At 66.4% G+C, this 57,671-nt stretch carries 54 protein-coding genes and 1 pseudogene (2 of these 55 running past the window's edge); 16 read left to right on the forward strand and 39 right to left on the reverse strand.

Going from position 1 to position 57,671, the window contains the following annotated elements; genetic code table 11:
• Window positions 1-798, forward strand: partial view of a glycosyltransferase gene (locus G6N55_RS05300; protein WP_085221844.1) — the 3' portion only. The gene continues 477 nt to the left of window position 1, outside the view; only the last 798 of its 1,275 coding nucleotides appear in the window; the start codon falls outside the window, past its left edge; it ends in the stop codon at window positions 796-798.
• A gap of 5 nt (window positions 799-803) precedes the next feature.
• Here the strand turns inward: G6N55_RS05300 and G6N55_RS05305 are convergent, their stop codons facing one another.
• The 12 genes from G6N55_RS05305 to mutA all read right to left on the reverse strand — a co-directional run bounded on the left by G6N55_RS05305 (window position 804) and on the right by mutA (window position 17,067).
• Window positions 804-1,604 carry a class I SAM-dependent methyltransferase gene (locus tag G6N55_RS05305; protein WP_179968168.1) on the reverse strand — a complete coding sequence of 267 codons (801 nt, stop codon included), beginning with the start codon at window positions 1,602-1,604 and terminating at the stop codon, window positions 804-806.
• A 174-nt stretch (window positions 1,605-1,778) separates the two neighbouring features.
• Window positions 1,779-2,618: a TylF/MycF/NovP-related O-methyltransferase gene (locus G6N55_RS05310; RefSeq protein ID WP_179968169.1), complete on the reverse strand. Its 840-nt coding sequence runs from the start codon at window positions 2,616-2,618 to the stop codon at window positions 1,779-1,781.
• A 257-nt stretch (window positions 2,619-2,875) separates the two neighbouring features.
• Entirely contained in the window at window positions 2,876-4,153 is a 1,278-nt protein-coding gene (locus tag G6N55_RS05315) for a glycosyltransferase (RefSeq protein WP_139826803.1), read from the reverse strand.
• A gap of 306 nt (window positions 4,154-4,459) precedes the next feature.
• A complete protein-coding gene (locus tag G6N55_RS05320; RefSeq protein ID WP_085221843.1) occupies window positions 4,460-5,728 on the reverse strand; it encodes a glycosyltransferase in 1,269 nt (422 codons plus the stop codon).
• 21 nt (window positions 5,729-5,749) lie between these two features.
• Window positions 5,750-6,556 (reverse strand): TylF/MycF/NovP-related O-methyltransferase, encoded by an 807-nt coding sequence (locus G6N55_RS05325; RefSeq protein ID WP_085221842.1) that lies wholly within the window; start codon window positions 6,554-6,556, stop codon window positions 5,750-5,752.
• 139 nt (window positions 6,557-6,695) lie between these two features.
• Window positions 6,696-7,796 (reverse strand): class I SAM-dependent methyltransferase, encoded by a 1,101-nt coding sequence (locus G6N55_RS05330; protein WP_085221841.1) that lies wholly within the window; start codon window positions 7,794-7,796, stop codon window positions 6,696-6,698.
• Window positions 7,797-8,011: 215 nt separating this feature from the next.
• The gene (locus tag G6N55_RS05335) at window positions 8,012-9,133 is read right to left on the reverse strand and encodes an NAD-dependent epimerase/dehydratase family protein (protein WP_085221840.1); all 1,122 of its coding nucleotides are present in this window, start codon (window positions 9,131-9,133) and stop codon (window positions 8,012-8,014) included.
• A gap of 222 nt (window positions 9,134-9,355) precedes the next feature.
• Window positions 9,356-10,351, reverse strand: a complete 996-nt coding sequence (locus G6N55_RS05340; RefSeq protein WP_085221876.1) for a sulfotransferase family protein — start codon at window positions 10,349-10,351, stop codon at window positions 9,356-9,358.
• A gap of 247 nt (window positions 10,352-10,598) precedes the next feature.
• Window positions 10,599-11,885, reverse strand: coding sequence for an esterase/beta-lactamase LipL (gene lipL, locus G6N55_RS05345; RefSeq protein ID WP_085221839.1), 1,287 nt, complete (start codon window positions 11,883-11,885; stop codon window positions 10,599-10,601).
• A gap of 63 nt (window positions 11,886-11,948) precedes the next feature.
• Window positions 11,949-12,938, reverse strand: coding sequence for a methylmalonyl Co-A mutase-associated GTPase MeaB (meaB, locus tag G6N55_RS05350; RefSeq protein ID WP_085221838.1), 990 nt, complete (start codon window positions 12,936-12,938; stop codon window positions 11,949-11,951).
• Window positions 12,939-15,191, reverse strand: coding sequence for a methylmalonyl-CoA mutase (gene scpA, locus G6N55_RS05355; RefSeq protein WP_085221837.1), 2,253 nt, complete (start codon window positions 15,189-15,191; stop codon window positions 12,939-12,941). It lies immediately after the preceding gene.
• A gap of 4 nt (window positions 15,192-15,195) precedes the next feature.
• Window positions 15,196-17,067 (reverse strand): methylmalonyl-CoA mutase small subunit, encoded by a 1,872-nt coding sequence (gene mutA / locus G6N55_RS05360; protein WP_085221836.1) that lies wholly within the window; start codon window positions 17,065-17,067, stop codon window positions 15,196-15,198.
• Between the two features lie 191 nt (window positions 17,068-17,258).
• Here mutA and G6N55_RS05365 point away from each other — a divergent pair, with 191 nt between their 5' ends.
• The 3 genes from G6N55_RS05365 to G6N55_RS05375 are packed head-to-tail and all read left to right on the forward strand — an operon-like array spanning window position 17,259 to window position 19,418.
• Entirely contained in the window at window positions 17,259-18,032 is a 774-nt protein-coding gene (locus G6N55_RS05365; RefSeq protein ID WP_085221835.1) for a TVP38/TMEM64 family protein, read from the forward strand.
• Between the two features lie 49 nt (window positions 18,033-18,081).
• Window positions 18,082-19,083 carry a S1 family peptidase gene (locus tag G6N55_RS05370; protein WP_085221834.1) on the forward strand — a complete coding sequence of 334 codons (1,002 nt, stop codon included), beginning with the start codon at window positions 18,082-18,084 and terminating at the stop codon, window positions 19,081-19,083.
• Between the two features lie 41 nt (window positions 19,084-19,124).
• Window positions 19,125-19,418 (forward strand): hypothetical protein, encoded by a 294-nt coding sequence (locus G6N55_RS05375; RefSeq protein ID WP_085221833.1) that lies wholly within the window; start codon window positions 19,125-19,127, stop codon window positions 19,416-19,418.
• Between the two features lie 25 nt (window positions 19,419-19,443).
• On the opposite strand, the gene G6N55_RS05380 is transcribed toward G6N55_RS05375, so the two are convergent.
• From G6N55_RS05380 to G6N55_RS05390, 3 genes are read right to left on the reverse strand one after another with little or no spacing between them, the layout of a single operon-like run.
• Window positions 19,444-19,800 carry a DoxX family protein gene (locus G6N55_RS05380; RefSeq protein ID WP_085221832.1) on the reverse strand — a complete coding sequence of 119 codons (357 nt, stop codon included), beginning with the start codon at window positions 19,798-19,800 and terminating at the stop codon, window positions 19,444-19,446.
• Window positions 19,801-19,809: 9 nt separating this feature from the next.
• Window positions 19,810-20,946 carry an SPFH domain-containing protein gene (locus tag G6N55_RS05385; protein WP_085221831.1) on the reverse strand — a complete coding sequence of 379 codons (1,137 nt, stop codon included), beginning with the start codon at window positions 20,944-20,946 and terminating at the stop codon, window positions 19,810-19,812.
• A 48-nt stretch (window positions 20,947-20,994) separates the two neighbouring features.
• A complete protein-coding gene (locus G6N55_RS05390) occupies window positions 20,995-21,423 on the reverse strand; it encodes an NfeD family protein (RefSeq protein WP_085221830.1) in 429 nt (142 codons plus the stop codon).
• Window positions 21,424-21,480: 57 nt separating this feature from the next.
• Between G6N55_RS05390 and G6N55_RS05395 the strand changes: the two genes are divergently transcribed.
• Entirely contained in the window at window positions 21,481-22,425 is a 945-nt protein-coding gene (locus tag G6N55_RS05395; protein WP_085221829.1) for a hypothetical protein, read from the forward strand.
• On the opposite strand, the gene G6N55_RS05400 is transcribed toward G6N55_RS05395, so the two are convergent.
• From G6N55_RS05400 to fabG1, 3 genes are read right to left on the reverse strand one after another with little or no spacing between them, the layout of a single operon-like run.
• Window positions 22,422-23,459 carry a ferrochelatase gene (locus tag G6N55_RS05400; RefSeq protein WP_085221828.1) on the reverse strand — a complete coding sequence of 346 codons (1,038 nt, stop codon included), beginning with the start codon at window positions 23,457-23,459 and terminating at the stop codon, window positions 22,422-22,424. The two genes, G6N55_RS05395 and G6N55_RS05400, sit on opposite strands and share 4 nt — an antisense overlap.
• 6 nt (window positions 23,460-23,465) lie before the next feature.
• Window positions 23,466-24,275, reverse strand: coding sequence for an NADH-dependent enoyl-ACP reductase InhA (inhA, locus tag G6N55_RS05405; RefSeq protein WP_085221827.1), 810 nt, complete (start codon window positions 24,273-24,275; stop codon window positions 23,466-23,468).
• A gap of 26 nt (window positions 24,276-24,301) precedes the next feature.
• A complete protein-coding gene (fabG1, locus tag G6N55_RS05410) occupies window positions 24,302-25,057 on the reverse strand; it encodes a 3-oxoacyl-ACP reductase FabG1 (RefSeq protein WP_085221826.1) in 756 nt (251 codons plus the stop codon).
• A gap of 164 nt (window positions 25,058-25,221) precedes the next feature.
• On the opposite strand from fabG1, the gene G6N55_RS05415 reads away from it, so the two are divergent.
• Window positions 25,222-26,061: a type IV toxin-antitoxin system AbiEi family antitoxin gene (locus G6N55_RS05415; RefSeq protein ID WP_085221825.1), complete on the forward strand. Its 840-nt coding sequence runs from the start codon at window positions 25,222-25,224 to the stop codon at window positions 26,059-26,061.
• Between the two features lie 60 nt (window positions 26,062-26,121).
• Here G6N55_RS05415 and G6N55_RS05420 read toward each other — a convergent pair whose 3' ends face one another.
• From G6N55_RS05420 to G6N55_RS05445, 6 genes are all read right to left on the reverse strand, one after another.
• Complete coding sequence (locus tag G6N55_RS05420; protein WP_085221824.1) at window positions 26,122-27,129, reverse strand: VWA domain-containing protein; 1,008 nt, start codon at window positions 27,127-27,129, stop codon at window positions 26,122-26,124.
• A 46-nt stretch (window positions 27,130-27,175) separates the two neighbouring features.
• Window positions 27,176-28,138 carry a DUF58 domain-containing protein gene (locus G6N55_RS05425; RefSeq protein WP_085221823.1) on the reverse strand — a complete coding sequence of 321 codons (963 nt, stop codon included), beginning with the start codon at window positions 28,136-28,138 and terminating at the stop codon, window positions 27,176-27,178.
• Entirely contained in the window at window positions 28,135-29,262 is a 1,128-nt protein-coding gene (gene moxR1 / locus G6N55_RS05430) for a chaperone MoxR1 (protein ID WP_085221822.1), read from the reverse strand. The genes G6N55_RS05425 and moxR1 overlap by 4 nt, the downstream gene beginning before the upstream one ends.
• Before the next feature lie 151 nt (window positions 29,263-29,413).
• Window positions 29,414-30,142 (reverse strand): NlpC/P60 family peptidoglycan endopeptidase RipB, encoded by a 729-nt coding sequence (gene ripB / locus G6N55_RS05435; protein ID WP_085221821.1) that lies wholly within the window; start codon window positions 30,140-30,142, stop codon window positions 29,414-29,416.
• A 9-nt stretch (window positions 30,143-30,151) separates the two neighbouring features.
• Window positions 30,152-31,591: an NlpC/P60 family peptidoglycan endopeptidase RipA gene (gene ripA / locus G6N55_RS05440; protein WP_085221820.1), complete on the reverse strand. Its 1,440-nt coding sequence runs from the start codon at window positions 31,589-31,591 to the stop codon at window positions 30,152-30,154.
• Window positions 31,592-31,831: 240 nt separating this feature from the next.
• Entirely contained in the window at window positions 31,832-32,395 is a 564-nt protein-coding gene (locus G6N55_RS05445; protein ID WP_085221819.1) for an Rv1476 family membrane protein, read from the reverse strand.
• Window positions 32,396-32,597: 202 nt separating this feature from the next.
• On the opposite strand from G6N55_RS05445, the gene acnA reads away from it, so the two are divergent.
• Together acnA and G6N55_RS05455 are read left to right on the forward strand one after the other, a co-directional pair.
• On the forward strand, window positions 32,598-35,414 hold the full coding sequence (acnA, locus tag G6N55_RS05450; protein ID WP_163667178.1) for an aconitate hydratase AcnA: 2,817 nt from the start codon (window positions 32,598-32,600) through the stop codon (window positions 35,412-35,414).
• 25 nt (window positions 35,415-35,439) lie between these two features.
• Entirely contained in the window at window positions 35,440-36,024 is a 585-nt protein-coding gene (locus tag G6N55_RS05455) for a TetR/AcrR family transcriptional regulator (protein WP_085221817.1), read from the forward strand.
• A 27-nt stretch (window positions 36,025-36,051) separates the two neighbouring features.
• Here G6N55_RS05455 and G6N55_RS05460 read toward each other — a convergent pair whose 3' ends face one another.
• The 4 genes from G6N55_RS05460 to trxA form a co-directional block, all read right to left on the reverse strand.
• Complete coding sequence (locus tag G6N55_RS05460; RefSeq protein WP_085221816.1) at window positions 36,052-36,243, reverse strand: helix-turn-helix domain-containing protein; 192 nt, start codon at window positions 36,241-36,243, stop codon at window positions 36,052-36,054.
• Window positions 36,244-36,347: 104 nt separating this feature from the next.
• Window positions 36,348-37,976, reverse strand: a complete 1,629-nt coding sequence (locus G6N55_RS05465; RefSeq protein ID WP_085221815.1) for an ABC-F family ATP-binding cassette domain-containing protein — start codon at window positions 37,974-37,976, stop codon at window positions 36,348-36,350.
• Between the two features lie 24 nt (window positions 37,977-38,000).
• A complete protein-coding gene (locus G6N55_RS05470) occupies window positions 38,001-38,810 on the reverse strand; it encodes an enoyl-CoA hydratase (protein ID WP_085221814.1) in 810 nt (269 codons plus the stop codon).
• Window positions 38,811-38,859: 49 nt separating this feature from the next.
• On the reverse strand, window positions 38,860-39,210 hold the full coding sequence (trxA, locus tag G6N55_RS05475) for a thioredoxin (protein WP_085221813.1): 351 nt from the start codon (window positions 39,208-39,210) through the stop codon (window positions 38,860-38,862).
• A 253-nt stretch (window positions 39,211-39,463) separates the two neighbouring features.
• On the opposite strand from trxA, the gene G6N55_RS05480 reads away from it, so the two are divergent.
• Window positions 39,464-41,293, forward strand: a complete 1,830-nt coding sequence (locus G6N55_RS05480; RefSeq protein WP_085221812.1) for an acyl-CoA dehydrogenase — start codon at window positions 39,464-39,466, stop codon at window positions 41,291-41,293.
• 10 nt (window positions 41,294-41,303) lie between these two features.
• Here the strand turns inward: G6N55_RS05480 and G6N55_RS05485 are convergent, their stop codons facing one another.
• A complete protein-coding gene (locus tag G6N55_RS05485; protein WP_085221811.1) occupies window positions 41,304-42,275 on the reverse strand; it encodes a YihY/virulence factor BrkB family protein in 972 nt (323 codons plus the stop codon).
• 174 nt (window positions 42,276-42,449) lie between these two features.
• Between G6N55_RS05485 and G6N55_RS05490 the strand changes: the two genes are divergently transcribed.
• Window positions 42,450-43,184 carry a DUF5666 domain-containing protein gene (locus G6N55_RS05490; protein WP_179968121.1) on the forward strand — a complete coding sequence of 245 codons (735 nt, stop codon included), beginning with the start codon at window positions 42,450-42,452 and terminating at the stop codon, window positions 43,182-43,184.
• A 7-nt stretch (window positions 43,185-43,191) separates the two neighbouring features.
• Here the strand turns inward: G6N55_RS05490 and G6N55_RS05495 are convergent, their stop codons facing one another.
• From G6N55_RS05495 to G6N55_RS05525, 7 genes and pseudogenes are all read right to left on the reverse strand, one after another.
• Window positions 43,192-43,539: a metal-sulfur cluster assembly factor gene (locus tag G6N55_RS05495; protein ID WP_085221810.1), complete on the reverse strand. Its 348-nt coding sequence runs from the start codon at window positions 43,537-43,539 to the stop codon at window positions 43,192-43,194.
• Window positions 43,520-43,982: pseudogene (sufU, locus tag G6N55_RS05500) on the reverse strand (Fe-S cluster assembly sulfur transfer protein SufU); the annotation flags it as partial. The gene G6N55_RS05495 and the pseudogene sufU, both read right to left, overlap by 20 nt.
• Before the next feature lie 18 nt (window positions 43,983-44,000).
• Window positions 44,001-45,254: a cysteine desulfurase gene (locus G6N55_RS05505; protein ID WP_085221808.1), complete on the reverse strand. Its 1,254-nt coding sequence runs from the start codon at window positions 45,252-45,254 to the stop codon at window positions 44,001-44,003.
• Window positions 45,255-45,256: 2 nt separating this feature from the next.
• Window positions 45,257-46,030: a Fe-S cluster assembly ATPase SufC gene (sufC, locus tag G6N55_RS05510; RefSeq protein ID WP_036468658.1), complete on the reverse strand. Its 774-nt coding sequence runs from the start codon at window positions 46,028-46,030 to the stop codon at window positions 45,257-45,259.
• Entirely contained in the window at window positions 46,030-47,208 is a 1,179-nt protein-coding gene (gene sufD / locus G6N55_RS05515) for a Fe-S cluster assembly protein SufD (protein ID WP_085221807.1), read from the reverse strand. The genes sufC and sufD overlap by 1 nt, the downstream gene beginning before the upstream one ends.
• Entirely contained in the window at window positions 47,208-48,659 is a 1,452-nt protein-coding gene (sufB, locus tag G6N55_RS05520) for a Fe-S cluster assembly protein SufB (RefSeq protein ID WP_085221806.1), read from the reverse strand. The genes sufD and sufB overlap by 1 nt, the downstream gene beginning before the upstream one ends.
• Window positions 48,660-48,715: 56 nt before the next feature.
• The gene (locus tag G6N55_RS05525) at window positions 48,716-49,507 is read right to left on the reverse strand and encodes a helix-turn-helix transcriptional regulator (protein ID WP_139826810.1); all 792 of its coding nucleotides are present in this window, start codon (window positions 49,505-49,507) and stop codon (window positions 48,716-48,718) included.
• Between the two features lie 69 nt (window positions 49,508-49,576).
• Between G6N55_RS05525 and mptB the strand changes: the two genes are divergently transcribed.
• Genes mptB through G6N55_RS05545 form a run of 4 tightly spaced genes read left to right on the forward strand, consistent with a single transcriptional unit; the run spans window position 49,577 to window position 54,013 of the window.
• Window positions 49,577-51,283: a polyprenol phosphomannose-dependent alpha 1,6 mannosyltransferase MptB gene (gene mptB / locus G6N55_RS05530; RefSeq protein WP_085221804.1), complete on the forward strand. Its 1,707-nt coding sequence runs from the start codon at window positions 49,577-49,579 to the stop codon at window positions 51,281-51,283.
• A complete protein-coding gene (locus G6N55_RS05535; protein WP_085221803.1) occupies window positions 51,280-52,230 on the forward strand; it encodes an ABC transporter ATP-binding protein in 951 nt (316 codons plus the stop codon). The genes mptB and G6N55_RS05535 overlap by 4 nt, the downstream gene beginning before the upstream one ends.
• Complete coding sequence (locus G6N55_RS05540; protein ID WP_085221802.1) at window positions 52,227-53,012, forward strand: ABC transporter permease; 786 nt, start codon at window positions 52,227-52,229, stop codon at window positions 53,010-53,012. Before G6N55_RS05535 ends, G6N55_RS05540 begins: the two co-directional genes overlap by 4 nt.
• Window positions 53,013-53,041: 29 nt before the next feature.
• The gene (locus tag G6N55_RS05545; RefSeq protein ID WP_372517563.1) at window positions 53,042-54,013 is read left to right on the forward strand and encodes a COX15/CtaA family protein; all 972 of its coding nucleotides are present in this window, start codon (window positions 53,042-53,044) and stop codon (window positions 54,011-54,013) included.
• Here G6N55_RS05545 and G6N55_RS05550 read toward each other — a convergent pair.
• A complete protein-coding gene (locus G6N55_RS05550) occupies window positions 53,963-54,610 on the reverse strand; it encodes a hypothetical protein (RefSeq protein WP_085221801.1) in 648 nt (215 codons plus the stop codon). The genes G6N55_RS05545 and G6N55_RS05550 overlap by 51 nt on opposite strands.
• 19 nt (window positions 54,611-54,629) lie before the next feature.
• On the opposite strand from G6N55_RS05550, the gene G6N55_RS05555 reads away from it, so the two are divergent.
• Window positions 54,630-55,604, forward strand: coding sequence for a quinone oxidoreductase family protein (locus G6N55_RS05555; RefSeq protein WP_085221800.1), 975 nt, complete (start codon window positions 54,630-54,632; stop codon window positions 55,602-55,604).
• A gap of 9 nt (window positions 55,605-55,613) precedes the next feature.
• On the opposite strand, the gene G6N55_RS05560 is transcribed toward G6N55_RS05555, so the two are convergent.
• Window positions 55,614-56,015: a hypothetical protein gene (locus G6N55_RS05560; RefSeq protein WP_232078928.1), complete on the reverse strand. Its 402-nt coding sequence runs from the start codon at window positions 56,013-56,015 to the stop codon at window positions 55,614-55,616.
• A gap of 281 nt (window positions 56,016-56,296) precedes the next feature.
• Window positions 56,297-57,211, reverse strand: coding sequence for a heme o synthase (locus G6N55_RS05565; protein ID WP_085221799.1), 915 nt, complete (start codon window positions 57,209-57,211; stop codon window positions 56,297-56,299).
• A 263-nt stretch (window positions 57,212-57,474) separates the two neighbouring features.
• On the opposite strand from G6N55_RS05565, the gene tkt reads away from it, so the two are divergent.
• Window positions 57,475-57,671 carry the start of a transketolase gene (gene tkt / locus G6N55_RS05570; RefSeq protein ID WP_085221798.1) on the forward strand. It continues 1,894 nt past the right edge of the window, so the window shows 197 of its 2,091 coding nt (coding positions 1-197); it begins with the start codon at window positions 57,475-57,477; its stop codon lies off the right edge, out of view.

Genomic DNA, 57,671 nt, shown 5'->3' on the forward strand with positions numbered 1-57,671 from the left:
CGTTCCTCGATGACGGTGATCGAATGGCTGTTCTGGCGCTCGACGAAGAAAGTCGACAACGAGCAGCGCCGCGAACTGGGCCTGCCGAACGCGACGGCTCGCTCACAGCGCCGCATCGCCGACCGGGAATCCCTGGAAATCCAGGGTTATGACGAGGTGTGCTTCCCGGGCTTGGCGGCCGAATGGGCGAAATGGGATGGCCGCAGGCCCTTTGTCGGTGCGCTGACAATGGAATTGACCACGGATGCCGACGAAGACGTCACGTCATGGATCGCGGCGGGAACACCGCCGATCTGCTTCGGCTCGGGCAGCATCCCGGTCGAATCTCCGACCGAATTGGTGGCAATGATCGGCGCGACGTGCGCGGAGTTGGGTGAGCGGGCACTGGTGTGTTTCGGTGGGACCGACTTCACCGACGTGCCGCATCCCGACCACGTCAAACTGGTAGGCCCGGTGAATTACGCGACGGTCTTCCCCGCGTGTCGCGCGGTGGTCCACCACGGCGGTTCGGGCACCACGGCCGCGAGCATGCGCGCGGGGATCCCCACGCTGATCCTGTGGAGCTCCGCCGATCAGCCGTACTGGGGAGCCCAGGTGAAACGGCTGAAGGTCGGCGCCGCGCGGCGCTTTTCGACCGCCACGCAGCAGACGCTGATCGCGGATCTACGCGAGATCCTGGCCCCGCAGTACGCCACCCGCGCCCGCGAACTCGCGACCCGGATGACCAAACCCGCCGAAAGCATCGGCCGCGCTGCCGATCTCCTGGAGGATGCCGTCCGCGGCAAAGCGTCAGGCTGACCGGGTCACTGCGCCGGCTTGATCAGCAGGCCCTGTCCGGTAGGCAGCGCGCAGACCGCCACGCCATATTCGGCTGCCAAGGCATCCATGGCGGCACGCTGCTCGTCTCGCCCCCGATTCGCGTAGTCGTCGAGGAGCACAAAGGCGCCCGGCGTGAGTCGCGGCCAGAAATGGCGCAGCGCGGCGATTTCGGGTGGCGCACAGTTCATGTCGATATGCAGGTAGGCCACCGACTGCGCCTCGACTTGGTCCAGGGTTTCCGGAACCGCACCAACGATGATCCGCACGTTTTTCCACTCGGCGAAATTGGCGCGGACACCCTCGACTCCGCTGACGTACATCCCATTGCGCAGCTTTAACTGGCTTCGCTCGTACTCCCCGGATTCGCGTTCGGTGTCGGTCACGAAACGTGAATCGATTCCGGCGAAGGTGTCGAGCAGATAGAACGTCTTGCCCAGGCTGTCCCAGTCGAGGTGCTCCATGATGGCGCTGCTCAAGAACCCATAGCTGACGCCACACTCGACGAAATCACCGTCCAGCCGGCTCGCGCTCTTTGCCGCCCAGAGTCCGACGTGCACCCGCCACTGCCACTGATACCAGTCCTGGTCGGGCAGCGCCCGCGCACCGCGTTTGTAAGCCCGCTGGAACGCGGGGTCGTCCAGGAACGCGTCGTTGTGGAAGCTGATCAGGCCGTCGCTTGCGTAGACGTCGGGCAGCACCGTGCGCGCGAGCCAATACTCGCCGCGCACCCACCACATCAGCAGGCGAGTCTTAACGTCTAGACCGTTTGCCACGGCGGCAACCATAACATTGGCGCCCACCGCGTCTCCGGCGAATGGGATGGGTTCACCACCACCTTGGTTGACTGATCGCGCAGCACCCGGTAGGGCAAACACGTTCGGAGGCACGGGTTTACAGCGAACGACAGTTGTCGTCCGTGCTTTTGGGAACCGGATCCAGACCTTAAGTCTGTGTCGCGGTCATGGCTTGCGCCACAACACGCCGGTGCCGTCGATTTCCACGATCTCGGCGGTGATTCCATGCTTCTCGCGGTAGTCCGCCACCGCCTGCTCACACGCCTTCAGGGCGTGATAGTCGTCGATGATGCAGTAACCGCCCGACGACAGGCGCGGGTAGAGCGCGTCGAGGGCCTGGATCGTCGATTCATACAGATCGCCATCGAGGCGCAACACCGCAATCTGCTCAACCGGAGCGTCGGCCAGCGTGTCCTTGAACCAGCCGGGGATGAAACCGACCTGGTCGTCGAGCAGACCGTAGCGCTCGAAATTCGCCTTGACCTGCTCCTGCGAGACGCCGAGTATGCTCGCGTGCCGGTGCAGCTTAATCCCTTTGTCCGCCTTGTAATTCGCGGCGTCCGGCGGCGGTACCCCGGCGAACGAATCGGCCAGCCACACCTTGCGCGTCCGATCTCCGTATGCCGAGAGAACCGCACGCATCAAAATCGAAGCGCCGCCACGCCACACACCGCACTCGACCAGGTCGCCCGGAACACCATCGGCGAGCACCGTCTCGACACACTGCTGCAAGCTGGTCAGGCGCTGCATTCCGATCATCGTCAACGCATCCGCCGGCCAATCCAGGCCCCGGTCGCGCGCGTACGCGTTGAACGGGTACTTGCGCACGAGCATGAAGTTCCGGGCGTTGAAAATCGGCCGGCCCAGCCGGTACCAGCCGACCGGCACCAGCTCGTCCTGACCATATCGAGTGAGGTCACGACGGAGCAGATCGAGGTACGCAGACCGCGCATCGCATTCAGTCACGGTCAAAACGGCCCTCTCCTCGCATGCCACTACTTCCATCCTGGAGCCTAAACGCCCCTCGGCGTCACCGACGCGTTCCATGGTCTTCCGTACTCCCCGCTCAACCGGTCAACCCGATCCCGCATCACCAACCACGGATTCAAGATGCCGCCCACACCAACCCCCAAAGCATGTTAGCTGAGTCCCCGGCGCATGACTCCCGAATCGCGTCCTGAGGTGCGATTTCGAGCCCGCTTACCTGGACGCGCCCCGCCTCCCCCGACGCGGCGTGTCGCCGGTGCCGAAGCCCCCGCCGATCACGCAAAACGTCCGTTGTGAGCGAAACTTTCCAGCAGGTCGGCGGTGCGGCTGACGCTGTCGGTAGCCGGCGTCATCTTGGTGGCGAGTGCCCGCGCTTTCTCCGCGCATTCCGGGGTGAGGATCGTTCGCAGATCCTCGATCAGCGTCTCCTTGGTGGTGATCGAAAACTTCCGGGCCGCACCGACTTTCAGTCGTTTGAGATGACCGCCCCAGAATGGCTGATCACCCGCCGTCCAGAGAATCAGCGTGGGAATTCCGGCGCGCAGGCCCGCGGCGGTGGTGCCCGAGCCGCCGTGATGCACCACCGCGCGGCAGCAGGGGAAGACCTTCGCGTAATTCACCGCCCCGACCACCCTGACGTGATCGAAATGCGGCACCTCGCTGAAGTCGGCCCACCCGGCGCAGATCAACGCCCGCTCGCCCAACTGCTCGCACGCCGCGGCGATCATCTCGACGGTGTCGGTCGGGGTTTCGCTGACCGGCATGCTGCCAAAGCCGAAGCAGATCGGCGGTGTTCCCGCCTTCGCCCACGCCGCGACCTCGTCGTCGATATCCGTCGTCAACCCCATGGTCAACGCACCGACAAACGGCCGTCGCTCGCCCCATTTCGCCCATTCGCGTGCCAGACCCGGGAAGCACACCTCGTCGTAGGCCTGCAGTTCCAGTGATCCGCGCTGGGCGATCCGCTGCGGGGAGGCACAGGTGGTTTTGGGCAGGCCGAGCTTGCGGCGCTGCGTGTCCTCGGCCTTCTTGTTCATCCGCCAGACCATCCAGTCGTACGCCGCCATGCCGGTGCGTACCAGCGGCGACGGCAGGTTCGGGATGAGCTGCCCGTTCGGCCGCATCGGGATGTAGTGCAGCACAGCCATCGGGATGTCGTAGTACTCGGCGACGTTGGTCGCCAGGTCCTGGTACAGCTGGCCGGTGAAGAGCACGTCCGCGCCGGCGGTCAGCGCGGTCAGGGTCTCGCTCATGTCGGTCCAGGACCGCAGCACCGGCTCCCAGGCCTCGCGCACCAGATCGATCGGTCCCTTGATGGTCCAGAATGTGCGACGGAACCTCGACCAGAAGTTGCGCAGAAACTCGTCGTCCCAGAACGCCTGCATATCCGGCCCGTACGCGACCGCGTCAAGTCCGGCCGTCTCGGCCAGGCCAAGCAAGTTGGGCGGGATGGCCAGGCGAACTTCGTGCCCTCTACGGAGCAGTTCGCGCCCCGCAGCGAGCGAGGGCTCGACATCCCCCCGGGTTCCGTAACATGCCAGAGCAAATTTCATCGCGAGGCAAGACCTATCACTTCCGGTCGGCCTAAGCAAGCCCACACAAGCGTGTTTACCCCGGGTTCACAACCTTCTTTCGGCGTCCGCGCAGACCCGAAATTCGCTATCGCCACGCGCACATCGGTGTTCATAGGTAGCTGGGCAACTCTCGGCCAACAGAGGGCGTGATCGGAAGACCAAAGGTGGTCTGCCAATTTAATATTCAATAATTCAAAGGCTCGGCAAAGTTTCAGACCTATAGCGAATCCGAGACGAGGTCGGGCTTCATTCGCGACGCAATCGGCGGCGAGCCGCATTTGCCGATTACGCAAAATGCTTCGCCCGAGCGAACTCTTCCACCAGATCGGCAGCGGTGCTGACACTCTCGGCGGGTTTGGTCATCCGGGTGGCGAGTTCACGGGCCCTCGTCGCGTATTCCGGAACCAGGATCTGGCGCAGGTCGGCGACCAGCGATGCGCGGTTGGTGCTCGAAAAGCGCCTCGTGGTGCCCACTTTCAGTCGCTTGAGCTGCGCTCCCCAAATCGTCTGGTTGGGGTCCATCGAGAGAATCAACGTGGGAACTCCCGCGCGCATGCTGGCGGCCGTCGTTCCCGAGCCGCCGTGGTGCACGACCGCACGGCAGGCGGGAAAGACCTTCGCGTAGTTCACCGCGCCCACCACCTTGACGTGGTCGAGATGCGCGACGCCGCTGAAATCGCTCCAGCCGGCGCACACCAATGCGCGTTCGCCCAACTCCGCGCAGGCCGAACTGATCATCTCGATCGTCTCGGCCGGCGATTCCACCGGCATACTGCCGAAACCGAAGCAGATGGGCGGAGTCCCCGCGGCAATCCACTCGACCACGTCGTCATCGACGTCGGTGGTCAACTCCATCGTCAGCGTGCCGACAAAAGGGCGATGGCCGTCCCATTTCGCCCATTCGGCCGCCAGCCCGGGAAAGCACGCCTCGTCGTAGCCCTGGATCTCCAGGGCTTGCCGTTGCGCGATCCGTCCGGGGGAAGGGCCGGTGGCCTTCGGCAGGCCAAGATCACGGCGCTGCGTGTCCTCGACCTTCTTGTTCAAGCGCCAGCAGAACCAGTCGAACACCGTCATCGAGTAGCGGGCCAGCGGCGGCGGCAGGAACGACACGACTTGGCCGTTGGGCCGCATCGGGACGTGATGCAGCGTGGCCAACGGAATGTCGTAGTACTCCGCGACATTGGCGGCCGGTTCCTGATAACTCAGCCCGGCGAACAGCAGGTCGGCACCTTCAGCCAGGGACACCAATGTCGTGTTCATCTGGCTCCAGCACTCGTCGCTGAGCTCCCACATCTCGCGCCACAGCCGTCGCAGCTGCCGCACCCGCCAGAACCTGCTGAAGAACGTCGTCCAGAGGTTGCGGTACACGTCCAGCCAGGTCCGCGTGTCCAACCCGTAGGAAACCGCCCGAAGCCCCGCCGCCTCGACGAACTCCATCAAGTCGGGCGCGACGGCCATCTGCACATCGTGGCCTCTGCGCTGCAGTTCGCGTGCCACCACGAGGGAGGGCTCGACGTCGCCTCGAGTTCCGTAGTTTGCCAGCACGAATTTCATTGCGAACTCAGTGTGTGGTCGTTATGGCTTGCGCCACAGCACGCCGGTGCCGTCGATTTCTTCAATCGGGGCCGATATCCCATGCTTCTCGCGGTAGTCGGCCACAGCCTGCTCACACGCTTTCAGCGCATGGTAATCGTCGATAATGCAATAGCCCCCGGACGACAAGCGCGGATAAAGGGCATCGAGGGCCTGGATCGTCGATTCATACAGATCGCCGTCGAGCCGCAAGACCGAAATCTGCTCGACCGGAGCGTCGGCCAACGTGTCCTTGAACCAGCCGGGGATAAAGCGGACCTGGTCATCAAGCAAACCATAACGCTCGAAATTCGCCCTGACTTCCGCCTCCGGCACGCCCAATATCTTTGCGTGGCGGTGCAGCTTAATCCCTTTATCCGCTTTGTAATTCGCGGTATCCGGGGGCGGCACACCGGCAAACGAATCGGCCAGCCACACCGTTCGCGTCTGGTCCCCGTAAACGGAAAGGATCGCGCGCATCAGAATCGAAGCGCCGCCGCGCCACACACCGCACTCGACTAAGTCGCCCGGAACCCCGTCGGCCAGCACCGTCTCGACGCAATGCTGCAGACTGGTCAGCCGCTGCATTCCGATCATCGTCAGGGCGTCCGTCGGCCAATCCAGGCCCAAGTCCCGCGCATGCTGGTCAAAGGGATATTTACGCACCAGCATAAAATTGCGCGTATTGAAAACGGGCCGTCCCAGGCGATACCAGCCGACTGGTACCAGCTGATCCTGACCGTATCTGGTGAGGTCGCGACGGAGCAGGTCGAGATATGCCGATCGCGAATCAGTTTCGGTCGCGGTCAAAACTGCCCCCTACTTGCCATGCCTCTACTCCCATATGTCAACCGGCTGTTCAGCCTAGACGTCCACCGACGCCGTCAACGCGTTTCGCGGTTCCCGGGCCCCACGGCGTGTGGCAGTCTACCGCCGACCGCCGGTCAGGCTAGCGCATCCGGTCGAGCTTACCCAGACCGGTGATCTCGAGACTCACCGACTTCCGCGACCCGGCGGCACCAAGCAGGAAAAGCATGTCGCCTATCGGAGCGCCCAGCCAAAATCGCCAAAACGGCTTGCGTAAGAACTTCACGGCGAAGCTACCCTCCCCGATCAACCAATACACCGGAATCGCGATCATGCGGTAGAAGGCGCGTTTCCATCCGGCAGTGACCATTTCGAGATTCATCTCCATCATCTCGAGGCCCCAGGCCCGGTATTGCCATTCCAGTTCGTAGCGTGACTGAAACTCGAAGAAGGCCCGCATTTCGCCGTTGGTGACAAGGTACTCATCGAAGACAAGGATCGACCCCGGGACGAAGTGCTCCTTGCATGTTTCCAAGCCATGCAGGCAACTCTCATAGGTGTCCAAATCCATGTGAAAGAGCCTGATCGGCGCATTTGGCCGCTCGGCGAGAAATGGCGCCAGCGTGTCGTAGGTACTTCCCTTGATGAACTGGACTTTACGACCCAGGGCATCGGGCAGGCCCTCGTGGAAACTCACGCCGGTAGCGTGCATAAAACGTTGCGCGAACGGATCTGACAATGAAAATGTTCCGCGCTTGACGACATGGTCCTCGAGTTTCCAGTCTTCGACGAGACCCTCGAAGCTGTCGAAACCGTAAACCATCCGGTCGCTCGCATCCGATATGAGCCTTGTCGACCATCCGATCCAGACGCCGAGGTCGAGGATTAGTTCGTCGGAGTCCCCCAGAGATGGACCCGCCAAACTCGAGGCCTCCGACAACAATGTGTGGTTTCGAATTCGGCGTCGACGCAAATCCGACATGGTCTGATGAATGAACTCACCGTAGGCGTCGTCATAGATCCTGGTGTCACGGGCGTACAGGTTGGGAATGTAGCGGTCCCGCCCCGGATAAACGATTCGCCCGACTACCAGCAACACCAGCAGTGCGCCGATCGGGATGAGCAGAGCCGGCACGAAGAAACATGCCGTAGCCACGACGAGCGCAATGCCAATCAGGACCGCTTTCCACAGACGATGAACTGCCGTCCGCTCCACTGCCCGCCTGTCGACCACAACGCCCACCGGTTCACCTCCCTCTCCTGGCTAGATTAAGGCGAATCACTCCAAGTTAATGAATGAATCACACGATTGCCCATAAATCACCCTGAGCTGCGCAGCGAACCCGACTACAGCGCGTCCAGCCCATGTCGGGCCCGATCCATGACCGCGTGATCACCAGTGACGGTGCGGTGCGTGCCCAGTCGTTGCACACCGTGCTGTTTGACGTCCGGCCGCGGTTAGTTCCGCCCGGCATGTTCCGCTACCGGGCGGCCTGATTCGGGCGCGTGATCGGTTGTCGCGGAAGAGGATTCGCGCTGTTGTTCGATCCATTCCAGCAGTTTTCGCAAACCGTCGTCGAGCGTCCACCTCGGACGCCAATCCAGCGCTTCTTTGGCAGGCTCGATGTCGCAGCTCGCGGCACGCACGTCGCCATCGCGGAATTTCGATACGACGACCGGTTCGGGGGCCCCGCAAACGGCGCTGATCGTTTTTGCCAGCTCATGAATCGTTGTCGGCGTGCCCGATCCGATGTCAACGCAGCGCTGCTCGGCCGCGGGTTGCTGCACCGACGCGAACAGCGCGTCGATCACGTCGTCGATATACACGAAATCGCGCACGATCCGACCGTCTTCGTAAACCTCCAGCGAATGCTGCTCACGCGCCAACCGTGCGAAGAGCGCGACTATTCCGGTGTACGAGTTGGTCAGCGACTGGCCGGGCCCATAGACGTTCTGTAGGCGCAGCACACTGACATTCGTGTCGTGCGCGGCGGTCCAGGCCGCCAGCGTGTGCTCCTGGGCGAGTTTGGTCGCCGCGTATACGTTGGTGGGCCGGGGCTCGGTTCGGCCCGCGCGGCTCGGAAGTGGCACCGCGGGTTCACCGGTGGGGCTTTGCGGATCCCAGTTCCCCGCCACCAGCTGTGCATGGCTGCGGGGCCGCGGATAGAAGATGTGCGTGCCGCATTGCCAAGCGCCCTCGCCGTAGACAGCCCTCGATGACGCCAGCACAAGCTGGTCGGGCACGAGTCCCGAGCGGCTGAGGGCATCGAGAAGCTGGGTGGTACCCACCACGTTGACCGAGCCGTGCCGCGTCGCTTCGGAGAGCGATTGCGCCGTTCCGGTCTCGGCGGCCAAATGCACGATCTGCGAAGGACGGAACAACCGAAGCACGGCATCCCAGTCGGGTGCGTGGGTGACGTCGCCGGTGAACAACCGCACGGATGCCGGCAAATCGATGGCCTGACCTGGGGCATGCACCTGCGGGTGCAGAACATCCAGCACAGCGACGTCATAACCGGCCTTGACCAGGCGGCGCGACAGCGCGGACCCGATGAATCCAGCTCCACCAGTGATAAGCACGGATTGTGACAAGAGCCGACGTCTCCCGTTCGTCAATGGGTCCGGTCGATCATATCGAGGACCGCCCTCGCGCCAGCGGCATTCCGGATTTCGGTCCTGGCCGGCCGGTCCCGCTCGATGCGCCGGGTGTCTGATCGCCGAAATTCTGTACGGCACCCACACGGATTACCGATGGCGATTATGCCCCTGCGGGACAAGGCTTTTCGACAGCCCAGCGAATCGCTAGGCCCAGGTCCCCCGGCGCCGGTGTGCCAACGCGACAAGCTCCATCATCGGCATCGCGATCGAGGGCCGCAGGAAACGGTAGAGGGCCCTCTTGGAAAGAGCGCGGAAATCCGCGAAGGCCGAGCGCAACTCGTGTTCGCTCGCGCGATACCACTCGAAAATGCGGTCCAGCGCGGCCCCATCCAGCGGCTCATCGTGTGCAGCCTCGCAGAGCGTGGCGTGGACCGTGGAAATCCAATCCGCGCCGCCCAGCCCTTGCACGCATCCGGAGTGCCGCTGGCGCCGCAGATCGGGAGTGAGGAACTCCTCGATGGCGTCCTCTTGCTGCGTGTTCAGATCGATGTCAAGGGTCGTGGCAATCCGCTTGACCTCGCGGCGCCAGTTATCCACGAAGTCGGCATAGTCAACGAAAACGCGCGGCAGGCCGCGCGTGTATCGCTCGGCCAGCAGGCTGTATTTCAACCACAGGGCAGCCGAGAGCTGCCGCGAAACTTGCCAGGTCGCCGCGACCGACGCGACGACCTCCATGGGATGGCGTACCGCGATCACGGCCGCAACCTCGAACCCGGCCCGTCGCGCGGCCTCGAACCACAGCGGAGACAACGTCGTGATCCGGGGCTCTTTGATCACCAGTAGCGGTGCCTGGGGCAGCTTGGTGAGGTAGTCCTCGATCTGACCGATGCAGGCGGCCTTCTCCCTGGCGTCCAGCGCGTCGTCGTCCATCGAGCGCAGTGACGGATCGAACCAGGCGGTCGCGTGGCGATACAGGATGGTTTCGTTGATGGCGATGGCTTTTCGCGGTTCCCAATAGCCGCGCGGATTGCCGGCGTCGGCGCCCAGCATCCCGGCTGGCAGGGCACCCCCGGAGAGGGAAAGAACGCGCGTGATCGCCGATGTTCCCGATCGTTGCGGCCCGAGCACGAACAGGACGACCCTGCGTTGTGTGCTCTTGGCCTGGCGCGAGTTCTTCGCCCGGCCGACCGTCGCCGTCACGAACACGACTCCGTGTGGCATGCGGCGCAAAAGGTGCCACGACATCGACTTTTGCTCATTGCCTGATGTAATTGACGGGATAGCAGAAAAATAAACGCGGGCGCGTCGGTTTCGTACGTGTCTGTGCGCACCGAAAAGCCTTTCGCTCGGCCCCCTACCTCGTGGTTCTTTGGCTGGTAACCGGGCGTTCACCATCGAGGCTTGGCTGATTTTACCGCTTAACCCGAAATCTCGACGGGGAACGCGATCAGCCGACGGCGGCGTCGGGCTCGCTGAACGGCGCCCCGAATTCGCTGACGGGCCGGAAACCGCGCTTGCGGGCCTTGCCGACACCCACCCGGAGCAGATTGCCCAGCGTGGCCACCCCGGAGTGATCGAGCACCAGGAACGGCGACAGCAGCCGGTTGTGCACGAACGCGAATGCCAGCCCGGACGCGGGGTCGGCCCAGCCGAACGACCCGCCCATCCCGACGTGCCCGAAGCCCGGCATCACATTGCCGAACGGCACGCTGTGATAGCCGAGGTGGAATGACAAGGGCACCATGATGTTTCGGTCCCGCTTCAGGCTGCGCCGTCCGGTCAGCCCGGCGACGATCTCCGGCGACAAGAACCGGGTGCCGTCGATTTCACCACCGTTGGCGATGGCGCCGTACATCCGCGCCAACCCGCGAGCCGTCGCCACCCCGTTGGCCGCCGGCATCTCGGCGTCCAGCAGTGGAATGTCGCCCTGCACGGCAGCCATGACGCCTTGGAAGTACAGCGACCGGAAGCCGCCGGACACCTCCATGGCGAGCTTGCGTGCCGCGTAGCCGATCACCGGATTGCCGATGACGTTCTGCGGCATGATGATCTCCGCGACCCGGGTCGGGGCGTCGGCGGGCGGGCGGCCCAGGTGTAAGCCATCGGTGCCCAACGGCTCGGCCAGTTCCTCACGAATCAGCGCCCGCATGCCCTTACCGGTGACGGCCCGGGCCAGGCCGGACATCAGCCAGCCGAAGGTCAGCGCGTGGTAGGCCGGTTTCCCCAGCAGGCGTCCGGGGGGTGCGGCGGCCAGCCGCTCTTCCATCACGAGGTGATCGAGCAGGTCTTCCTGGGTGGCGCCGCGCAAGCCCGACAAACCGCCCCGATGCCGCATCACCTCGCGAACGGTGAGCGTGGATTTTCCGTTGGCCCCGAACTCACGCCAGTACTCGGCGACCGGGGCTTCGTAGTCGATCAGCCCCCGATCGGCGAGCCGGTGGATGACCGTCGCGGCCATGCCCTTGGTCGCGGAGAACACCATCGGCGCCCGGTCGGCCGTCCAGGGCACCCGGCCCGCCCGGTCCGACCAGCCCGTCCACACGTCGACAACCGGTTGGCCATCGAGGTAGACCGCCAGCGCTCCACCGCCGAAGCGGCGGCCGGGGAACAAGCTCGAAAAACCGCGCACAACGCAAGAAAAGTTTGGGTCCGCCGCACCGAACACACGATGACCTGCGTCAGGGACATCGTGGGAGGGGTTCGTGCGGCGAGCGACCCCGTTGTCTACCGTCACAATTTTGAATTTACTTCGGATCGGCCTATCGGAGGCGCAAACACGGATGAATTTACCTTTCCGTTAGCGCGACGCGGCGTCCAGTATTTGCTGGGCTGCCATCGCGGGCGTCAGTTCGCCCGCTTTGACTTGCCGCTCCAGGTCGGCGCGCATCTTGCGCACGGCCGGGTTGGACAGCACCCGGTCCAGGACCGTGTCCCGGACCATCTGCCAGGTCCAGTCGACCTGCTGCGCTCGTCGCCGGGTTTCGAACTCTCCGGCCTCGGTGAGCACCTTACGGTGCCGCTCGACGGTGTCCCACATCTCGGCCAGACCACTGCCCTCCATCGCGCTCATCGTGAGAACCGGTGGTCGCCATAGGGTTTCGCGCGGGTAGATCAGCCTGATCGCCGACGAGAGCTCCCGGGCGGCCTTACGCGCCTCGGGCAGGTGCTCACCGTCCGCCTTGTTGACCACGACGATGTCGGCCAGTTCGAGCACGCCCTTTTTGATGCCCTGTAGCTGGTCACCGGTGCGGGCCAGGGTCAGCAGGAGGAAGGTGTCGACCATGTTGGCCACGGCCACCTCGGACTGGCCGACGCCGACGGTTTCGATGAGAATCACGTCGAAACCGGCCGCCTCCAGCAGCACGACGGTCTCCCGGGTGGCCTTTGCTACGCCGCCCAGAGTTCCGGATGTCGGCGATGGCCGGATGTAGGCATCCGGGTGCGCTGCCAGTCGCGACATTCGGGTCTTGTCGCCGAGGATCGAGCCCCCGGTCCGCGTCGAGGAGGGGTCGACCGCCAGCACCGCGACCCGGTGGCCGCGGTCGATCAGATGCATGCCCAACGACTCGATGGTGGTGGACTTTCCGACCCCGGGGACTCCGGTGATGCCCACTCGGTGGGCGTTTCCGGAGTCGGGCAGCAGATCCAGCAACAGCTGCTGCGCCCGCTCGCGATGGTCGGCGCGGGTGGACTCCAGCATCGTGATGGCCCGTGGCAGCGCCGCGCGATCGCCGTCGCGAATGGCCTGGGCTAACCCTTCGACGGAATTGCCCGCATCGGTCGCCATCTAGCTGAGGTCGTAGCCCAACCGCTCGGCAAGCTTGTGCAGCAAGCCGATAGCGGCGTCGGCGATCACCGTTCCGGGCGGGAAGATCGCGGCGGCCCCCGCGTCGTAGAGCTCGTCGAAGTCGCCGGGCGGAATGACGCCGCCAACCACGACCATGATGTCGGACCGGCCCACCTCGGCCAGCGCGTCGCGCAGGGCCGGCACCAGGGTCAGGTGCCCGGCGGCCAGCGAGGACACACCGACCACATGCACGTCGTTGTCGGCGGCCTGGCGGGCCACCTCCTCGGGGGTGGAGAACAGCGATCCGACGTCCACGTCGAACCCGATGTCGGCGAATGCCGTCGCGATCACCTTCTGACCGCGGTCGTGGCCGTCCTGGCCCATCTTGGCCACCAGGATCCTGGGCCGGCGGCCGTCGGCCTCGGCGAACTTCTCGACTAGTTCGGTGGCGGTTGCCATGTTCGGAGCCTTTCCGGCTTCGTCGCGGTAGACGCCGGCGATCGTACGAATCTCCGCCTGGTGACGGCCGTACACCTTCTCCAGCGCATCCGAGATCTCCCCGACCGTGGCCTTGGCCCGCGCGGCGTTGATGGCCAGCGCCAGCAGGTTGTTGCCCAGTCCGTCTGCCCCGGCGCGGCCGTGCGCGGCGGCCGCCCGGGACAACTCGGCCAGGGCGGCCTCGACTGCCTGCGAATCCCGGCCTGCGCGCAGGTCTTTCAGCTTGGCCAGCTGTTCGGCGCGCACCCGGCTGTTTTCGACCTTCAGGACCTCGACCTCCTGGTCCTCCTCGACCTGATACTTGTTGATCCCCACCACCGGCTGGATCCCGGAGTCGATCCGGGCCTGGGTGCGCGCGGCGGCCTCCTCGATGCGCAGCTTGGGAATGCCGTCGTCGATGGCCTGGGCCATACCGCCGTGCTCGGCGACCTCGGCGATGTGGGCGCGCGCCCGCTGCGCGAGCTGATGCGTCAGCCACTCCACGTAATACGAGCCGCCCCAGGGGTCGATCGGCCGCGTGGTGCCCGACTCCTGCTGCAGCACCAGCTGAGTGTTGCGGGCGATCCGGGCGGAGAAGTCGGTGGGCAGCGCCAGCGCCTCGTCCAGCGCGTTGGTATGCAGCGACTGGGTGTGGCCCTGGGTCGCGGCCATCGCCTCGATGCAGGTGCGGGCGACGTTGTTGAACGCGTCCTGCGCGGTGAGCGACCAACCTGACGTCTGCGAATGTGTGCGCAGCGACAGCGATTTCGCGCTTTTCGGGTTGAACTGACTGACCAGTTCGCTCCACAGCAACCGGCCCGCCCGCAGTTTGGCGACTTCCATGAAGAAGTTCATCCCGATGCCCCAGAAGAAGGACAGCCGCGGCGCGAACTTGTCGATGTCCAGGTCGGCGTCCAGCCCGGCCTTGATGTAGTCGACGCCGTCGGCCAGCGTGTAGGCCAGCTCCAAATCGGCTGTGGCACCGGCTTCTTGGATGTGGTAGCCGGAGATCGAGATGGAGTTGAACTTCGGCATCTTGGCGCTGGTATAGCCGAAGATGTCGGAGATGATGCGCATCGACGGCTTCGGCGGATAGATGTAGGTGTTGCGCACCATGAACTCTTTGAGGATGTCGTTCTGGATGGTGCCGGCAAGCTTCTCCGGCGGCACCCCCTGCTCCTCGGCGGCCACCACGTACAACGCCAGAATCGGCAGCACGGCGCCGTTCATCGTCATCGACACCGACACCGTCGACAGGTCGATCCCGTCGAACAGCTGCCGCATATCCAGGATGGAATCGATTGCCACACCGGCCATTCCGACGTCACCCTGAACACGAGGGTGGTCCGAGTCATATCCGCGGTGGGTGGCCAGGTCGAACGCCACCGACAGACCCTTCTGCCCGGCGGCCAGGTTGCGGCGGTAGAACGCGTTGGACTCCGCGGCGGTGGAGAAACCGGCGTATTGCCGGATGGTCCACGGCTGGTTGACATACATCGTCGGGTACGGGCCGCGGACGAACGGCGGTTCACCCGGGAAGCTGTTCAACGGGTAGCCGTCGGCCTCGACGGCGGCGCGATCGGCGGCGATGTAAACCGGTTTGACGGCAATGTCTTCCGGCGTGTGCCAGATCAACTGATCGGGCGTGTACCAGTGCGCCGCGGCGGCCGCGGCGATGTGCTCTGCCACGGCGGCTTCGGTGGGTTGGCGCCCCTCGCGATCGCCGTGCAGTGGGATGTCGGCGAAACTGCCGATCACAGGAGTAGACGTCGTCATCGTGTTACGCCCCCAACCGAGTGAGCAGATCCGAAAGGGCTTCGATTGCATTGATTTTGGCTGTCAGGTATTCATCGGGCCGATGCTCGGGATCGGTATCGGCGACGGCTTTTTCCGGCCCGGCCAAGTAGATCCGCGCTACCCCGGCGTTGCGCGCCGCATCGACGATCGCGGCGGCTTCGGTTGCATATCGCTTGTCGGTGCCGCAGATCACCACCACCGCAGGCGATCCCGCATCGGACACCGCCGCGGCGACCCCGTCGGCGTCCAGCGTTCCCGGGTTGACCGCCTCGATGCCGCCCGACGCCAGCAGGTTCGCCGCGAACGTGGTGCGGATGTTGTGCTCGGCAAGCGGGCCCAGCGGAAGCAACAGCGCCTTGGGGCGGGAATCGGTGCGGGCCAGGAAGGCATCCGAGCGATCGCGCAGCGCCTCGAATCCCGCCGCGTAACGTCGTAAGTTCCCGACCTCGGGGTAACCGATCGAATCGCCTTGCGGCAGTGCGGGTTCGGCCAGGTTCGGAAATTCGTTGACGCCGGTGATCGAGGTGCGGCGGTGCGCGATGTCATCGGCACGCCGTGCGGCAATGTCGGCGATCACCTCGGCGATGTAGTCGCGAGCGTCGACGAATCCGCCGCGGCCCTCGACGGCCTGAAAGTGTTCCCAGGCGCCCTCGGCAAGCCGCTTCGTGAGGTCTTCGACGAACCACGATCCGCCGCCGGGGTCCAGCACCCGGCCCACGTGCGACTCCTCCAGCAGCAGCAGCTGGGTGTTGCGCGCGATGCGCCGCGCGAAGCTTCGCGCCGTGCCGGGGAATCCGCCGGGGATCGCGATGTCGAACGGGAACACCAGCACGGTGTCGACGCCACCGACACCGGCGCCGAACGCGGCCAGCGTGCTGCGCAGCATGTTCACCCACGGATCGCGCTGGGTCATCATCGGCAGGGACGTCTCCGCGTGCACAATCGCCCCGCCGGCGTCGGGCTCCCCGACCACGTCGGCGACCCGCGCCCACAGTTGGCGCACGGCACGCATCTTGGCGATCGTCATGAATTGGTCATCGTCGGCGGCCAGCCGGAAACTGATCTGGCCCAGCGCCCGCCGGACCGGCATGCCCGACTCGGTGAGCACCCGCAGATAGGCCACCGCGGCCGCGATGCCGGCGGCCAGCTCCCAGGTCGCGTTGGCCCCAAGGTTGTGGAAGGCGGGTCCGTCGACGGTGATCGCCCGCACGCCGCGATCGCCGGTCACCCGCGAGGCGACCGCGACGACCTCGTCGATCGCCGGCGCGGGACGTCCGCTCAGCGCGGCGGTCAACGGGTCGGCACCCAGGTCTACCGACAAGGTGGCGCGCTGGTCGGATTCGACCTCGGCCACCAGGGCCAGCATCGCGTCGGCCGCCGCAGCGTAGTCGGCGCCGGCCTCGAGGATGATCGGCGCCATGCTCAGGTAAACACCCGCGAGCAGCCCTTCGAGGTCCTGGGGCGCGACACCGTCCTTCCCCACTCGGAGCAGCAGCGCACTGACGCCGTCGCCGAGCGCACCCAGCACGGCCGCGTTGGTTTCGGCGGCGGTGGCACCGACGGACGGAAACGCCTCGACGACCTTCCAGCCGGACTTGACGTCGCGCAACGGGTCAGCGCCGCGCAGGTAGGGCCACTCGCCGGGCAGGGACGGCTCGGGCAGCTCGTCGAACGCGGTGTAGAGCGGGCGGACAGCGAACCCGTCGTAGGTCGGGGTGTCCAGCAGCTGCTCGGGTTGCTCCCCCAGCTCGGCGGGATCCTTGCGGGCGCTCTTGGCAAGCACACCCGCGACCGCGGTGCGCCAGCGCTCGCGGACCTGTTCCAGGTCCGCACGCTCGGGTACGTCAATGGACACCGACTGCTCCTGTTTTCGCAGCTATTGGCAACGTTGCTTGAGGTTGGTGAGCAACACTCGACTTGCTAATCAGGCTAAATGATTGCCCCCGTCGCAAAAAACCGCGGGGTGACGGGATCGGGCCAGGTCTCTGCCGAAACACCAGGCTCGGGATACAAGATATTCATTTCTGGCCCGTAACGTTGACAGGCGTGACGGACCCGGCCACCACCAAAACCACCAGCACGCTGCGCAGTCTCTCGCGCGCGCTGGGCGCGAGCGTGCGCCAGCTGTCCCCGTCGCGCTCCATCGCGGCAGTGGTCGTAATCACAGTCCTGGTCGCAGTGGCACTGTGGGTTCCGCTGCCGGGCGCGCTGCAGCTGCGCGACTGGGCCCAATCCCTGGGCCCGTGGTTCCCGCTGGCATTTCTGGTCGCGCACATCGTCGTCACGGTGGTGCCGGTCCCCCGCACGGCGTTCACCCTGGCCGCGGGTCTGCTGTTCGGCCCGGCCCTGGGCGTGCTGATCGCGGTGGTCGCCAGCACGGCGAGCGCGGTGCTGGCGCTGCTGTTGGTCCGCGCCGCGGGCTGGCGGCTCGACCGGCTGGTGCGCTTCCGGGCGATCCAGCGCGCCGACCAGCGCCTGCGCGAACGCGGCTGGGTGTCGGTCTTGTCGCTGCGGCTGATCCCGGTGCTGCCGTTTTCCGTGGTGAACTATGCGGCCGCCGCGTCCGCGGTCGGCATCCTGCCGTACACGCTGGCGACCCTGGCCGGCCTGCTGCCGGGTACCGCCGCGGTCGTGTTTCTGGGCGACGCGTTGGCCGGTCACCCCAGTCCGCTGCTGTTCCTGGTGTCGCTGGTCACCAGCACGCTGGGGCTGACGGGGCTGTTCTTCGAAATACGGCACTACCGCCGGCATCACCACGCGGCCGAAGAGCCCGCTTCCGAGCCCGACGAGCCGGTTTCCGAACCCGTCATTTTCAGCTAACTCAGCCATTTTGTTGAGCGAGCCGCCCGTTGCCTGAAAGATTTACGCAATGGAGCGGGTCTACGCGCAGCAGCTCGCGAGTTTCGGCCTGCAGCCGTCGCGGGCCGGTCTCCTGATGCTTTTGCTCTGCGCCCTCGCGTCGGTGGCCGTCGCGGTCTTGTCCTTCCTGCTCGATCGGATCAAGCTGCTTCGCGTCCCGACCGGTGGTGGCGTCCTCGCCGCAGCAGCGGTCCGCTACCCGCCGGCACCCCGAGCGCGTACGCACGCCTCGGGACTGACGATCGCCGCGGCGTTCGCCGCTGTCGTGTGCATAGCGGCCATCTGGCTGGTGCCCAAGAACGTCACGCACGTGCCGGACCTCTCAGAACCAAACCTGACGCCCATCGCGTTGCCCGCGTCCGCGGTCGCGGGACCGGGTACGGGCATTTACGTCGATTACACCGATGGTTCCGGTGGAATGGGGTGTACGGCTGGATTTTTGGTGCGCACCAGCATGGGCGAGGCTGGTCTTCTCACCGCCGGACACTGCAATCGGCCGCAGAAACCGAGCGTGGTGGTGATGAACCTCGGCGGGATCCTCCCGTACGCGAAGCTGGGCACGTTCATCCGGACTGTCAGCGAAGGCGTTCACAACGAGCAGCACGACATCGGTCTGATCGTGCTCAACGGCGACAATGTGCCGCAGAGCCCGGCCGTCGCTGCCACGTTGCCGATCACGGGGGTCACGACCGACCTGTCGATCGGACAGGAGCTGTGCAAGTTCGGCATGAGCAGTGGCGAGGCCGAGTGCGGGGCGATCCTCGACGTCACCGACAGCAAGGTCTCGTTCGCGGCGGGCGGTCAATGCGGCGACTCCGGCGGCCCGGTCTATCTCATCCAGAACGACGGCACCGCCACCGCGGTCGGCATCGACATCCGGGGCAGCAATCCCGCCAATCCCAACGCGGGATGCCTGGCCCCGGCTAAATTCTCGGTTGCCGAGCTCGTGCAGCCGTGGCTGGACAGGTGGCATCTGACCGCCGTGACCACACAACAATCCGGACCGCGCTGACCATCGACCGCACCGATACGACGAGCAACGTGGGGAGCCGCATGACCTCCGACACCGCCCACACCGGTGCGCCCGGACGGCGCTTTTCCACCGCCGCGCTGGTCGCCGCGGGCCTGGTCGGCCTGATCGTCGGGGCGGTCGCCGCCTTCGCGGTCACCGGATTGGTCTTCACCATCCGGGTGCAGCTGCCGCCGCCGCCCTATCCGCCACCGTTCTCGTCGACCCCGGCGTATCCGGCTCCGCCCGTCAGCGTCGCTCCGGCACCTTCCGCCAGCGTCGCGCCCGCGCCCGCGCCGAGCGTCGTGCCCGCGCCGCCGTTACCGCCCGGTCCCTAAGCGGCACAACGGCATTGGCGATCCGCTAGTTGTCGTCCGGTCCCTTCACCGTCATCGCGGCGACCAGGGCCAAAAACACCGCGGCCGGAAGGCCATTGACGACCTTGTCGCGCACCCGCACGTGTGCACCCACCGCCAGGACGAAGTACAGCGTCAGCATCGCCGTCGTCAGCCTCGCCAGGGCGGGGAAACGGGTGACCGACAGCAGGCCGACCGCGGCGGCCGCCTTCACCACCGGCAGCACGGGCCGAACGTTGTCCGGAAGTCCCACGTCGTCCAGAACCTTCTTGACGGGCGGCACCTGGACCCCGCACAACACCGCGTCGACGGCGTGGAATGCGCCCAGCGCCACATAGGTTTTCGGGGAACTCAAAACACTCATCCGGCAATCCTATTGGGTCAATTCCGGCGGCTGGCCGTCGATCGGCTGGCGGGCGATCGCCTCGGCCCTGGCCACCGCCTGGGCGATCTTGGGATCGGTCTCGGTGGAGAACCAATCGGCCACCTCGGCATCGTCGGAGTCGGCCGGGTGCGTGGACACGTCGTCGACGGGAGACGGCTCGAACCGGAACACCCCGTCCTCGCCCGGCGTGCCCAGCAGCCTGGTGAAACCCTGTAGCGCCGCGCTGAAGTCGCTGGGCACCACCCATACCTTGTTGGCACTGCCCTGCGCCATTTTCGGCAGCGTCTGCAGGTACTGGTAGGCCAGCATCTCCGGGGTGGGCCGGCCGGCCTTGATCGCGGCGAACGTCTTCTCGATGGCCTTGGCCTGCCCTTGCGCCTGCAGGTAGGCCGCGGCGCGCTCACCCTGGGCGCGCAGCATCCGGGATTGCCGGTCCGCCTCGGCGGCCAGGATCGCGGCCTGCTTGGCGCCCTCGGCGGCCAGGATCTGCGCCTGCTTGGCGCCCTCGGCCTGTTTGATCGCCGCCTCCCGGGTGCCTTCGGCGGTCAGGATCATCGCCCGCTTCTCCCGATCGGCCTTCATCTGCTTTTCCATCGAGGCCTGGATCGACGGCGGCGGGTCGATGCTGCGCAGCTCGACCCGGGCGACCCGCAGGCCCCAGCGGCCGGTCGCCTCGTCGAGGACACCCCGCAGCTGCCCGTTGATCTGGTCGCGCGAGGTCAGGGTCTGCTCCAGCGTCATGCCGCCGACGACGTTGCGCAGCGTGGTGGTGGTGAGCTGCTCGACGCCGACGATGTAGTTGCTGATCTCGTAGACGGCCGCCTGCGGCACGGTGACCTGGAAATAGACCACGGTGTCGATGTTGAGCGTCAGGTTGTCCTCCGTGATCACCGGCTGCGGCGGGAACGACACCACCCGCTCGCGCAAGTCGACCCGTGCCCGGACCCGATCGATGAACGGCACCAGCAGGGTCAGCTGCCCGCTGACCGTCCGGCTGTACCGGCCCAGCCGTTCGATCACCGCCGCCTCGGCCTGCGGGATCAACGCAACGGACTTGGCCACCACGATGATCGCAAAGATCACCAGGACGGCCAGCAACACCAAACCTGCAACCGCACCTTCCACCGGAGTTCCTTTCTCTCGCAGCGTCTTCGCAGCGTCTGGGCCGACTGGCTAGTGCTTGAAGACCACCGCCGTCGCACCATCGATGTGCACGACGGTGACGGATTCGCCGGGCTCGTAGACGTCGCCGTCGTTGAACGGACGCGCCGTCCACACCTGGCCGTCCAGCTTCACCTGGCCCGCGTCGCGCGCGACCCGATCGAGTACCACCGCGCGTTTGCCCTCGAGCGCCTTGATGCCCGTCAGCAGCGACTTCGGGGTCATTCGCTGCCGCAAAGCGGGCCGGACCAGCACGACCAGCAGGACCGAAACAACCAGGAACACCGCCCCGTCGACCAGGATCGGCCCGTTTGTGAGCCATGCGGTGCCGGAGGCGGCCAGCGCTCCACCTCCCAGCATCAGCAGGAACATATCGCCCGTCAGCGCCTCGGCCCCGGCAAGAGCCAGCGCGAAGATTAGCCAGCTCAGCGCGATCGCCATGCCGTCAGAATACGCGTGATCCGCCTTTGCCGGACCGAACAACTACACTGCGAGATCATGTGGTGTCCAAGTGTTTCGCTGTCCGTCTGGGCCAACGCCTGGCTCGCGGGCAAGGCCGCGCCCGACGACGTGTTGGACGCGTTATCTCTTTGGGCACCAAAACAATCCGTTACCGCGTATGATGCAGTCGCCGCCGGCCACACCGGACTGCCGTGGCCCGACGTCCACGACGCCGGAACCGTCTCGTTGTTGCAAACGCTGCGCGCCGCGGTTGGCCGGGTGACGCTGCCGGGGGCCGCCGGGGCCCCAGGTCGATTGCCCGGGACGATCAACGTGGTGTTGCCGGTTCCCGGCGACGTGCGCGGCCTGGCTCCCGGGACGCAGTTCGAGCGCGACGCCCTGGCCGCCGGTGAGGCGGTGATCATCACTCACCCCGACGATCCCACCGCGGCGGTCGGTTTGGTCCCCGAGTTCTCCTATGCCGATCTCGACGAGCCCGGCGACGACGACCCGGGTACACCGGAACTGTGTGCGCTGGCCTGGACGGTGTATTCACTGCCGGGTGCGCCGGTGTTCGATCACCACGAGCTGGGCGATGCCGAATACTCACTGCGGTCGGCCGTGCGTTCGGCCGCCGATGCACTCGGCACCATCGGACTGGGGTCGGCAAGTGACATCGACGATCCGCGAGGACTCGTCGAGCAGTTACTGGAATCCGCACGGCAACACCGGATTCCCGACCACGCGCCGACCCGGGCCTTGCGGGTGCTGGAGAACGCCGCACATGTCGACGCGATCATCACGGTCAGCGCCGGGCTGAGCCGGGCCGACTCGTCCGACCGTTCCGCCGCGCACATCGCCGCCGGCTTGGAACCACTCGGCACGCAATCGTCTTCCGAAGCCCGCATCGCCGGCGACGCGCTGCGGCCGCTGCACGCGGTGGTGCGTTCCGCGCGAATGGCCGCGGTGAACGCGATCCTGTACTCGGCCTGGGCCGACTAACCACCTTCTCGCGCAACACAATGCGGCGGACAGCAGGCCGCGCCGTTGACGCTGGCCAGGCAGCCCGGCACCGGGTCGGGGCCAGTCACCCGCTCGGCCGCGCGGCCGTACCGCAGTTCGTCGATCAGGTCGGCGGCCAGTTGCGCGAAACGTGGGTGGGCGTTGGGCGTCGAAGCGCGCACCAGCGCCACGCCGGCCGCTTCGGCCTGAGATGCCAACTCGTGATCGAGATCCCACACCACCTCGATGTGGTCGGCGACAAAACCGATCGGACAGATGATCGCCGCCTTGGTGCCTGCGCCGGCCAGCGTCGTGAGATGGTCGGCGACATCGGGTTCCAGCCACGGCACCTGCGGCGGGCCCGAGCGGGACTGCCAGGCCAGGTCGTACTCGCTGTATCCGGCGGTCGCCGCGACAAGGCTTGCGGCGTACGCGACTTGGCGGCTGTACAGTCGCGGCCCGAGGCGCTCGTCGGCGGCCACCGGAATCGAATGCGCGGTGAACACCAGACGCGCGCCGGCCTGTTGCTCGGCGGTGAGCGCGCCGGAAGCCGCACCGATGGTGTCGGCGAAGATCTGCACGAACCGCGGATGGTCGAAATAGGGTCGCAGCTTGACCAACTCGGGCGCGTCGGGCCCCGCGGCCGCGCGAGCGCGGGCGATGTCCTCGCCGTACTGCGTGCAGCTGGAGTATCCGCTCCACGCCGACGTGGCGAACACCGCGGCGCGACGAACCCCGTTGTCGCGCATGGCCGTTACCGTGTCTTCGACGTACGGCTCCCAGTTGCGGTTGCCGAAATAGACCGGCAGATCCAGACCGCGGTCGGCGAGCGCGGCCTCGATTTGCATGATCAGCGCACGGTTGATGGCATTGATCGGCGAGACGCCGCCGAAATGCAGGTAGTGCTCGGCGACGTCGTCGAGCCGCTCCGGCGGTACATTGCGGCCCCGGGTGACGTTCTCCAGGAATGGCCGAACCTGCTCGGGCCCCTCCGGTCCGCCGAAGGACAACAGCAGGACGGCGTCGAAATCCATTGCTGCCTAGAGCAATTGGGTGCTGGCGCCGCCGTCGGCGTAGATGATGCTGCCGGTGGTCGCCGGCAGCCAGTCCGAAAGCAGCGCACACACCGTCTTGGCGACGGGTGTCGGGTCCTTCATGTTCCAGCCGATCGGGGCGCGCTGGTCCCAGCCCTCCTCGAGCAGCTGCATCTGGGCACCGGCCTCCTCGCCGAGCGCGCCACCGACGATGGCGCTCATGGCGAGCGTCCGGATCGGGCCGGCTGCAACGAGATTCGAGCGCACCCCGGACTTTCCGGCCTCACGTGCCACGAATCGGTTGACCGATTCCAGTGCGCTCTTGGCGACTGTCATCCAGTTGTAGGCCGGCATCGCCCGGGTCGGGTCGAAGTCCATGCCGACGATGGAGCCGCCGGAATTCATAATCGGCAGTACCGCTTTGGCCAGCGAAGCGTAGGAGTACGCCGAGATGTGAATGCCCTTGGCGACGTCTTCGTAGGGCGCGTCGAAGAACGGGTTGATGCCCATCCCCGTCTGCGGCATGAAGCCGATTGAGTGCACCACACCGTCAAGCTTGTTGCCGTCGCCGATCTCGGCGGTGATCCGCTCCGCGAGGGAGCCGAGGTGTTCCTCGTTCTGCACATCGAGCTCGATCAGCGGGGCCTTCTCCGGCAGCCGGTCGGCGATGCGCTGGATCAACCGCAACCGGTCGAACCCGGTCAGCACCAGCTGGGCGCCGGCCTCCTGTGCCGCCTTGGCGATGTGAAACGCGATCGACGAGTCGGTGATGATCCCCGTGACGAGGATCCGCTTGCCTTCGAGTAGTCCTGACATGTCTTTTCTCGTCCGTCCTTCTGTACTCAGTGGCCCATGCCCATGCCGCCGTCAACCGGGATGACGGCACCGGCGATGTAGCTCGCGTCCTCCGACGCCAGGAAGCTGACCGCCCCGGCGACCTCCTCGGCGGTGCCGACCCGCTTGGCCGGGATGAATTCCAGGGCGCCCTCCTGGATCCGCTCGTCGAGCGACCGGGTCATCTCCGTGTCGATGTAGCCGGGGGCCACCACGTTCGCGGTCACCCCGGCCTTGGACAGCTCCCGCGAGATCGAGCGGGCCATACCGATCAGACCGGCCTTGGCGGCCGCGTAGTTGGACTGGTTGCCGATGCCCCAGCTGCCGGAGACCGAGCCGATGAAGATGATGCGGCCAAATCGCTTGCGCTGCATGCTGCGCGCTGCGCGCTGGGCGACCCGGAACGCGCCGGTGAGGTTGGCGTTGATGACCTCCTCGAACCGCTCCTCGGTCATCCGGATGAGGAACGCGTCCTTGGAGATACCCGCATTGGACACCAGCACCTCGACCGGACCCTGGTGCTCCTCGACCTCTTTGAAGGCGCGGTCGACGGCGCCGTTGTCGGTGACATCGCAGACCACGCCGAACAGCCCTTCGGGCGCCCCGGATCCACGGTGGGTGACGGCGACCTTGTGGCCGTCGGCGGCCAGTCGCTGCGCGATCGCCAGGCCGATCCCCCGGTTTCCGCCCGTCACCAGGACTGAGCGGGATACGAACGGGGGTTTGCCGCCGGCGGTGGCGGAGTCGGTGGCTACGTCAGTCACCTGGCCAACTTATCGTCTCCGTGCGGCGGGGCTGCAATCGGCTTGCCGGGGCGCAAAGGCTTAACGGACTCGCGAGCGTAACGCCAGGGCGAGAATTCCAGCGCAAAATAGCCGTGGCGTTACGCTCGCGGCGCGATGTCGGTGGTGGTCGGCACACTTCCGCCATGACGGAGCCGTTTCTGGGCAGTGAAGCCCTGGCCGCGCACGAATTAACCCGTTGCGACCTGCGCAGACGGTACGTCGCGGTGCATCACGACGTGTACATCGCGAGGGGCACAGAGTTGACCCCGATGGTGCGGGCGAAAGCGTGTTGGCTTCGATCCCGTCGGCGCGGCGTCCTGGCCGGGTTCTCCGCGTCCGCGCTGCACGGCGCCAAGTGGATCGATCCGGCCTCATCGGCGGCGATCATCGACACCAACCGCCGCACCACTGCGGGAGTCGACGTCTGGGAAGAGCGGATCGAGGCCGACGAGATCGCCATCGTTGACGGCATCCGCGTGACAACCCCGGCGCGAACGGCTCTCGATTTGGCGCGACGGCAACGGTTGGGCGTCGCCGTCGCATCCATCGATGCGCTCGCGCAAGCGGTAGAGCTCAAGGCGGCCGACGTCGAGCAATTGGTCGAGCGTTATCGGGGCCGCCGTGGCATCAAAGCCGCCCGAGCCGCACTTGAGCTCGTCGACGGCGGCGCGCAGTCCCCGAAGGAGACCTGGCTGCGCCTGCTATTGATCCGCGCCGGGTTTCCGCGTCCGCAAACTCAGATCGCGGTCCACAACGAATGGGGTTGGGCCGAAGCATATTTGGATATGGGCTGGGAAGACATCAAGGTGGGCGTCGAGTATGACGGCGACCATCATCTGTCCAACCGCAGGCAATACGTGAAGGACATCCGTCGTCTCGAGATGCTCGAGCGGAAAGGCTGGATAGTCGTTCGGGTCGTTGCCGAGGACCACCCCGAGGACATCATCCGTCGCGTCCGCGAGGCACGAGCGCGCCGAGCGTAACGCTGGGGCTAGAAATCCCGCCCAAAATGACCGTGGCGTTACGCTCGCGACGAAGGAACGTCAGGTCGGCAGTCGCCGGTTGATCAGCAACGCCGCCAGCGCTGCCAGCGCCAACACCACTGCGCCCAGCCGCAGCCAGCCGACACTGGCGTCGCCCTTGATCGTCTCGTAGCCGATCTGCTGTTGCAGTGACGCGTAGACCGCCTTGAGCTCCTGCAGGGTCGCGGCGTTGTAGAAACTCCCACCCGATAGCTGGGCAACCTTGCGCATCGTCTCGTCGTCCACCGGCACCGGCTGGCGCTGGTCGTTGATCTCGACGAAGCCATACGGGGTGCCGAACGAGATCGTCGAGATCGGCACCCCTTGGTCCTTGGCGGTGCGCGCGGCGGTATAGGCGCCCTTGGGGTTGTCCGGGTTGGTCGGCATCGTCTCCTTGCCGTCGGAGAACAACACGACCCGCGCCGGGGGCGGCTTGTCGCCGCCGCCGATGACCGCACCGACCGTCGCGATCGCCTGCAGCGCGGTGAAGATTCCCTCCCCGGTGGCGGTCCGGTCGGCGAATTGCAGTTTGTCCAGGGCGATTTTGGTCGCCTCACGATTGGTCGTCGGCGACACCAGCACCGTCGCGGTTCCCGCGTAGGCGATCAGCCCGAGGTTGATGCCCGGCGTGAGCTCGTCGGCGAACTGCTTGGCCGCTTCCTGCGCGGCGGCCATCCGATTCGGTTCGACGTCGGTGGCCCGCATCGATTGCGACACGTCGATCACCAGCATCACCACCGCGCGGTTACGGGGAATCCGGACGTCGTTGGTCGGGCCCGCCATCGCGACGGTGAACAGCACCAGGGACAGGACCAGCAGGATCGCCGGCACATGGCGCCATTTGGCGGGCCGCTTGGGAGCCACGCTCTCCAGCAGCTCCATGTTGGCGAACCGCAGCATGCGCCGCTGGCGAGACAGCTGCATCAGCACGTACAGCACGGCCAACCCGACGACGACGAGCAGGAAGAGGAAGAACCACGCGTGTTCGAACCCGGACAGCGACATCGCGCCGAGCAAGGGCATCGTCATCGCAGACCCGTCTTGCCGTGCATGACCGCCTTGGGAAAAGCGCGAGTCACTGGCGCCCCGCCATAGCCCCGCGCCGGCGGGACTCCACGAAGCGGACGATGTCGGCGATCCAGTCGCGGTCGGTGCGCAGCGTCAAAACCGGTGCGTCACAACCACGAATCGTGCGGGCCACGTCGGCACGATGCGCCGCGGCCGCCTTGGCGAAGTCGTCGCGCAGTTGCGCGTCGACCGTGAATTCACGGGTCACCCCGGTTTCGGCGTCCTGCAGCACGACGTCACCCACGTCGGGCAGTTCGACATCGCGCGGGTCGAGCACCTCGATGGCCAGCACCTCGTGGCGGGCCGCGATCGCGCGCAGCGGCCGCATCCAGTTGATCGGCCCCAGGAAGTCACTGATGATCACGGCCATTCCACGGCGGCGTTCGGGCCGGCGCAACGCATCGATGGCCACCGCCAGGTCACCGCGCACCCCGACCGGGGCCTTGGGCATGGTCGCGATCGTGCGCAGCAGCGTCTGCTCGTGCTGACGGCCGGACCGGGCCGGCACCCGGACCGTGGTGGCCCCGTTGGTGATCAGCGCACCGAGCCGGTTGCCGCCACCGCTGTTGAGGAACGTGATCGCGGCCGCGGCGGCCACCGCCAGGTCCCGCTTTTCGCAGACCGTGGTGCCGAAGTCGAGGCTGGCCGACATGTCGACGACCATCCAGGTCTCCAGCTCGCGGTCGGCGATCATCTGCCGGACGTGCGGATGGGTGGTGCGCGCGGTGACCGCCCAGTCCATCCGCCGGACGTCGTCGCCGGGCTGATACTCGCGCGACTCCCCCGGCTCCGAACCGGGCCCGGGGATCAAGCCGAGGTGGTCACCGTGCAAGACGCCGTCGAGCTTGCGCCGCACCGTGAGCTCCAGCGTGCGCAGCGCCGCCGACAATTTCGGGTCGTCGATCTGCCCGCGCTGAAACGATGGCGGATGTAGAGCCGCCGACTTGGCGGCGGGGTTCGGATCGGTCACCGATTGCTGGCCACACCCGCAGCCTGCATCACCGGCGGTACCGAATGACCTTGCTGCGGAACGGCATTCACTTGCGGGAGCGAAACGGTCTGCAGGATACGGTTGATCACGATCTCGGGCGAGATCTCGTCGGCCAGCGCGTCATAGGTCAGCACCAAACGGTGGCGCAGCACGTCGGGAATGACCTCGACGACGTCTTGCGGGATCACGTAGTCGCGACCACGCACCAATGCCAGCGAACGGGACGCCGCGATGATGCCCAGCGAGGCACGCGGGGATGCGCCGAACGAGATCCAGGTCTTGACGTCGTTCATGCCGAGCTGCTCGGGATGGCGAGTGGCGGTGACGACGCGCACCACATAGTCGACCAGCGCGTGGTGCACGAAGTTGTTGGCGGCGACGTCCTGCAGCCGCAGCAGGTCGCCGGTGTCCAGGATCTGCTTGGGCTGCGGCGGCTTGACACCCATCCGGTAGATGATCTCGCGCTCTTCCTCGGGCGTCGGGTAGCCGACGTTGATCTTGAACAGGAAGCGGTCGCGCTGCGCCTCGGGCAGCTGATAGACACCCTCGTGCTCGATCGGGTTCTGCGTCGCCATCACCAGGAACGGGTTGGGCAGCGGGAATCGCTTACCACCGATCGACACCTGACGTTCGGCCATGACCTCCAGCAGTGCCGACTGCACCTTGGCGGGCGCACGGTTGATCTCATCGGCAAGCAGGAAGTTGACCACGACCGGGCCGAGCTCGGTGTCGAACTCTTCCTTGCCCTGGCGGTAGATGCGCGTACCGATGATGTCGGTGGGCACCAGGTCGGGTGTGAACTGGATACGCGCGAACGTGCCGCCGACGACCTTCGCGAATGTTTCGACGGCCAGCGTCTTGGCGACGCCGGGCACACCTTCGAGCAGCACATGGCCCTTGGACAGCAGCCCGACCAGCATTCGCTCGACGAGCTGGTCCTGGCCCACGATGATGCGCTTGACCTCGAAGATTGCCCGTTCCAGGGTGTGTACTTCGGCAGCCAATCCGTCGCCGCCACCTGACGGCGCGGCATGGGCTCCGGGACCAGACTGCCCGGCCGGGTAACCACTGGCGCCCGGGGGCGGCCCACCTGCTGCTGTCATCTACAACCCTCCACAGCTCAATAAGACACAACTGCCGTCACGACAAATGTCGTGGGGCAGCGACGTGCCCTTGTCCAACTATTCCAGGCCCCTGGGATTCCGTCGACGTCGCGCTTCGCTGGCGAGCAAACGTCCCGACGGCATTCCGGGGTCAGTACTCGATGATCCTAGTCAGGTACGGCGTCATGCCGGGCTTGCGCACGGCGCTCACGGTCACCTTGCCCGCGCTTCCGGAGGCCTCCAGCATCTGGCCGTTGCCCAGGTACATCGTGACGTGCTGGCCGCCGCCGGGACCGTAGAAGATCAGGTCGCCGCGCCGCGCCTCGCTGGGAGGAATGTGGCGCCCGGCGTTGTACTGGTCGCCGGAGAACCGCGGGATCAGCACGCCCACCCCGGCGAACCCGTACCGCATCAACCCCGAGCAGTCGAATCCGGTGATGTTAGCGCCGTCGTCGATGCCCTTGCTCGGACCCTGCAGCGAGCCGCCACCCCACGAGTACGGCACCCCCATCTGGGAGCCCATCCGCCGGATCACGTACTCGATGGCCTGACGGCCGTTCGCGCGCGGGATCTTTGCGCCCGGGTTGGTGGGCGTGGCGGAGGCGGCGGGAGCGGGATCACCCAGGATGTTGATCCCGAGACCGCCGAGGAATTGCCTGCCCAGGTCCATCGTGGTCTGGGTGGCCTGCGCAGTCGCCTGCAACGAGGCGTTGGCGACGGCCAGCGGGTCGCCCGGGGCGCCGGCACTGATCGTGGCCGGCAGCGTCGGATCCCAGGCTCCGGGGTCGGCGTTGGACGGAGCGGCGACAGACAACATCAGCCCGGTCACCATAGCGGTGACCCAGACCAGGTTGATGACGCGAAAACGCTTCTGCCGCATAGCTCCTCGTTAGTAGTCGATGTAGCGGACCACGTAGGGCGTCATGCCGCTGGTGCGCACGGGCGCAACGCGCACCTTCAAGCCGATGTCGGGGGCCTCGAGCATCTGGCCTTGACCGAGGTAGATCGTCACGTGCTGGCTACCGCCCGGGCCGTAGAAGATGACGTCGCCGCGGCGCATTTGGGAGGACGGGATCTTGCGACCCAGGTTGTACTGCGAACCCGAGTAGTGCGGCAGCTTGATGCCCACCCCGGCGAACGAGTACAGGACCAGGCCCGAGCAGTCGAAGCCGGTGATCCCGGCACCCGAGTCGATTCCCTTACTCGGGCCGGCCGCGTTGCCGCCGCCCCAGGAGTAGGGCACGCCGATCTGCGACATACCGCGGCGGATCACGTATTCGGAGGCCTGCCGACCGTAGACCCGCGGAATGCGTCCTCCGACCCCACCCGGTGTGGCGTTGGTGATCCCGGTGTCGTCGGGCTTGAGAATGCCGATCGACTGCAGGAAACCCTTCCCCATTTGCGCGGTCACCTGAGTGGAGGTGGCCGAGATGCCCAGCACCTGGTTGATCACCGCGACCGGGTCACCCGGCACGTTGGCGCTCGGCACCATGGGAAGCGTGGGATCCCAACCGTCCCAATGCCGGCCCCCGGACGGGGGTGCACCCGCCGGCGCTCCCGGATCCCACCGGTCGCCCGACGTCGGCACACCGGGGTCTCCCGCGCCGGTCGACCAATGCGCGGACGCGAGTTGCGCCTGCTGAAGTTTGGCCTGAGCCGCGTCTCGCTCGGCGGCCAGGCGGATGATCTGCTCACGCTGTTGTTCGAACTTGTGCTTCGAGTTGGTCAGTGCGGCGACCGCGGCGTCCTGGCTGGATTTCGCGTCGGCAGCGGCCTTTTCGGCTTTCTGCTTGGCCAGCCGGGCCGCGGACTCCTTGTTCACCTGCTCGGTGCGCGCCCGCTGCAGGTTGTCCATCACCGTCTGGGAGCTGGCCGCCAGGGTCCGCGAAGCGCTTTCGGTGGCGATGATGTCCTCGGGACTCCGCGCGGTCAGGTAGCTGCCCGACGGACCATTCATATAGGTGGCCGCCGCGAAGGTGTCGAAACGGCGTTGGGCCGCAGCGATTGCCGCGTTGGCATCCCTGACCGATTGCCGGCTGACCTCGAGGTCGTGCTGCGCGGCGGTCACGTTGTCCCGTGCGGTCTCCACATCGACCAGGGCCTTGTTGACGGCCTCTTGCTCGCCCTGGATTTCGGCGCTCAGGTCTTCCAGACGCTGGTTGGCTTTGGCGACGTTGGCGATCAGCGCGCCGAGGCCCTCGGCGTTCGGATCAGCCTGCGCCAGACCCGCAGTGGTGACGAGCACGGCCACACTCAGGATCGTTGGAATGACCGGACGGACCAGCCTGGCGAAGGGTCGCGCAGCAGAGCCCCGGCGTGTGAGTCTCATTCGACTTAGCTCCCCTTGGGCTTAGCGCGGAAGGCGGCGCCAGCCCCATTTTTCACTACAAGCGCCAAAGACAACACGAGCATCATTTGCACCGTACGTCACAGTGGTCGCCGGGGAAATGCTCGTCACAAATCGCAACCCTCTACGTGCGTTTAATGTGACCGAACGGTGATCTGCCCGATTTGCCGTGTGGCAAGGCGAGTTCGACCCGGCGAAATCGGCCGAGTCGGATACAGGTGGTTAGACGCCCTTGGCAGGCTCGCCGGCGTGGGCGTCGCCCGCCTCGACCGGGGTTGCTGAACGCCTACTGCGCAACTGCAGGAACCGGGCGCCGACGGCCGCGGCGAGCACACCGATAAGCAGGAAAATAGTCAGCCCGGTCCAGGGGAATTCGGGGGTTTCCAACTCGTGCAAAAAGTGCTGTGCCGAGACCACCGGGTTGCCCGTTTTGGCAATGTCTTCGCCGGCCTCGAGAGTGACCCGCGGGAACTGCGTGCTGTAGGTGCCGACGAAGTTCGGGCTGAGCGTCAGGACCGTGGCGTCGTGATAGTCGGCGCCGACCACGGTGGAGATGTCGCGCAGCGGCGTGTCGTTGGGCGGGTTGTGGTCGAGCAAAACGATTTTCAGGTTGATGCCCGCCGCATGAGCGTGGTTGACCACGTCGAGCAGGGCCGGCATCGCCTCGGGTGGCGCGCTGACCCCGGAGGCGGCAACCTGTGCCTTGACCACCGTCATGTCGACGTCTTGCGGAATGTAGGCGGGCAATGCCGGGATCGTCTGGACGAAAGCGTCGTGCCCGGTCAAGGTGTCCCTCCTGCGCTCGAAACAGCCCAAGTGCTACAGGCACCGTACGCGAACAGTAGGGAAAAGGGGTTTCAACCCGGCCCCGACCCGACAACACTGAAAATTAGCGGGCCGCTGTATTACAGGACAAGCGTACTGTTAGAGTTGCACCGCACCGCCGACACGGCCCGTCGGTGGCAGAACTTAATCCCAGGGAGTTGATGTGACTAGCCAAGAATCTGTGAACTCGTTCGGAGCTCGCGACACCCTGAAGGTCGGCGACAACAGCTATACGATCTACCGGCTCGACGCGGTCCCCAACACCGAGAAGCTCCCCTACAGCCTCAAGGTTCTTGCCGAGAATCTGCTGCGCAACGAAGACGGCGCCAACATCACCAAAGACCACATCGAGGCCATCGCGAACTGGGATCCCAAGGCGGAGCCCAGCATTGAGATTCAGTACACGCCGGCTCGCGTGGTCATGCAGGACTTCACCGGCGTGCCGTGCATCGTCGACCTGGCCACGATGCGAGAGGCCGTCGCCGACCTGGGCGGAAAGCCGGACAAGGTGAACCCGCTGGCGCCGGCCGACCTGGTGATCGACCACTCGGTGATCGCCGACCTGTTCGGCACCGCCGACGCGTTCGAGCGCAACGTCGAGATCGAGTACGAGCGCAATGGGGAGCGCTATCAGTTCCTGCGCTGGGGCCAAGGCGCGTTCGACGACTTCAAGGTGGTGCCGCCGGGCACCGGCATCGTGCACCAGGTCAACATCGAGTACCTGGCCAGCGTGGTGATGGAGCGCAACGGAGTCGCCTACCCGGACACGTGTGTGGGCACCGACAGCCACACCACGATGGTCAACGGGCTCGGCGTGCTGGGCTGGGGCGTCGGCGGCATCGAGGCCGAGGCCGCGATGCTCGGCCAGCCGGTGTCGATGCTCATCCCGCGCGTCGTCGGGTTCAAGCTGACCGGCGAGATTCAGGCCGGTGTCACGGCCACCGACGTTGTGCTGACGGTCACCGAAATGCTGCGCAAGCACGGCGTGGTCGGCAAATTTGTCGAGTTCTACGGCGAGGGTGTGGCCGAGGTGCCGTTGGCCAACCGCGCCACCCTGGGCAACATGAGCCCCGAATTCGGTTCCACCGCAGCGATTTTCCCGGTCGACGAAGAGACCATCAAGTACCTGGAGTTCACCGGCCGCAAGCCCGAGCAGCTGGCGCTGGTCGAGGCCTACGCCAAAGAGCAGGGCATGTGGCACGACCCCAAGCACGAGCCCGCATTTTCGGAATATCTGGAACTGGACCTGTCGGACGTGGTGCCGTCGATCGCGGGCCCGAAGCGTCCACAGGACCGAATCGTGTTGTCCGAAGCCAAGTCCACGTTCCGCAAGACCATCCCCAGCTATGTCGGCGACGACCCCGACAAGCAGGAATATTCGAAGCTTGACGAGGAGCTCGACGAGACGTTCCCCGCGAGCGACCCGGGCCAAGTGACCAACGGCCACGCCGACGATCGCGCCCCGGTGCAGTCGGCCGCCGCGCACTCGAAGGGCCGGGTGAGCAACCCGGTGGCGGTAAAGACGGAGGCGTACGGCGACTTCGTGCTCGACCACGGCGCGGTGGTGATAGCCGCGATCACGTCGTGCACCAACACCTCCAACCCCGAGGTGATGCTGGGCGCCGCACTGCTGGCCCGCAATGCCGTCGACAAAGGACTGGCATCGAAGCCGTGGGTGAAGACCACGATGGCTCCGGGCTCCCAGGTGGTCAACGACTACTACGACAAGGCCGGCCTGTGGCCCTATTTGGAGAAGCTCGGCTTCTACCTGGTCGGCTACGGCTGCACCACCTGCATCGGTAACTCCGGCCCGCTGCCCGAGGAAATCTCAAAGGCGATCAACGACAACGACCTTTCGGTGTCGGCGGTGCTGTCGGGCAACCGGAACTTCGAGGGCCGCATCAACCCTGACGTGAAGATGAACTACCTGGCCTCACCGCCGCTCGTCGTCGCCTACGCGTTGGCCGGAAGCATGGATTTCGACTTCGACTCCCAGGCACTCGGCAAGGACAAAGAAGGCAACGACGTCTTCCTCAAAGACATCTGGCCGTCGCAGCGCGACGTCTCCGACACCATCGCCTCGGCGATCAGCCAGGAGATGTTCACGAGGAACTACGCCGACGTGTTCAAGGGCGACGAGCGCTGGCAGAATCTGCCGACCCCGAGCGGCAACACCTTTGAGTGGAACCCGGATTCGACCTACGTGCGCAAGCCACCGTACTTCGAGGGCATGTCCGCCGAACCGGAGCCGGTCAAGGACATCAGCGGGGCGCGGGTGCTGGCACTGCTCGGCGATTCGGTGACCACCGACCACATCTCGCCCGCGAGCAGCATCAAACCGGGCACCCCGGCCGCGCAGTACCTCGACGAGCACGGCGTCGAGCGCAAGGACTACAACTCCTTCGGATCGCGGCGCGGAAACCATGAGGTGATGATTCGCGGCACGTTCGCCAATATCCGCTTGCGTAACCAACTGCTCGACGACGTCTCCGGCGGATACACCCGCGACTTCACGCAGGACGGCGCCCCGCAGGCGTTCATCTACGACGCCGCGCAAAACTATGCGGCAGAAAACATTCCGCTGGTTGTGCTGGGCGGCAAGGAGTACGGATCCGGGTCGTCGCGGGACTGGGCGGCCAAGGGCACGGCGCTGCTGGGGGTGCGGGCGGTGATCACCGAGTCGTTCGAACGTATCCACCGCTCCAACCTGATCGGCATGGGCGTCATACCGCTGCAGTTCCCCGAAGGCGAGTCGGCGAAATCGCTGGGCCTCGACGGCACCGAGGTGTTCGACATCACCGGGATCGAGGCGCTCAACGGCGGCAAGACGCCGAAGACGGTGCACGTCAAGGCCAGCAAGGATGCTGGGGACATCGAGTTCGACGCGGTGGTACGTATTGACACCCCCGGTGAGGCCGACTACTACCGCAACGGCGGCATCTTGCAGTACGTACTGCGCAACATGCTCAAGTCCGGCTAGTCCAAGCCGAACCACGCCCCGGCCCATGCCAAAAGTCAGCGAGGACCATCTGGCGGCTCGCCGCCGCCAGATCCTGGACGGTGCGCGTCGTTGCTTCGCCCAACACGGCTACGACAGGGCCACCGTCCGGCGGCTGGAGCAGTCGATCGGGATGTCGCGCGGTGCGATCTTCCACCACTTCCGGGACAAGGACGCACTGTTTTTCGCGCTCGCGCACGAGGACGCCGAGCGGATGGCCGACGTCGCGTCCCGCGAGGGTCTCATCCAGGTGATGCGCGACATGCTTGCCGCGCCCGAGCAGTTCGACTGGTTGGCGACCCGGCTGGAGATCGCGCGCAAGCTGCGCAACGACCCCGCGTTCAGCCGCGGATGGTCGGAGCGTTCCGCGGAACTGGCAGCGGCGACACACGATCGACTGCAACGACAGAAGCAAGCACACCGGGTGCGCGACGACGTACCCGGTGACGTGTTGCAGTGCTACCTGGAACTGGTCCTGGACGGATTGGTGGCCCGACTGGCCTCCGGGGAAGATCCGCAGCGGCTGTCCGCCGTGCTCGACCTGGTCGAGAACTCGGTGCGCCGCAACGATTCTGGACCTTCTGGGCCGTAGCAACCAGCCGCGGCCGGAGGACGCGTGCTAGCGGTGGCGAGCCGTGTGGTTGGGGCCGCCGCGACTGCGCATCGGGGTACCCGACTCGCGCAGCATGCTATGAATCGACCCATAGGACCTGCCGGTGTTCGCAACGAGCGTCCGAATGCTCGCCCCGCCTTCGTACGCATTGCGCAGCTCGTCAATCAACTCGGCGCGCATCTCTTTCGACTTTGGCACTGACCCCTCCACGCTTGAAACTCAAACCCAAGCACCAAGAGTAAGAACCCGTCGGCAAACGCGTGTCGATTTCGCCGAATTTGCGCGAGATGAGTTAGGTGGCCTCAGGCGAGCTCGATCAGATCCCGGTAGTCCTCGGACCAATAGTCCTCGGTGCCGTCGGGCAACAGGACGACGCGTTGCGGGTCGAGGGCTTCTGCCGCACCCGGATCGTGGGTCACCAACACCACCGCGCCTTGATAGCTGCGCAGTGCGTCGAGCACCTGTTCGCGCGACGCGGGATCCAGATTGTTCGTCGGTTCGTCCAGCAGCAAGACGTTCGCCGTGGATGCGACCAGGCCGGCCAGCGCGAGCCGCGTCTTCTCGCCACCGGACAGGGTGCCGGCCGGTTGATCGAGCTGCGGGCCGCTGAACATGAATGCCCCCAGCAGGCCGCGCAGGTCCTGCTCACCCGACTCGGGTGCGGCGTGCCGGATGTTCTCCCACACGGTCGCGTCGTTGTCGATGGTGTCGTGCTCCTGCGCGAAATAGCCCATCCGCAAACCGTGTCCGGGCTCCAGCCCGCCGGTGTCGGGCGTCTCGGCGCCGGCCAGCAGCCGCAGCAGCGTCGTCTTGCCCGCGCCGTTGAGCCCCAGCACCACCACCCGGGAGCCCCGGTCGATCGCCAGGTCGACCCCGGTGAACACCTCGAGCGATCCGTAGGACTTGCTCAGCCCCTTGGCCACCAGCGGGGTGCGCCCGCACGCGGCCGGGGTCGGAAACTTGATCCGGGCCACCCGGTCGGCGACGCGTTCCTCGTCGAGAGAGGCCATCATCCGATCGGCACGGCGCAACATGTTCTGGGCCGCAACGGCTTTGGTGGCCTTCGCACCAAGTTTGGCCGCCTGCGAGCGCAATGCGGTGGCCTTGCGTTCGGCGTTGGCGCGTTCGCGCCGGCGCCGCTGTTCGTCCGTGGCCCGCGCGTCGAGATACTTCTGCCACGTCATGTTGTAGACGTCGACCTCGCCGCGCACGGCGTCCAGGAACCACACCCGGTTGACGACGTCGGCGAGCAAGTCGACGTTGTGGCTGATGACCACCAGGCCGCCGGTGTGCGACCGCAAGAAATCCCGCAGCCAGCCAAGCGAATCCGCATCCAGGTGGTTGGTCGGTTCGTCGAGCAGCAGCGTGGTCGACGATCCCGCACCGGTGTCGGAGGCGGCGAACAGGATTCGCGACAGCTCCACCCGGCGGCGCTGACCACCGGACAGGGTGCGCAGTTGCTGCGTCATGACCCGTTCCGGCAGACCGAGACTCGCGCAGATTCGGCCGGCTTCGCTTTCGGCGCCATAGCCACCCAGTGCGACGAACCGCTCCTCCAGTTGCCCGTAACGACGGATCGCGCGGTCGCGCGCCTCATCGTCGGCAACCTCGGCCATCAACGCCTGCTGCTTCTCCAGATCGGTGAGCAGCACGTCGAGTCCGCGAGCCGACAGCACCCGGTCGCGGGCCAGCACGTCGAGATCGCCTTCTTTGGGATCCTGTGGCAGGTAACCGATTTCGCCGGTGCGGGTGAGCGACCCGGCATACGGTTCGCTTTCCCCGGCCAGGATGCGCAGCGTCGTGGTCTTGCCCGCTCCGTTGCGCCCGACCAGCCCGATGCGGTCGCCCGGCTGAATCCGGAGATCCGGGCCGTCGGGTGAGAGCAAGATGCGCGCGCCAGCGCGGACCTCAAGGTCCGTAGCCGTGATCACGATCGCTCTCCTCGATACCAGTCGTTATTTGTCGTCGGTGAACACCGGGGGCCGCCGCTCTGCACGCGCGGTAACCGCTTCTTCGAAGTTCGCGGTGAGCAGACGGACGAAAAGCTGTCCCAAGCCTTCGGCTTGCATGTGCCCTTCCAGGCTACCGGCGTCCAGTCCACTCCACAGTGTGCGTTTGGTCAATTCGATTCCGGGCCGCGAGAACGCGGCGATCCGCGCGGCGATCGCGTAGCAGGTGTCCAGCAGCTGGCCCTCGGGCACCTGGCAGGACACCAGCCCGATGCGCTCGGCCTCCTCGGCGGTGACATCGCGACCGGTCAGCATGATCTCGAATGCCCGCGACGCGCCGATGGCCCTGGGCAGCAGGTAGGACAGCCCCAGTTCGCTGGCGGTCAGCCCGTTGTTGATGCCCGCGGCCCGGAAATAGGCATTGGTCGAGGCCACCCGGATGTCGGCGGCCAGCGCCAGGCACAGCCCACCGCCGATGGCGGCGCCGTTGACCGCGGCGATGACCGGCTGATGCAGGCGCCGCAGCGCCAGGATGACGTCGTCGAGCAGCTCCATCGAGCGCAGCGCGTACGTCGGCCGGGTCAGCCCGTCAACGTTCGGCACCGTGCCCGCGGACTTGTGATCGGCGCCCGAGGAGAATCCCCGACCCGCCCCGGTCAGCACCACGACCCGCACGGAGTTGTCGTAAGTGACCTCTTCCAGGGCCGCCTTCAACGGCACCATGACATCGAACGCCATGGAATTCATCCGCTCGGGCCGGTTGAGGGTTATCAGGGCGACGCCGGGCCGCGAGTGTTCAACGAGTACCAAACTCACCCGTGAACGGTATCGCGGCCGTTGCTAGAGACCTATTCGGCGGCGCGCCTCAGGCTTGATCTGCCTGAGCCGCCTCGACGTCGAAGTCCCTGATTTGCTGCACCAGGTCTTCCAGCGCCGCCGGCGGCAGCGCACCCGGCTGGTTGAACAGCAGTTTGCCCTTCTTGAAGGCCATCAGCGTCGGGATGGACCGAATCTGGGCAGCGGCGGCCAGCTGCTGTTCGGCCTCGGTGTCGACCTTGGCGTGCACGATGTCGGGGTGCTTCTCCGACGACGCCTGGAAAGTCGGCCCGAACTGGCGGCATGGCCCGCACCAGGAAGCCCAGAAGTCGACCAGCACGATGTCGTTGTTCTCGATGGTCGCGTTGAACTGCTCGGCAGTGAGATCCTGTGTAGTCACGTTTCGCCTAACGCCGGGTACTGCTCGGATGTTCCCTCATACTGCTCCGGCCAGCGGTGATTGGCCAGCTCGACGGTGTGTGCCGCATCACCCGGAGGGCCACGCCGGCCGCTCTTCCCAATGAAGAGTTGGGTTTTCGTTTGCGGGGCGACAACGGCCGGTGCCCCGAGGTTACGGTTGCGGAGGGTTTCCCCGCTCGGAGACACTTAGGGCTGTTGATCCGTCGCCGGACGGACCAGTCGAGGGAGATGTCTTGGGTCACTACATCGCCAACGTCCGTGATCTCGAGTTCAACATCTTCGAAGTTCTCGAGGTGGGCGCGATTCTGGGCGCCGGGCAGTACAGCGAGCTGGACGCCGACACGGTGCGGACCATCTTGTCCGAAGCCGCCCGCCTGGCCGAAGGTCCGGTCGCCGAAACCTTCGCGTTCGCCGACCGCAATCCGCCGGTCTTCGATCCCAATGCGCACACGATCAGCGTCGCGCCCGAGTTGGCCAAGACCGTGCAGGCGATCAAGGACGCCGAGTGGTGGCGCCTCGGCCTGGCCGAGGACATCGGCGGCATGCCCGCGCCGCCGCCGCTGGCGTGGGCGGTCAATGAGATGATCTTCTGCGCCAATCCGTCCGCGAGCTTCTTTTGCCTGGGACCCTTTATGGCGCAAGCGCTTTACGCCGAGGGCGACGAGGAGCAGAAGCGTTGGGCGGCCGAGGGCGTCGAGCGCGGCTGGGCGGCGACGATGGTGCTCACCGAACCCGACGCGGGCTCCGACGTCGGTGCGGGCCGCAGCAAGGCCATCGAGCAACCGGACGGCACCTGGCACATCGAGGGCGTCAAGCGGTTCATCTCCGGCGGTGACGTCGGCGACACCGCCGACAACGTCTTTCATCTGGTGTTGGCCCGCCCGGAGGGTGCCGGCCCCGGCACCAAGGGGCTGAGCCTGTTCTACGTGCCCAATTACCTCTTCGACCCCGACACGTTCGAACTCGGCGCCCGCAACGGAGTTTTCGTCACGGGGCTGGAACACAAGATGGGCATCAAGTCCTCCCCCACCTGCGAGCTGACCTTCGGCGCCACGGACGTACCGGCCGTGGGCTATCTGGTCGGCGGCGTGCACAACGGGATCGCGCAGATGTTCACCGTGATCGAGCACGCCCGCATGACGATCGGCGTCAAGGCCGCCGGCACGCTTTCCACCGGCTACCTCAACGCACTTGCCTACGCCAAGGAGCGGGTGCAGGGTGCCGATCTGACCCAGATGACCGACAAGACCGCACCGCGGGTCACGATCATGCACCACCCCGACGTGCGCCGCAGCCTGATGACCCAGAAGGCCTACGCCGAAGGACTGCGGGCGCTCTACATGTATGCCGCGGCGCATCAGGATGATGCTCTCGCACAACAGGTTTCGGGCGCCGATCACGAGATGGCGCACCGCGTAGACGATCTGCTGCTGCCCATCGTCAAGGGCGTGAGCTCCGAGCGGGCCTACGAGATACTGACGGAGTCGTTGCAGACCCTCGGCGGCTCGGGCTTCCTGCAGGACTACCCGCTCGAGCAGTACATCCGCGATTCCAAGATCGATTCTCTCTACGAGGGCACCACCGCGATCCAGGCCCTGGACTTCTTCTTCCGCAAGATCGTTCGCGACCACGGCGCGGCACTGCAGTTCGTGACCGCCCAGATCAGCCGGACCATCGATGACTGCGACGAGGCGCTCAAATCGCAAGCACAGGCGGTCCAATCCGCCCTCGACGAGGTGACGTCGATGACGGGCGCGCTGACCGGATACCTGATGTCGGCAACTCAGCAACCCACCGAGATTTACAAGGTGGGGCTGGGATCGGTGCGCTACCTGCTCGCGGTCGGCGACCTGCTCATCGGCTGGCGACTGCTGGTACAGGCCGGGGTTGCGCACGCCGCGCTGGCCGACAACCCCGACGAGAAAGACGTGGCGTTCTACCAGGGCAAGATCGCGACGTCGGCGTTCTTCGCCAAGAACATGCTGCCGAAACTGACCGCGCTGCGCCGCGTCATCGAATCCATCGACGACGACGTCATGCGCATTTCCGAAGACGCGTTTTGACCTCTCGGCGTTACGGCGTCACCGGTCTGTTGACGTCGTTGAACCGCACGATCACGCGCTCGAGGCGTTTGACGCGTTCGGCTTTCGCCCTGTTGGCGTAGATGCGGCGATCGGCCGGCGTGAGTTCGGCGTCGTCGCTGAAAGCGCTCAGCAGTGCGCGCGGGTACAGCTGCTCGACCAGGACGACGTTCATCTCCGCGCACAGCACCAGCGTCGTCGACACCAGATACAGGAAGGCAAGCAAACCCAGCACCAACGCGAAAATGCTGTTGGTGGCACTGGCGGTTTTGACGGTGTGCTGAATATAGCCGGCGCCGAACCACTGCAATATCTGCCAAATGAACGCTGCCGCAACGGCTCCCGGCAGCACCTGCCGGTAGGTGAGTTCCTTCGCGGTGGTCACCCGAAATGCCACCAGGCAGATCAGCGCGTTGATCGCCACCGTCGTCAGCGTGATACCGATCTTGCCGAAGACGCCCAGCTCCCCGGTCGTCTGCGCGATCCCGGACAGGACGGTGGCCGCAAGCGCCGCCGAACCCAGCACGAACAGCAATAAGAAGCTGCGCACCCGGGCCCGAATCGGGTTGGGGCGCTTGTGCTTCGGCACGGCCCACACCGAGTCCATCGCGTTCTGCACGGCTTGGCCGACGCCCAGACCACCGTAGAGCGCGCCGAGGATTCCGACGACGACGGCGACCGTGCCGCCGCTGAGGCCCGCGGGCTGATGCAGCTGACTGCCGATCACCGGGAACTGGCTCAGGGTGCTGTGCAGCACCTGCTCTTGCAGATCGGGACGACCGGCGAGCACCACACCCAGCCCGGTGGTCAACAGCAGCATCATCGGGAACAGCGACACGAAGCCGTAGTAGGTGATCAGCGCGGCCAGATAGCCGCCCTGATCATCGAGGTATTTGTAAATGACGGCAACGGTCACACTCACGCCGCGGTTGCGTCGCTGCAAATCGTCCAACCAGCCGACCATTGTCGATCACACATCCCCCCGGAAACCGACACCCAGTGGAAATCGGTTGAGCGGGGCATACCCCGATTCGCCGGCCACCAACCGCGCCCGTCGGCGGGGCATCTCATAGCTCGGCCACAGCTGGATCCGGTAGACCCGTCGTTGGGACCACCGCACGATTGGAGAGACACCTTGATGTCTGTCAGCTCTCGGCTCACCCGATTCGCGTTGCTCGCCGTCACCGGAGTCGCCGCGGTATCCCTCGCGGCATGTGGTTCGTCGAATACATCGAGCCCCGGTTCATCAAGTCCTGCGGCGTCACCGTCGGCGCCGTCCACCTCGCCACCGGCGACCGGCCAGGCCCGGGTGCGCGGCCTGATCGCATCGGTGTCGGGAACCACCGCCGAGGTCACGCAGGAAAAGGGCAATGCCGCCGTGGTTTTCACGCCGTCGACGAAGGTCACCGAGGTCACCACGGCCACGCTGAGTGACGTCACGTCCGGCAGTTGCGTTACCGTACGGCCCGCGCATCGGGAATCTCAGCCCGGCCAACCCCTCACCGCGGCGTCCGTGCGCGTGAGCCCCGCCGTCGACGGGAAATGCCCGCCGGCCGCACCCGGCGGCGCACCCAAACGAGCGCCCGTGCGAGGTACCGTCGCGTCCATCGCGGGTGACACGATCACCGTGACGAGCATCGATCCGAGCGGCGCCGGCTCGCAGACGGCCGTGACGGTTACCGATCAGACGCGATACACCAAGCAGGGCGACGCCAATACTCAATCCATCGCGCAGGGCAAATGCATGACGGCGCAAGGCAATCAGGACGGCAGCGGCACGCTACAGGCGACGAGCATCGACCTGCGACCGGCCCACGACGGCAAGTGCGGGGGCGGCCACAAGCCGTCGGGCCACCGCGGGCTCGGCGGCTGAGCGGCGCTCAGACGGTGAAGCCGAGGGCGCGCAACTGTTCGCGTCCGTCCTCGGTGATCTTGTCCGGGCCCCACGGCGGGTTCCACACCCAGTTGATCCGCAGGTCGTTGACCAGCCCGCTGCCGACCAGCGCGCTGCGGGACTGGTCTTCGATCACATCGGTCAGCGGACAGGCCGCCGACGTCAGCGTCATGTCGATGGTTGCGACCTTTCCTTCGTCGCCCTGTTCGACGTTGAGGCCGTAGACCAACCCCAGATCGACGACGTTGATCCCCAGCTCGGGGTCGACGACGTCGCGCATCGCCTCTTCGAGGTCGGCGAGAAATTCCTCGTCGGGTGCGGTGGTTTCGCTCATCGTTGGTCCTCCTCGAAAGCATGGCTGGCTTGGGCCAGTGCGTCTTTGCAAGCCATCCACCCCAGCAGAGCACATTTCACCCGGGCCGGGTACTTGGCTACGCCGGCGAAGGCGACGCCGTCGCCCAGGACATCCTCGTCGCCCTCGACCGTTCCCCGCGACGACACCATTTCGGTGAACGCGGTGATGGTCTTGAGCGCTTCCCCCACGCTCTGACCGATCACCTGCTGGGTCAGCACCGAGGTGGCCGCCTGGCTGATCGAACAGCCCTGCCCGTCATAGGAAACGTCAGCGACGGTCTGACCGTCGTCGGACAACGTCACGCGCAGCGTGACCTCGTCGCCACAGATCGGGTTCACGTGGTAGACCTGCGCGCCGAACGGCTCGCGCAGGCCGCGGTGTTGCGGGCGCTTGTAGTGGTCGAGGATCACGTCCTGATACATCTGCTCCAGACGCACGGGTCACGCTCCACCGAAGAATTCGACGGCCCGGCGCACCCCGGCCACCAGCCGTTCGACCTCGTCGGCGGTGTTGTACACCGCGAACGACGCCCGCGCCGTGGCGGCCACACCGAACCGGCGGTGCAGCGGCAGCGCGCAGTGATGGCCGACCCGCACCGCGACGCCCTCGTCGTCGAGCACCTGCCCGACGTCATGCGCGTGCACACCGTCGACGACGAATGCGACTGGGGAGCCACGGTTTTCCATCGACGTCGGTCCGACGATGCGCACGGCGTCGATACCGGACAGGCCATCGAGGGCCGCGGCCACCAGCTCGTGCTCGTGGGCTTCGACGGCGTCCATGCCGAGGGCCCCGAGATAGCGTGCGGCGGCGGCCAATCCGACGACCTGAGAGGTCATCGGGGTGCCGGCCTCGAACCGCTGCGGGGGCGCCGCATACGTCGTGCCTTCCATCGTGACCGTCTCGATCATCGAACCACCGGTGAGAAACGGCGGCAGCGCCTCGAGCAACTCACAGCGGCCGTAAAGCACCCCGATTCCGTTGGGGCCCAGCATTTTGTGCCCGGAAAAGGCGCCGAAGTCGACGCCGAGGGCATGGAAATCGACCGGCTGGTGCGGCACCGACTGGCAGGCGTCCAGCACGGTCAGCGCGCCCACCGCCTTGGCCCGGGCGACCAGGTCGTCCACCGGGGCCACCGCGCCGGTCACATTCGAGTGATGGCTGAAGGCAACCACTTTGACGCGCTCATCGAGTTCCAGCGAGTCCAGGTCGATGCGTCCGTCGTCGGTCAGGCCGTACCAGCGCAACGTCGCCCCGGTGCGCCGAGCCAGTTCCTGCCACGGAACCAGGTTGGCGTGGTGTTCGAGCTCGGTGATGACGATGACGTCGCCCGGACCGACCGCGCCTTCGAATCGCGTGTCGCCCAGCACATAGGACACCAGGTTCAGCGATTCGGTGGCGTTCTTGGTGAAGATCAGCTCTTGCGCGTCGGCACCGACGAATGCCGCGATGTCGGCCCGGCCCTGCTCGTAGGCGTCGGTGGCCTCTTCCATCAACTGGTGCGCGCCGCGGTGCACCGCGCCGTTGGACGTCAGCAGGAATTCCCGTTCGGCGTCGAGCACCTGCAACGGGCGCTGCGACGTCGCGCCGGAATCCAGGTACGCCAACTGGTTTCCGCTGCGCATGATGCGCTTCAGGATCGGGAAATCAGCACGGATCGCCGCGAGATCCAGTGGAGTCACGGAGGCCGACATCGTTACGCCCCCGTGGCAGCCGATTGTGTGAAGCGCTCGTAGCCATGCTCTTCGAGCTCGTCGGCCAGTTCGGGGCCGCCGGCCTCGACGATGCGCCCGCCGACGAAAACGTGCACGAACTGCGGCTGGATGTAGCGCAGGATTCGGGTGTAGTGGGTGATCAGCAGGACACCGCCGTGCTCGGCTTCGGCGTAGCGGTTCACGCCCTCGCTGACCACCCGCAGCGCGTCGACGTCCAGCCCGGAGTCGGTCTCGTCGAGGATCGCGATCTTGGGCTTGAGCAGCGACAGCTGCAGGATCTCGTGGCGCTTCTTCTCACCGCCGGAAAAGCCTTCGTTCACACTGCGTTCGGAGAACGCCGGATCGATCCCGAGATCGTCCATCGCGCCCTTGACTTCCTTGACCCAGTGCCGCAGCTTCGGTGCCTCACCGCGCACGGCCGCAGCGGCGGTGCGCAGGAAGTTCGACATAGACACCCCGGGCACCTCGATCGGGTATTGCATGGCGAGGAACAAGCCGGCCCGCGCCCGTTCGTCGACGCTCATCGCCAGCACGTCGGTGCCGTCCAGCGTGATCGAGCCGGACGTCACCTCGTATTTCGGGTGCCCGGCGATCGCGTAGGACAGGGTGGACTTGCCGGACCCGTTCGGGCCCATCAGCGCGTGCGTCTCCCCCGACTTCACGGTGAGATCAACACCTTTGAGGATTCCGATGGCCTCGGCCTCATTGGCGGGCGAGACGCTGACGTGCAGATCCTTGACTTCGAGCGTGGTCATCAGTTCTTGATTCCTTCGGTTAACTCAAGTTCGTGTTCGATGGCCTCGGTCAGCCGATCCCGCACGGAAGCCACGGCGATCTTCTGGATGATCTCGGCGAAAAAGCCACGCACGATCAGCCTGCGGGCCTGGTCTTCTGGGATGCCGCGAGCACGTAGATAGAACACCTGCTCGTCGTCGAATCTTCCCGTGGCACTTGCGTGTCCGGCGCCGACGATCTCACCCGTCTCAATTTCGAGATTGGGCACCGAGTCGGCGCGGGCACCGTCGGTCAGCACCAGATTGCGGTTCGCCTCATACGTGTCGGTGCCGGTGGCCTCCGCGCGGATCAGTACATCGCCGATCCATACCGTGTGGGCGTCGGGCCGCTTGGAGTCCGGATCGCCTTGCAGCGCACCCTTGTACAACACGTCCGAGCGGCAGTTGGGGTACGCGTGGTCGACGAGCAACCGGGATTCGAAGTGCTGGCCGTCGTCGGCGAAGTAGGTGCCGAGCAGCTGCGCGTCGCCGCCCGGGGCGGTGAAACGCACCGTCGTCGAGGTGCGAACCAGGTCGCCGCCGAGCGTCACGTTGACGTGGCCGAGCACCGAATCCTTGCCCAGCCGTGCGTGATGCGCGCTGACGTGGACCATGTCGTCGGCCCAGTCGGCGATCCAGATCACCCCGAGGGCGGCCGCATCGCCGACGATGATCTCGACGTTGTCGGCGTAGGTGCCGCTGCCGCGCAGGTCGACGACGACGATGGCGCGGGCGAGTTCTTCGACGCGGATCTGCAGGTGGCCGTAGGCGACCGCACCCTCGCCCGGCCCGGTGACGGCGATCTCGATCGGCTTGGCGACCTCGGTGTCGCGCGCCACGGTCACCACCGTCGCGGAGTTGAACGACGAGAATGCTTGGGCCGCAACACGGTCGGCGGGGACGCCGCCCTGACCCAGCCGCTCGTCGCCGCGGCGCACGGTTTCGGTCCGCACGCCGGGCTGTTCGCCGACCGTGATCGTGGCCTTGCCGTTGGCGACGGCCGAGCCGTCGTGCAGGCCGCGCAACCGCTTCAGCGGGGTGAATCGCCACAGCTCGTCGCGGCCGCCGGGCACCTCGAAGGCGTCGACATCAAACGAACTGAACTGCTCGCCCTTGTTCTTGATGATCCCTTCGGCAGCTTCAGTGAGATTCTGAACCACTATCCGACAGCACCTTCCATCTGCAGCTCGATCAGCCGATTGAGCTCCAGTGCGTATTCCATCGGCAGTTCCTTGGCGATGGGCTCGACGAAGCCGCGCACGACCATCGCCATCGCCTCGTCCTCGGTCATGCCGCGGCTCATCAGGTAGAACAGCTGGTCCTCGCTGACCTTGGACACGGTGGCCTCGTGACCCATCGTGACGTCGTCCTCGCGGATGTCGACATACGGATAGGTGTCGCTGCGGCTGATCGTATCGACAAGCAGCGCATCGCATTTCACGCTGGAGCGCGATCCGTGGGCACCCTTGTTCACCTGCACCAGGCCGCGGTAGGACGCGCGGCCACCTCCGCGTGCCACCGACTTGGAGACGATGTTGCTCGACGTGTTGGGCGCCAGGTGCAGCATCTTGGCGCCGGTGTCCTGGTGCTGGCCCTCGCCGGCGAACGCCACCGACAGCACCTCGCCCTTGGCGTACTCGCCGGTCATCCAGACCGCCGGGTACTTCATCGTCACCTTCGACCCGATGTTGCCGTCGACCCACTCCATGGTGGCGCCCGCTTCGGCCCGGGCCCGCTTGGTGACCAGGTTGTAGACGTTGTTCGACCAGTTCTGAATGGTCGTGTAACGGCAACGGCCACCGGGCTTCACGATGATCTCGACCACCGCGGAGTGCAGCGAGTCGCTCTTGTAGATCGGCGCGGTACAGCCCTCGACGTAGTGCACGTAGGCACCCTCGTCGACGATGATCAGCGTGCGCTCGAACTGGCCCATGTTCTCGGTGTTGATCCGGAAGTAGGCCTGCAGCGGGATATCGACGTGCACGCCCGGCGGCACATAGATGAACGAACCACCCGACCACACAGCGGTATTCAGCGCGGAGAACTTGTTGTCGCCGGCCGGGATCACGCTGCCGAAGTACTTCTTGAAGATCTCCGGGTGTTCCCGCAGGCCGCTGTCGGTGTCGAGGAAGATGACGCCCTGTGCTTCCAGGTCCTCACGGATCTGGTGGTAGACCACCTCGGACTCGTACTGAGCCGCAACGCCCGAGACCAGGCGTTGCTTCTCCGCCTCGGGGATCCCGAGCTTGTCGTAGGTGTTCTTGATGTCGGCGGGCAGGTCGTCCCACGTGGCGGCCTGCTTCTCGGTGGAGCGCACAAAGTACTTGATGTTGTCGAAGTGGATGCCCTCCAGGTTCGAGCCCCAGTTCGGCATCGGCTTCTTGTCGAAGGTGCGCAGCGCCTTGAGCCGGATGTTGAGCATCCACTCCGGCTCGCTCTTCTTCGCCGAGATGTCACGCACGACGGCCTCGGACAGGCCGCGCTGGGCCGAGGCACCCGCGACGTCGGAGTCCGACCAGCCGTAGCCGTACTTGCCCAGGGAAGCGATCGCCTGCTCCTGGGTCAACGGCGCTGCGGTAACCGGGGTGGTTGCCTCTGGCGTGAGTGTCATTCGGACGCTCCTTTGGTGCTCGTACGGTGCCGGCGCGGGCTGGGCGCCGCTTGATGCTAGGTCTTGCTTGCTGCCTTGCTCGCAACCGGTGCGAGCGGCACATGGGTGGTACAGGCGCAATCGCCGTTGACGATCGTCGCCAACCGCTGCACATGAGTGCCGAGTACCTCGGCCATCGCTTCCCGCTCGGCCTCGCACAGCTCCGGGAACTCCTCGGCGACATGCGATACCGGGCAGTGGTGCTGGCAGATCTGCACGCCGTGCAGCGGCGGGCCCACCCGAGTTGTGGTGGCGACGTAGCCGGCCTTGGTCAACGCACCGGCCAGCCGCTCGGCGGCGGCCTCGACGTCGGCGTCGTCGGCACTGTCGGCCGGCTCGACATCGGCCAGGATCGTGTCGATCCGGCGCCGGGCGAACGTCTGCACCGCGCCCTGTCCGCCGATCTCGCGCAGTTGGCGCATCGCCGCGGCCGCCAGGTCGTCGTAGGCGTGGTCGAGCTTGGCCCGGCCGGCCGCCGTCAACCGGAAACGCTTGGCGGGGCGCCCGCGTCCGGCCTGCTGCCATGTCGCCGCAGGCGCCGATTCGGCGTCGCCCGCTTCGATCATCGCGTCGAGGTGACGCCGCACGCCGGCGGCCGCCAGACCCAGCCGGTCACAGATCTCACTGACGGTGATCGACCCGGATTCCAGCAGCAGTCGCACGATGGCGCGGCGGGTGTGACCATCCGGCAGCACAGCAGGAGCCGCGGCGCCGGTTACGGGCGCGGCAACGGCTTCCTCGGCGGTCCGGATTTTCACAACACCAGTGTGACGCAATTCCGGAAATCGGTCTAGCAAGGCTGCCCTCAGTGCCGCGTCGCGCCGACCCCACGGCGAGCACCGGGCCGCGGCTTGCCGACATGTCGCTACGCTGCACTGATGGCAGTGCGCCACCACACTCTGAGCTCGTCGATCGCTGCGTTGCACGGCGACGAGAAGCCCGTGGGCTCACCGCTTAATGAGACCGAACTCACCGCACTGCGGCGCACCCGCCTGTTCGGCGCCACCGGAACGGTCCTGATGGGGATCGGCGCCCTGGGTGCCGGGGCCCGGCCCGTCGTGCAGGACCCCACCTTCGGCGTCCGGCTGTTGAACCTGCCGTCCCGGATCCAGACGGTGTCGCTGACCATGACCACTGTCGGGGCGGTCATGATGGCGCTCGCCTGGTTGATGCTGGGCCGATTCGCACTGGGCAAGCGGCAGATGTCGCGCGGCGAGCTGGATCGCACGCTGATGCTGTGGATGTTGCCGCTGCTGATCGCGCCACCGATGTACAGCAAGGACGTCTACTCCTATCTGGCGCAGAGCCAGATCTCACTCGAGGGTCTCGACCCCTACCAGGTCGGTCCCGCGTCCGGGCTCGGTCTCGGCCATGTGTTCACCCTGTCGGTGCCCAGCGTATGGCGGGAGACGCCGGCGCCCTACGGCCCGCTGTTCTTGTGGATCGGGCGCGGCATCTCGGCGCTGACCGGCGAGAACATCGTCGCCGCGGTGCTCTGCCACCGCTTGGTGGTGCTGGCCGGGGTGGCGATGATCGTGTGGGCGGTGCCGCGGCTGGCCCGGCGCTGCGGCGTCGCCGAGGTCAGCGCGCTGTGGCTGGGCGTCGCCAATCCCCTGCTGCTGATGCACCTGGTCGCCGGCATCCACAACGAGGCGCTGATGCTCGGGTTGATGCTGACCGGCGCCGAATTCGCGCTGCGCGGCATCGATTCGCCGCGGCTGTGGCCCACCTCGTGGCGCCGGCTGGGTCCCGACTGGGAACCGCTGGGGATGCTGCTGGCCGGCTCGATCCTGATCACGCTGTCCTCGCAGGTGAAGCTGCCCTCGCTGCTCGCGCTGGGCTTCGTCACGACGGCGCTGGCCTACCGCCGCGGCGGCAACCTGCGGGCGCTGCTGCTGGCCGGCGGCGGGATCGGGTCGTTGTCGCTGGCGGTGATGGGCCTGGTGGGCTGGGCCAGCGGACTCGGGTTCGGCTGGATGTTCACCCTCGGCACCGCCAACGTCGTGCGCAGCTGGATGTCGCCACCGACGCTGCTGGCGCTGGCCACCGGGCAGGTGGGGATTCTGCTGGGACTGGGCGATCACACCACCGCCGTGCTGGCGCTGACCCGCTTCATCGGCGTGCTGATCATCATGGTGCTGGTCAGCTGGCTGCTGTTCGCGGTGTTCCGCGGCCGGCTGCACCCGATCGGTGGCCTCGGCGTCGCGCTGGGCATCTGCGTGCTGCTGTTTCCCGTCGTGCAGCCCTGGTATCTGCTGTGGGCGATCATTCCGCTGGCCTGCTGGGCGACCCGCACCGGCTTCCGCGAGACGGTGATCGTCGTCACCCTCGTCGTGGGTATCTTCGGGCCGACGGCCAACGGCGACCGCTTTGCGCTGTTCCAGATCCTGGATGCCACCCTGGCCAGCGCCGCCGTGATGGCCGTGCTGGTCGCGCTGACCTACACCCGGCTGCCCTGGCGACCGCTGCAGTCCCCACCGGCGGACGGTCCCGAAACGAACGGGGCGCCCACCGGCGGGGCCCCGTCGACCGCGCCGACCCCGCGACCGACGTCGGCGCCCGACGCCTACGCTGACTCGACGTGAGTTCGGGCCCCTTAGACCCCCAAGCCCCCGAGATAGTGGTGCGGCTGCGCGGGGTGAGTAAGCAGTACGGCTCGACTACGGCTGTGTCCGATCTCGATCTCGACGTGCGCGCCGCCGAGGTGCTGGCCCTGTTGGGCCCCAACGGCGCCGGCAAGACGACGACGGTCGAGATGTGCGAGGGCTTCGTACGCCCGGACGCCGGCACGATCGAGGTGCTGGGGCTGAACCCGGTCGCCGACAACGCCCGGCTGCGCGCGCGCATCGGGGTGATGCTGCAGGGCGGCGGGGGCTACCCGGCGGCCCGCGCCGGCGAAATGCTCAATCTGGTGGCCTCCTACGCCGCGGACCCGCTGGACCCGCAGTGGCTGCTGTCCACCCTGGGCCTGACCGACGCGGCCCGGACCACCTACCGGCGGCTCTCCGGCGGGCAGCAGCAACGGCTCGCGCTGGCCTGCGCGCTGGTCGGGCGTCCCGAACTGGTGTTCCTCGACGAGCCCACCGCCGGCATGGACGCGCATGCGCGGCTGCTGGTGTGGGAACTGATCGACGCGCTGCGCCGCGACGGTGTGACGGTGGTGCTCACCACCCACCAGCTCAAGGAGGCCGAGGAGCTCGCCGACCGGATCGTCATCATCGACCGCGGGGCGACCGTGGCGGAGGGCACCCCGGCGGAGTTGATGCGCTCCGGCGCGAAAGACCAGGTGCGGTTCACCGCGCCGCCGCGACTTGACTTGTCGCTGTTGGCTTCTGCACTGCCGGAGGATTACAAGGCCACCGAGGTGACGCCGGGCGAGTATCTGGTCGAGGGTCCTGTCGACCCGCAGGTGCTGGCGACAGTGACGGCGTGGTGCGCCCAAATCGACGTGTTGGCAACCGATATGCGCGTCGAGCAGCGCAGCCTCGAAGACGTGTTCCTGGAGCTCACCGGCAGGAAGTTGCGATCGTGACCGACACCAACAGCCCCGCGTTTCCCCCGGGCACCTTCACCCCCGATCCGCGTCCCAGCGCCGTGCCGAAAATGCTTGGCGCCCAATTCGGGCTGGAGCTGAAGCTGTTGCTGCGCAACGGCGAACAGCTGCTGCTCACCATGTTCATCCCGATCACGCTGCTGGTCGGATTGACGCTGCTGCCGTTCGGCTCGTTCGGCCACAACCGCGCCGCGACGTTCGTGCCGGCCATCATGGCGCTGGCGCTGATCTCGACGGCATTCACCGGGCAGGCGATCGCCATCGCGTTCGACCGGCGCTACGGTGCGCTCAAACGCCTTGGGGCCACCCCACTTCCGGTCTGGGGCATCATCGCCGGCAAGTCCCTGGCCGTGATAACCGTGGTGTTCTTGCAAGCAATCATCTTGGGCGCCATCGGTTTTGCGCTGGGCTGGCGACCGGCGCCACTGGCCCTTGCGCTGGGCGCGGCGGTCATCGCGCTGGGCACCGCCGCCTTCACGGCGCTCGGCCTGCTGCTCGGTGGCACGCTGCGCGCCGAGATCGTGCTCGCCGTCGCCAACCTGATGTGGTTCGTTTTCGCCGGGCTCGGTGCGCTGACCCTCGAAACCAATTTGATCCCCACGGCCGTCAAGTGGGCGGCCCGGCTGACGCCGTCCGGCGCGCTGACCGAGGCGCTGACGCAGGCGATGACGCTGTCGGTCGACTGGTTCGGCGTCGTCGTCCTGGCGGTGTGGGGCGCGGTGGCCGCGCTCGGCGCGCTGCGCTGGTTCCGCTTCACCTGACGATCCCGTACTACAGGCCGTAGTTTTCGTTGGCCTACGATCGGGCGGTGGCCAGACGAGTGCTGATGCGGTTGGTGGACCTGCTTCCCGACCCCAGCCTGCGCGTCCAGCGGATCATCGCCGCCACCGTGATCGTCTCTCAGGGCGGGATCGCCGTCACCGGCTCGATCGTGCGGGTCACCGCGTCGGGACTGGGCTGCCCGACCTGGCCGCAGTGTTTCCCGGGCAGTTTCGTCCCGGTGGCGGTCGCCGAGGTGCCGCGGGTACATCAGGCCGTCGAGTTCGGCAACCGGATGTTCAGCCTCGCGGTCGTGGTCACCGCGGCGCTGGCCGTGCTGGCGGTCTACCGGGCCCGCCGCCGGGCCGAGGTGCTGGCCTACGCGTGGCTGATGCCGGTGTCGACGGTGGTGCAGGCGGTGATCGGCGGCATCACGGTGCGCACCGGGTTGCTGTGGTGGACGGTGGCGATTCACCTGCTGGTGTCGATGACGATGGTGTGGCTGTCGGTGCTGCTGTACGTCAAGGTCGGCGAGCCGGATGACGGCGTGGTGCACGAGCTGGTGGCCAGGCCGCTGCGCCTGCTCACGGCGCTGACCGGGGTGAACTTGGCGGTGGTGCTGGTCACCGGCACGCTGGTGACCGCGGCCGGCCCGCATGCCGGCGACCGCAGCCCGAGCCGCACGGTGCCCCGGCTGAGAGTCGAGATCACCACGCTGGTGCACATGCATTCGTCGCTGCTCGAGGTTTATCTCGCACTGCTGGTCGGGTTGGCCTTCGGCCTGTGGGCGGTCGGCGCGACGCGAGCCATCATGGCGCGGCTGGGCGTGCTGCTGGCGCTGGTGTGCGCCCAGGCCGCGGTCGGCACCACGCAATACTTCACCGGCGTCCCGGCCGCCCTGGTCGCCGTCCACGTCGCGGGCGCCGCGGCGTGCACGGCCGCGACCGCGGCGCTATGGGCGTCGATGCGACAACGGGCCGAGCCCGAGCCGCTCGCAGGCTGATTCCACGGCCAGCGCGAACTCACGCTGGGCCAGCTCCCGGGCGCCCGAATCCAGCCGCCGCCAGCCCAGCGACGGCGCGATCAGATCGAGCCCCGCGACCCGCTCCCCGTTGATGTCGACGCGGGCATAGAGCAGGTCGCCGGGGCCGACCCCGGCGCGTTGCGCGGCCGACGCGATCGCGGCGCAACCCAGCTCCCACACCTCGAAGTCGGGCTCGGCCGGCCAAGCGTGCGACTGCCGCCCGCCGAGAAAGATCAACACCGACTGCGCCGCGCCCGGCTGCGTTGGCACACCGGCTTTCTCGATGTCATCCAGGTAGTGCGCACCGAGATTCCAGGCGACCACGGCGGGCGGATTCAGCAGATTCTTGACGCGGGTGGTCCAGGCCAGAAACTCGTCGCGCCGGTCGGCGGCATCCGCAGCATCGCGCAGAATCACGAGGTCGGCGCCGACGGTTTCCGGGTCATCCCAGGACAGCCAGCGAGCGTGCAGACCGCGCCGGCGCAGCGCGGGAACCAACCCGGCATCGTCGGGATGCCGGGGACATCCGGCCAGCACAATGCGGGGGTGAAAGACGTCCGGGCGGGCAAGCTTCATGCCCGGGCATGATATCCACATGCACGCAATCGAAGTCAGTGAAACTGGCGGCCCCGAGGTCCTGCGCTACGTCGACACATCACAACCCTCGCCGGGCCACGGCGAGCTGCTGATCAAGGCCGAGGCCGTCGGCGTCAACTTCATTGATACGTATTTCCGATCCGGGCAGTACCCGTGCGAGGTGCCGTTCATCCCCGGTTCCGAGGTGTGTGGCACCGTCGCGGCCCTGGGCGACGGGGTCGACGGCTTTCGGGTCGGCGACCGGGTGGTCTCCGCGGCGGCGTCCGGCGCCTACGCTGAATTCGCCACTGCGCCAGCACAGTTGACCGCCAAGGTGCCCGACGGTGTCAGCTCCGAGGTGGCTGCCTCGGTGCTGCTGAAGGGTCTGACCGCGCACTACCTGCTCAAGTCGGTGTATCCGGTGCAGGCCGGCGACGCGGTGCTGGTGCACGCGGGGGCCGGCGGCGTCGGATTGATCCTGACCCAATGGGCACACCTGCTCGGCGTCCGGGTCATCACTACCGTCTCCACACCCGAAAAGGCCGCGCTGTCCAAGAAGGCCGGTGCCGACGAGGTGCTGTCCTACCCCGACGACGCCGCGCAATTCGGCCAGCAGATTCGTGAGCTCACCGGAGGCGGCGGTGTGGCGGCGGTGTACGACGGCGTCGGCGCCACCACGTTCGACGCCAGCCTGGCCGGCCTGGCCATCCGCGGGACCCTGGCGCTGTTCGGCGCCGCCAGCGGACCCGTGCCGCCGGTGGATCCGCAGCGCCTCAACGCCGCCGGCTCGGTGTTCCTGACCCGCCCGACGCTGGCGCACTTCATGCGGACCGGCCAGGAGTTCAGCTGGCGCGCCGACGAATTGTTCGAGGCGGTGGCCAGCGGAGCAATCAACATCGAAGTGGGGCATCGCTATCCGCTGGCCGAAGCGACTCGCGCCCATCAGGACCTGCAGGGCCGCAAGACCGCCGGCTCGATTGTGTTGCTGCCGTAAGCGAATTCGTCAGGCCTTGGGGCAGAAGATCCCGAGGATCTGCTGGCAGTTGTCCTTGTTGATCAGACCCGGCGGCGCCGGTGGAGGTGGCGGCGGCGGATTCTCGCCGTCCCAAATGTTTTGGGCCACATTGCCTTGCCCGAAGTAGACGTAGTAGTAGGTGTGGCAAATGTTGTTGTCCCACACGACCGGGTTGGTGACGTGATTGCCGGTCGGCGGCAATGGTTGCCCCGGACACCAGTGGCACGGCCCCGACGGGTGGTCGTTCGGACAGCCGGGCCAGGCATCCAGCGGCATGGGTCCGGGTTGGGCCCCGGCGATGGCGGCGCTCAGGCCGAAATCGGAGAGCGCCAGACCGCCCGACAGCAGCGCCGCGGCGATCACCTTCTTGACGGTGCGGTGGTGTCCCATGGCCTCGAGTCCTTTTCCGCAGGCTTTGCTGCTGAGAGTCAGTATTGAGCCGCGCCCTCTGCACTGCATGGGTTTTGGCTATGCGAATGGGTCGCGCCCAGTACACCGGCGCCGGTTTGCTACCGATCCCAACAAACAAGTCACAGCCGCCACACCGGCCTCACGCGGAGAAGGGCATGGCGGTTTCAGAAAGCGATATCGGATGCACTATCGCATGGGGAAACCCGGTGGTGGGCCCTTCGGCGGTGCCGAAGTGGCGGATGTGATTTAAGCCGACCGGGTCACAGCAGCGTCGGCAACGCGATCACCGAGTCGACCGCCAGCGCGCAGAACACCACCGCGAGGTAGTTGTTCGACTGCAGGAACAGCCGCAGCGGCTTGACCGGCTCGCCGGCCCGGACCCCGGCGTACAGCTGATGGGCCATCGCCAGGAACCAGACGCCGGCCACCACGGCAACCGCCGTGTACAGCCAGCCGGCGGCCAGCGCCAGCACCATGGTCGCCAGCACGGTCAGCCAGGTGTAGATCAGGATCTGCTTGGTGACCTGACGCTCGGTCGCCACGGCCGGAAGCATCGGGACGCCGGCCGCCTTGTAGTCGTCCTTGTACCGCATCGCCAGCGCCCAGGTGTGCGGCGGCGTCCAGAAGAAGATGATCGCGAACATCGCGAGCGCCGGCCAGCCGATGGTGCCGGTCACCGCCGACCAGCCGATCATCACCGGCATGCAGCCGGCCGCGCCGCCCCAGACGACGTTTTGCGAGGTGCGGCGCTTGAGCAGCAACGTGTAGACGAACACGTAGAACGCGATCGTGGCGATCGCGAGCAGCCCGGACAGCAGGTTCGTCGTCCCCCAGAGCCAGAAGAACGAGCCGACGGTGAGCACCAGACCAAGCACCAGGGCGTTGCGGGTGGGCACCGCGGCGCGGGCCAGCGGCCGGCGTGCGGTCCGCTTCATCAGCTTGTCGATGTCGGCGTCGGCCACGCAGTTCAGCGTGTTGGCCCCGCCCGCGGCCAGCATGCCGCCGATCAACGTGTTGAGGATCAGCAGCGGATCGACGTGGCCGCGGTGTGCCAGCAGCATCGCGGGGATCGCGGTGACCAGCAGCAGCTCAATGACGCGCGGCTTCGTCAGTGCCAGGTAAGCCAGCACCGTGCCGCGTAATCGGCTCGGCGCGACGCGCCCGCGAACGCTCACGCAATTACTCCTTGGGTCGCAGCGGGGCGCAGGATCTACTACGCACGATGGTAGACCGCGTTGCCACCACGGTCAGCCTCCAGGGTCTATTCACACAGAGTTTCCCGACGGCGGCACCGGGCGCAAGCTCTGAGACGGCTGGCCGTCACATCCGTCGAGGCGCCCGGGAATACCCGTGATCCCGCACTGCAAACGCGGCCACTCCCGCACTAGGGTGAGGATTGATCTGCTCTACGACTTACGGCCACCCCAAGGATGAGTCTGTGACCACTCTCGACGAGATCTCCACACTGACCCGAGCGCACCACCCCGACGACTGGACCGAGATCGACTCGGCCGCCGTCGACACCGTGCGGGTGCTGGCCGCCGACGCGGTGCAGAAGGTCGGCAATGGTCACCCCGGGACCGCGATGAGCCTGGCGCCGTTGGCCTACACCCTGTTCCAGCGCGCCATGACCCA

This window comes from Mycobacterium florentinum (assembly GCF_010730355.1).
Classification (GTDB): domain Bacteria; phylum Actinomycetota; class Actinomycetes; order Mycobacteriales; family Mycobacteriaceae; genus Mycobacterium; species Mycobacterium florentinum.

Bases quoted from the DNA above. Each gene is read 5' to 3' on its own strand.
- meaB (WP_085221838.1), bottom strand. From the start codon at position 12,938: ATGGCGACCGATGCGGGCAATTCCGTCGAAGGGTTAGCCCAGGCCATT.
- G6N55_RS05375 (WP_085221833.1), top strand. From the start codon at position 19,125: ATGACCTCCGACACCGCCCACACCGGTGCGCCCGGACGGCGCTTTTCC.
- ripB (WP_085221821.1), bottom strand. From the start codon at position 30,142: ATGCGGCAGAAGCGTTTTCGCGTCATCAACCTGGTCTGGGTCACCGCT.
- sufB (WP_085221806.1), bottom strand. From the start codon at position 48,659: ATGACACTCACGCCAGAGGCAACCACCCCGGTTACCGCAGCGCCGTTG.
- G6N55_RS05320 (WP_085221843.1), bottom strand. From the start codon at position 5,728: ATGAAATTCGTGCTGGCAAACTACGGAACTCGAGGCGACGTCGAGCCC.
- G6N55_RS05415 (WP_085221825.1), top strand. From the start codon at position 25,222: ATGACGGAGCCGTTTCTGGGCAGTGAAGCCCTGGCCGCGCACGAATTA.
- G6N55_RS05370 (WP_085221834.1), top strand. From the start codon at position 18,082: ATGGAGCGGGTCTACGCGCAGCAGCTCGCGAGTTTCGGCCTGCAGCCG.
- sufC (WP_036468658.1), bottom strand. From the start codon at position 46,030: ATGACCACGCTCGAAGTCAAGGATCTGCACGTCAGCGTCTCGCCCGCC.
- G6N55_RS05505 (WP_085221808.1), bottom strand. From the start codon at position 45,254: ATGTCGGCCTCCGTGACTCCACTGGATCTCGCGGCGATCCGTGCTGAT.
- G6N55_RS05420 (WP_085221824.1), bottom strand. From the start codon at position 27,129: ATGACGATGCCCTTGCTCGGCGCGATGTCGCTGTCCGGGTTCGAACAC.
- ripA (WP_085221820.1), bottom strand. From the start codon at position 31,591: ATGAGACTCACACGCCGGGGCTCTGCTGCGCGACCCTTCGCCAGGCTG.
- G6N55_RS05455 (WP_085221817.1), top strand. From the start codon at position 35,440: ATGCCAAAAGTCAGCGAGGACCATCTGGCGGCTCGCCGCCGCCAGATC.
- moxR1 (WP_085221822.1), bottom strand. From the start codon at position 29,262: ATGACAGCAGCAGGTGGGCCGCCCCCGGGCGCCAGTGGTTACCCGGCC.
- G6N55_RS05380 (WP_085221832.1), bottom strand. From the start codon at position 19,800: ATGAGTGTTTTGAGTTCCCCGAAAACCTATGTGGCGCTGGGCGCATTC.
- G6N55_RS05495 (WP_085221810.1), bottom strand. From the start codon at position 43,539: ATGAGCGAAACCACCGCACCCGACGAGGAATTTCTCGCCGACCTCGAA.
- G6N55_RS05395 (WP_085221829.1), top strand. From the start codon at position 21,481: ATGTGGTGTCCAAGTGTTTCGCTGTCCGTCTGGGCCAACGCCTGGCTC.
- G6N55_RS05400 (WP_085221828.1), bottom strand. From the start codon at position 23,459: ATGGATTTCGACGCCGTCCTGCTGTTGTCCTTCGGCGGACCGGAGGGG.
- G6N55_RS05310 (WP_179968169.1), bottom strand. From the start codon at position 2,618: ATGGAAGTAGTGGCATGCGAGGAGAGGGCCGTTTTGACCGTGACTGAA.
- inhA (WP_085221827.1), bottom strand. From the start codon at position 24,275: ATGTCAGGACTACTCGAAGGCAAGCGGATCCTCGTCACGGGGATCATC.
- G6N55_RS05315 (WP_139826803.1), bottom strand. From the start codon at position 4,153: ATGAAATTTGCTCTGGCATGTTACGGAACCCGGGGGGATGTCGAGCCC.
- G6N55_RS05490 (WP_179968121.1), top strand. From the start codon at position 42,450: ATGTCTGTCAGCTCTCGGCTCACCCGATTCGCGTTGCTCGCCGTCACC.
- mptB (WP_085221804.1), top strand. From the start codon at position 49,577: ATGGCAGTGCGCCACCACACTCTGAGCTCGTCGATCGCTGCGTTGCAC.
- G6N55_RS05485 (WP_085221811.1), bottom strand. From the start codon at position 42,275: ATGGTCGGCTGGTTGGACGATTTGCAGCGACGCAACCGCGGCGTGAGT.
- scpA (WP_085221837.1), bottom strand. From the start codon at position 15,191: ATGACGACGTCTACTCCTGTGATCGGCAGTTTCGCCGACATCCCACTG.
- G6N55_RS05555 (WP_085221800.1), top strand. From the start codon at position 54,630: ATGCACGCAATCGAAGTCAGTGAAACTGGCGGCCCCGAGGTCCTGCGC.
- G6N55_RS05390 (WP_085221830.1), bottom strand. From the start codon at position 21,423: ATGGCGATCGCGCTGAGCTGGCTAATCTTCGCGCTGGCTCTTGCCGGG.
- G6N55_RS05550 (WP_085221801.1), bottom strand. From the start codon at position 54,610: ATGAAGCTTGCCCGCCCGGACGTCTTTCACCCCCGCATTGTGCTGGCC.
- G6N55_RS05305 (WP_179968168.1), bottom strand. From the start codon at position 1,604: ATGGTTGCCGCCGTGGCAAACGGTCTAGACGTTAAGACTCGCCTGCTG.
- G6N55_RS05560 (WP_232078928.1), bottom strand. From the start codon at position 56,015: ATGGGACACCACCGCACCGTCAAGAAGGTGATCGCCGCGGCGCTGCTG.